At 47.1% G+C, this 57,025-nt stretch carries 56 protein-coding genes and 1 tRNA gene (1 of these 57 cut by a window edge); 30 read left to right on the top strand and 27 right to left on the bottom strand.

What is annotated here, in order from left to right; genetic code table 11:
* On the top strand, positions 1-1,480 hold the 3' portion of the coding sequence (gene acs / locus ACNKW2_RS09870) for an acetate--CoA ligase (protein ID WP_419148406.1). It extends 461 nt beyond the left edge of the window; the window shows 1,480 of its 1,941 coding nt (coding positions 462-1,941); the start codon falls outside the window, past its left edge; it ends in the stop codon at positions 1,478-1,480.
* A gap of 86 nt (positions 1,481-1,566) precedes the next feature.
* Positions 1,567-2,220: a LuxR C-terminal-related transcriptional regulator gene (locus ACNKW2_RS09865; protein ID WP_419148405.1), complete on the top strand. Its 654-nt coding sequence runs from the start codon at positions 1,567-1,569 to the stop codon at positions 2,218-2,220.
* A 47-nt stretch (positions 2,221-2,267) separates the two neighbouring features.
* Here ACNKW2_RS09865 and ACNKW2_RS09860 read toward each other — a convergent pair whose 3' ends face one another.
* The 3 genes from ACNKW2_RS09860 to ACNKW2_RS09850 are packed head-to-tail and all read right to left on the bottom strand — an operon-like array spanning position 2,268 to position 4,570.
* On the bottom strand, positions 2,268-3,452 hold the full coding sequence (locus ACNKW2_RS09860) for a vWA domain-containing protein (RefSeq protein WP_419148404.1): 1,185 nt from the start codon (positions 3,450-3,452) through the stop codon (positions 2,268-2,270).
* A gap of 1 nt (position 3,453) precedes the next feature.
* Entirely contained in the window at positions 3,454-4,287 is an 834-nt protein-coding gene (locus ACNKW2_RS09855) for an AAA family ATPase (RefSeq protein WP_419148403.1), read from the bottom strand.
* Positions 4,288-4,291: 4 nt separating this feature from the next.
* Positions 4,292-4,570, bottom strand: a complete 279-nt coding sequence (locus ACNKW2_RS09850) for a DUF1653 domain-containing protein (RefSeq protein ID WP_419148402.1) — start codon at positions 4,568-4,570, stop codon at positions 4,292-4,294.
* A gap of 91 nt (positions 4,571-4,661) precedes the next feature.
* Here ACNKW2_RS09850 and ACNKW2_RS09845 point away from each other — a divergent pair, with 91 nt between their 5' ends.
* The 10 genes from ACNKW2_RS09845 (at position 4,662) to rpoS (ending at position 11,784) form a co-directional block, all read left to right on the top strand.
* Positions 4,662-5,132, top strand: a complete 471-nt coding sequence (locus ACNKW2_RS09845) for a DUF2947 domain-containing protein (protein ID WP_419148401.1) — start codon at positions 4,662-4,664, stop codon at positions 5,130-5,132.
* A gap of 91 nt (positions 5,133-5,223) precedes the next feature.
* On the top strand, positions 5,224-5,862 hold the full coding sequence (locus tag ACNKW2_RS09840) for a hypothetical protein (RefSeq protein WP_419148400.1): 639 nt from the start codon (positions 5,224-5,226) through the stop codon (positions 5,860-5,862).
* Positions 5,863-5,886: 24 nt separating this feature from the next.
* The gene (gene ftsB / locus ACNKW2_RS09835; RefSeq protein ID WP_419148399.1) at positions 5,887-6,180 is read left to right on the top strand and encodes a cell division protein FtsB; all 294 of its coding nucleotides are present in this window, start codon (positions 5,887-5,889) and stop codon (positions 6,178-6,180) included.
* On the top strand, positions 6,164-6,862 hold the full coding sequence (gene ispD, locus ACNKW2_RS09830; RefSeq protein ID WP_419148398.1) for a 2-C-methyl-D-erythritol 4-phosphate cytidylyltransferase: 699 nt from the start codon (positions 6,164-6,166) through the stop codon (positions 6,860-6,862). The genes ftsB and ispD overlap by 17 nt, the downstream gene beginning before the upstream one ends.
* A complete protein-coding gene (gene ispF, locus ACNKW2_RS09825; RefSeq protein ID WP_419148397.1) occupies positions 6,855-7,331 on the top strand; it encodes a 2-C-methyl-D-erythritol 2,4-cyclodiphosphate synthase in 477 nt (158 codons plus the stop codon). Before ispD ends, ispF begins: the two co-directional genes overlap by 8 nt.
* Positions 7,328-8,362 carry a tRNA pseudouridine(13) synthase TruD gene (truD, locus tag ACNKW2_RS09820; RefSeq protein ID WP_419148396.1) on the top strand — a complete coding sequence of 345 codons (1,035 nt, stop codon included), beginning with the start codon at positions 7,328-7,330 and terminating at the stop codon, positions 8,360-8,362. The genes ispF and truD overlap by 4 nt, the downstream gene beginning before the upstream one ends.
* Positions 8,363-8,401: 39 nt before the next feature.
* Entirely contained in the window at positions 8,402-9,142 is a 741-nt protein-coding gene (gene surE / locus ACNKW2_RS09815) for a 5'/3'-nucleotidase SurE (protein WP_336567403.1), read from the top strand.
* Positions 9,143-9,154: 12 nt separating this feature from the next.
* Entirely contained in the window at positions 9,155-9,793 is a 639-nt protein-coding gene (locus ACNKW2_RS09810; protein WP_336567402.1) for a protein-L-isoaspartate(D-aspartate) O-methyltransferase, read from the top strand.
* 126 nt (positions 9,794-9,919) lie between these two features.
* The gene (locus ACNKW2_RS09805) at positions 9,920-10,738 is read left to right on the top strand and encodes a peptidoglycan DD-metalloendopeptidase family protein (protein WP_419148395.1); all 819 of its coding nucleotides are present in this window, start codon (positions 9,920-9,922) and stop codon (positions 10,736-10,738) included.
* Positions 10,739-10,794: 56 nt separating this feature from the next.
* Entirely contained in the window at positions 10,795-11,784 is a 990-nt protein-coding gene (gene rpoS / locus ACNKW2_RS09800) for an RNA polymerase sigma factor RpoS (protein WP_419148394.1), read from the top strand.
* 66 nt (positions 11,785-11,850) lie between these two features.
* Here rpoS and ACNKW2_RS09795 read toward each other — a convergent pair whose 3' ends face one another.
* The 3 genes from ACNKW2_RS09795 to pepA all read right to left on the bottom strand — a co-directional run bounded on the left by ACNKW2_RS09795 (position 11,851) and on the right by pepA (position 17,424).
* Complete coding sequence (locus ACNKW2_RS09795) at positions 11,851-14,700, bottom strand: valine--tRNA ligase (protein ID WP_419148393.1); 2,850 nt, start codon at positions 14,698-14,700, stop codon at positions 11,851-11,853.
* Positions 14,701-14,721: 21 nt separating this feature from the next.
* On the bottom strand, positions 14,722-15,168 hold the full coding sequence (locus tag ACNKW2_RS09790) for a DNA polymerase III subunit chi (RefSeq protein ID WP_336567396.1): 447 nt from the start codon (positions 15,166-15,168) through the stop codon (positions 14,722-14,724).
* 744 nt (positions 15,169-15,912) lie between these two features.
* Complete coding sequence (gene pepA / locus ACNKW2_RS09785) at positions 15,913-17,424, bottom strand: leucyl aminopeptidase (protein ID WP_419148392.1); 1,512 nt, start codon at positions 17,422-17,424, stop codon at positions 15,913-15,915.
* 194 nt (positions 17,425-17,618) lie between these two features.
* Between pepA and lptF the strand changes: the two genes are divergently transcribed.
* Together lptF and lptG are read left to right on the top strand one after the other, a co-directional pair.
* On the top strand, positions 17,619-18,731 hold the full coding sequence (gene lptF / locus ACNKW2_RS09780) for an LPS export ABC transporter permease LptF (RefSeq protein WP_419148391.1): 1,113 nt from the start codon (positions 17,619-17,621) through the stop codon (positions 18,729-18,731).
* Positions 18,728-19,795, top strand: coding sequence for an LPS export ABC transporter permease LptG (gene lptG, locus ACNKW2_RS09775; RefSeq protein WP_336567392.1), 1,068 nt, complete (start codon positions 18,728-18,730; stop codon positions 19,793-19,795). Before lptF ends, lptG begins: the two co-directional genes overlap by 4 nt.
* A 65-nt stretch (positions 19,796-19,860) precedes the next feature.
* Here the strand turns inward: lptG and ACNKW2_RS09770 are convergent, their stop codons facing one another.
* Positions 19,861-20,358, bottom strand: coding sequence for an RDD family protein (locus tag ACNKW2_RS09770; protein ID WP_419148390.1), 498 nt, complete (start codon positions 20,356-20,358; stop codon positions 19,861-19,863).
* A 241-nt stretch (positions 20,359-20,599) separates the two neighbouring features.
* Between ACNKW2_RS09770 and ACNKW2_RS09765 the strand changes: the two genes are divergently transcribed.
* A tRNA-Leu gene (locus ACNKW2_RS09765) sits at positions 20,600-20,684 on the top strand.
* Positions 20,685-21,392: 708 nt separating this feature from the next.
* Here ACNKW2_RS09765 and ACNKW2_RS09760 read toward each other — a convergent pair.
* Complete coding sequence (locus ACNKW2_RS09760; RefSeq protein ID WP_419148389.1) at positions 21,393-22,328, bottom strand: sensor domain-containing diguanylate cyclase; 936 nt, start codon at positions 22,326-22,328, stop codon at positions 21,393-21,395.
* A gap of 182 nt (positions 22,329-22,510) precedes the next feature.
* On the opposite strand from ACNKW2_RS09760, the gene ACNKW2_RS09755 reads away from it, so the two are divergent.
* Positions 22,511-23,896 carry a diguanylate cyclase domain-containing protein gene (locus tag ACNKW2_RS09755; protein WP_419148388.1) on the top strand — a complete coding sequence of 462 codons (1,386 nt, stop codon included), beginning with the start codon at positions 22,511-22,513 and terminating at the stop codon, positions 23,894-23,896.
* 49 nt (positions 23,897-23,945) lie between these two features.
* Entirely contained in the window at positions 23,946-25,751 is a 1,806-nt protein-coding gene (locus ACNKW2_RS09750) for an ATP-binding protein (RefSeq protein WP_419148387.1), read from the top strand.
* A gap of 81 nt (positions 25,752-25,832) precedes the next feature.
* On the opposite strand, the gene ACNKW2_RS09745 is transcribed toward ACNKW2_RS09750, so the two are convergent.
* The 7 genes from ACNKW2_RS09745 to ACNKW2_RS09715 form a co-directional block, all read right to left on the bottom strand.
* Positions 25,833-27,665 (bottom strand): DUF885 domain-containing protein, encoded by a 1,833-nt coding sequence (locus ACNKW2_RS09745; protein WP_419148386.1) that lies wholly within the window; start codon positions 27,663-27,665, stop codon positions 25,833-25,835.
* Positions 27,666-27,748: 83 nt separating this feature from the next.
* Positions 27,749-28,885, bottom strand: coding sequence for a radical SAM family heme chaperone HemW (gene hemW, locus ACNKW2_RS09740; RefSeq protein WP_419148385.1), 1,137 nt, complete (start codon positions 28,883-28,885; stop codon positions 27,749-27,751).
* Positions 28,882-29,475, bottom strand: coding sequence for an XTP/dITP diphosphatase (locus ACNKW2_RS09735; protein ID WP_419148384.1), 594 nt, complete (start codon positions 29,473-29,475; stop codon positions 28,882-28,884). Before ACNKW2_RS09735 ends, hemW begins: the two co-directional genes overlap by 4 nt.
* 1 nt (position 29,476) lies before the next feature.
* Positions 29,477-29,911, bottom strand: a complete 435-nt coding sequence (locus ACNKW2_RS09730) for a DUF4426 domain-containing protein (RefSeq protein WP_419148383.1) — start codon at positions 29,909-29,911, stop codon at positions 29,477-29,479.
* Between the two features lie 9 nt (positions 29,912-29,920).
* A complete protein-coding gene (locus ACNKW2_RS09725) occupies positions 29,921-30,454 on the bottom strand; it encodes a YggT family protein (protein ID WP_419148382.1) in 534 nt (177 codons plus the stop codon).
* Between the two features lie 9 nt (positions 30,455-30,463).
* Positions 30,464-31,285 carry a pyrroline-5-carboxylate reductase gene (gene proC / locus ACNKW2_RS09720; protein WP_419148381.1) on the bottom strand — a complete coding sequence of 274 codons (822 nt, stop codon included), beginning with the start codon at positions 31,283-31,285 and terminating at the stop codon, positions 30,464-30,466.
* A gap of 13 nt (positions 31,286-31,298) precedes the next feature.
* The gene (locus ACNKW2_RS09715; RefSeq protein ID WP_419148380.1) at positions 31,299-31,982 is read right to left on the bottom strand and encodes a YggS family pyridoxal phosphate-dependent enzyme; all 684 of its coding nucleotides are present in this window, start codon (positions 31,980-31,982) and stop codon (positions 31,299-31,301) included.
* A gap of 30 nt (positions 31,983-32,012) precedes the next feature.
* On the opposite strand from ACNKW2_RS09715, the gene ACNKW2_RS09710 reads away from it, so the two are divergent.
* Genes ACNKW2_RS09710 through ACNKW2_RS09700 form a run of 3 tightly spaced genes read left to right on the top strand, consistent with a single transcriptional unit; the run spans position 32,013 to position 35,053 of the window.
* Complete coding sequence (locus tag ACNKW2_RS09710) at positions 32,013-33,062, top strand: type IV pilus twitching motility protein PilT (protein ID WP_419148379.1); 1,050 nt, start codon at positions 32,013-32,015, stop codon at positions 33,060-33,062.
* Positions 33,063-33,075: 13 nt separating this feature from the next.
* Positions 33,076-34,197 carry a PilT/PilU family type 4a pilus ATPase gene (locus ACNKW2_RS09705; protein ID WP_419148378.1) on the top strand — a complete coding sequence of 374 codons (1,122 nt, stop codon included), beginning with the start codon at positions 33,076-33,078 and terminating at the stop codon, positions 34,195-34,197.
* Positions 34,175-35,053: a hypothetical protein gene (locus ACNKW2_RS09700; RefSeq protein WP_419148377.1), complete on the top strand. Its 879-nt coding sequence runs from the start codon at positions 34,175-34,177 to the stop codon at positions 35,051-35,053. The genes ACNKW2_RS09705 and ACNKW2_RS09700 overlap by 23 nt, the downstream gene beginning before the upstream one ends.
* Positions 35,054-35,060: 7 nt before the next feature.
* Here ACNKW2_RS09700 and ACNKW2_RS09695 read toward each other — a convergent pair whose 3' ends face one another.
* The 7 genes from ACNKW2_RS09695 to ACNKW2_RS09665 form a co-directional block, all read right to left on the bottom strand.
* A complete protein-coding gene (locus tag ACNKW2_RS09695; RefSeq protein ID WP_419148376.1) occupies positions 35,061-36,716 on the bottom strand; it encodes an acyl-CoA dehydrogenase family protein in 1,656 nt (551 codons plus the stop codon).
* A gap of 85 nt (positions 36,717-36,801) precedes the next feature.
* Complete coding sequence (gene ruvX / locus ACNKW2_RS09690) at positions 36,802-37,251, bottom strand: Holliday junction resolvase RuvX (protein WP_419148375.1); 450 nt, start codon at positions 37,249-37,251, stop codon at positions 36,802-36,804.
* Between the two features lie 25 nt (positions 37,252-37,276).
* A complete protein-coding gene (locus tag ACNKW2_RS09685) occupies positions 37,277-37,834 on the bottom strand; it encodes a YqgE/AlgH family protein (RefSeq protein ID WP_336567364.1) in 558 nt (185 codons plus the stop codon).
* An 18-nt stretch (positions 37,835-37,852) separates the two neighbouring features.
* Positions 37,853-38,812 (bottom strand): glutathione synthase, encoded by a 960-nt coding sequence (gene gshB / locus ACNKW2_RS09680; protein WP_419148374.1) that lies wholly within the window; start codon positions 38,810-38,812, stop codon positions 37,853-37,855.
* Positions 38,813-38,877: 65 nt separating this feature from the next.
* Complete coding sequence (gene rsmE / locus ACNKW2_RS09675) at positions 38,878-39,612, bottom strand: 16S rRNA (uracil(1498)-N(3))-methyltransferase (protein WP_419148373.1); 735 nt, start codon at positions 39,610-39,612, stop codon at positions 38,878-38,880.
* 57 nt (positions 39,613-39,669) lie between these two features.
* A complete protein-coding gene (locus ACNKW2_RS09670; protein WP_419148372.1) occupies positions 39,670-40,167 on the bottom strand; it encodes a hypothetical protein in 498 nt (165 codons plus the stop codon).
* Between the two features lie 10 nt (positions 40,168-40,177).
* Entirely contained in the window at positions 40,178-41,071 is an 894-nt protein-coding gene (locus tag ACNKW2_RS09665; protein ID WP_419148371.1) for a DUF350 domain-containing protein, read from the bottom strand.
* 87 nt (positions 41,072-41,158) lie between these two features.
* Here ACNKW2_RS09665 and glnE point away from each other — a divergent pair, with 87 nt between their 5' ends.
* Entirely contained in the window at positions 41,159-43,960 is a 2,802-nt protein-coding gene (glnE, locus tag ACNKW2_RS09660) for a bifunctional [glutamate--ammonia ligase]-adenylyl-L-tyrosine phosphorylase/[glutamate--ammonia-ligase] adenylyltransferase (RefSeq protein ID WP_419148370.1), read from the top strand.
* 23 nt (positions 43,961-43,983) lie between these two features.
* On the opposite strand, the gene ACNKW2_RS09655 is transcribed toward glnE, so the two are convergent.
* The 3 genes from ACNKW2_RS09655 to tolC all read right to left on the bottom strand — a co-directional run bounded on the left by ACNKW2_RS09655 (position 43,984) and on the right by tolC (position 46,986).
* The gene (locus tag ACNKW2_RS09655) at positions 43,984-44,595 is read right to left on the bottom strand and encodes a TcpQ domain-containing protein (protein WP_419148369.1); all 612 of its coding nucleotides are present in this window, start codon (positions 44,593-44,595) and stop codon (positions 43,984-43,986) included.
* Positions 44,596-44,613: 18 nt separating this feature from the next.
* On the bottom strand, positions 44,614-45,537 hold the full coding sequence (gene lpxL, locus ACNKW2_RS09650) for an LpxL/LpxP family Kdo(2)-lipid IV(A) lauroyl/palmitoleoyl acyltransferase (protein WP_419148368.1): 924 nt from the start codon (positions 45,535-45,537) through the stop codon (positions 44,614-44,616).
* A 102-nt stretch (positions 45,538-45,639) separates the two neighbouring features.
* Entirely contained in the window at positions 45,640-46,986 is a 1,347-nt protein-coding gene (gene tolC, locus ACNKW2_RS09645) for an outer membrane channel protein TolC (protein WP_419148367.1), read from the bottom strand.
* A gap of 246 nt (positions 46,987-47,232) precedes the next feature.
* Between tolC and ACNKW2_RS09640 the strand changes: the two genes are divergently transcribed.
* From ACNKW2_RS09640 to ACNKW2_RS09605, 8 genes are all read left to right on the top strand, one after another.
* A complete protein-coding gene (locus tag ACNKW2_RS09640) occupies positions 47,233-47,859 on the top strand; it encodes an NUDIX domain-containing protein (protein WP_419148366.1) in 627 nt (208 codons plus the stop codon).
* Between the two features lie 3 nt (positions 47,860-47,862).
* On the top strand, positions 47,863-48,318 hold the full coding sequence (locus ACNKW2_RS09635) for a DUF1249 domain-containing protein (protein WP_419148365.1): 456 nt from the start codon (positions 47,863-47,865) through the stop codon (positions 48,316-48,318).
* A complete protein-coding gene (locus ACNKW2_RS09630; protein ID WP_419148364.1) occupies positions 48,305-49,069 on the top strand; it encodes a metallophosphoesterase in 765 nt (254 codons plus the stop codon). The genes ACNKW2_RS09635 and ACNKW2_RS09630 overlap by 14 nt, the downstream gene beginning before the upstream one ends.
* Entirely contained in the window at positions 49,054-49,614 is a 561-nt protein-coding gene (locus ACNKW2_RS09625; RefSeq protein ID WP_336567340.1) for a YqiA/YcfP family alpha/beta fold hydrolase, read from the top strand. Before ACNKW2_RS09630 ends, ACNKW2_RS09625 begins: the two co-directional genes overlap by 16 nt.
* A gap of 112 nt (positions 49,615-49,726) precedes the next feature.
* A complete protein-coding gene (parE, locus tag ACNKW2_RS09620; protein WP_419148363.1) occupies positions 49,727-51,616 on the top strand; it encodes a DNA topoisomerase IV subunit B in 1,890 nt (629 codons plus the stop codon).
* 99 nt (positions 51,617-51,715) lie between these two features.
* On the top strand, positions 51,716-54,013 hold the full coding sequence (parC, locus tag ACNKW2_RS09615; protein ID WP_419148362.1) for a DNA topoisomerase IV subunit A: 2,298 nt from the start codon (positions 51,716-51,718) through the stop codon (positions 54,011-54,013).
* 54 nt (positions 54,014-54,067) lie between these two features.
* Positions 54,068-54,208: a hypothetical protein gene (locus ACNKW2_RS09610; RefSeq protein ID WP_419148361.1), complete on the top strand. Its 141-nt coding sequence runs from the start codon at positions 54,068-54,070 to the stop codon at positions 54,206-54,208.
* 60 nt (positions 54,209-54,268) lie between these two features.
* Positions 54,269-54,832, top strand: a complete 564-nt coding sequence (locus ACNKW2_RS09605) for a phosphoribosyltransferase (RefSeq protein ID WP_336567334.1) — start codon at positions 54,269-54,271, stop codon at positions 54,830-54,832.
* Between the two features lie 51 nt (positions 54,833-54,883).
* On the opposite strand, the gene ACNKW2_RS09600 is transcribed toward ACNKW2_RS09605, so the two are convergent.
* Positions 54,884-55,540 (bottom strand): Crp/Fnr family transcriptional regulator, encoded by a 657-nt coding sequence (locus ACNKW2_RS09600; RefSeq protein ID WP_336567333.1) that lies wholly within the window; start codon positions 55,538-55,540, stop codon positions 54,884-54,886.
* A gap of 259 nt (positions 55,541-55,799) precedes the next feature.
* Between ACNKW2_RS09600 and ACNKW2_RS09595 the strand changes: the two genes are divergently transcribed.
* Complete coding sequence (locus ACNKW2_RS09595; RefSeq protein ID WP_419148360.1) at positions 55,800-56,018, top strand: YgjV family protein; 219 nt, start codon at positions 55,800-55,802, stop codon at positions 56,016-56,018.
* Here ACNKW2_RS09595 and ACNKW2_RS09590 read toward each other — a convergent pair.
* The coding region (locus tag ACNKW2_RS09590; protein ID WP_419148359.1) for an amidohydrolase at positions 56,009-57,025 on the bottom strand (1,017 nt) is incomplete at its 5' end. The two genes, ACNKW2_RS09595 and ACNKW2_RS09590, sit on opposite strands and share 10 nt — an antisense overlap.

Raw genomic sequence — 57,025 nt, 5'->3', positions numbered from 1 at the left:
TGGTGCGGTGCATTCAGTGGTGTTTGGCGGTTTCTCGCCCTCGGCCATTGCTGACCGCATCAAAGACTCTGGTGCCAAAGTGGTGATCACCTCAGATGAAGGGCGCCGCGGTGGTAATTGTGTGCCACTAAAAGCCAACGTGGATGAAGCCGTGTCACAGCCTGGCGTGACTAGTATTGAGCACGTGGTGGTACACCAGCTTACCGGTGGTGAAGTGGAATGGAATAGTCACGATGTTTGGTGGCACGACTTAGTGGCCGATCAAGCGCCAGAGTGCGAGCCAGAAATGATGAACGCTGAAGATCCGCTGTTTATTCTTTATACATCAGGGTCAACGGGTCAGCCTAAAGGGGTGGTACACAGCACTGGCGGCTACTTGGTTTATACTTCCATGACGCATGAATACGTGTTTGATCTACAAGAGGACGACGTCTATTGGTGTAGCGCTGATGTAGGCTGGATCACCGGTCACAGCTACATTGCTTATGGTCCACTGGTTAACGGCTGTACTCAGGTGATTTTTGAAGGGGTGCCAACCTATCCAGGCGCCGGCCGCATTGGTGAAATCGTGGATAAGCATAACGTGACTATCTTATACACGGCTCCGACCGCCATTCGTGCCCTGATGGCCAAAGGCGATGAGCCAACTGCCACCTCTAAGCGTGATAGCTTACGTATTTTGGGCTCTGTGGGCGAGCCTATCAACCCAGAAGCCTGGTCTTGGTATCATGAGCAAATTGGTAACAGTAACTGCCCCATCGTGGATACTTGGTGGCAAACCGAAACCGGTGGCATCATGATCACGCCATTACCGGGGGCAACCGCCTTGAAGCCTGGCTCAGCAACTCGTCCTTTCTTTGGCATTGCACCGGCATTATTTGATGCTGAGGGCAACAACCTTGAGGGCGCGGTCGATGGTAACTTGGTTATCTTAGACAGCTGGCCATCACAAGCGCGTACGGTTTATGGTGACCATGAACGCTTTGAACAAACCTATTTCTCTGCTTATCCAGGCGTTTACTTTACTGGTGACGGTTGTCGTCGTGACGAAGACGGTTACTACTGGATCACCGGCCGAGTGGATGATGTACTCAATGTTTCTGGGCACCGTCTCGGTACCGCTGAAATCGAAAGTGCCTTGGTGGCTCATGAAGCCGTGGCAGAAGCCGCTGTGGTGGGCTTCCCGCACGATATTAAAGGCCAAGGTATTTATGTTTATATCACGCCAAACGAAGGCGTTAGTGTCAGCGATGAGCTTACCAAAGAAGTCAGAAACTGGGTGCGTAAAGAGCTTAGCCCGATTGCCACGCCCGATATGATCCAGTGGTCGCCTGGGCTGCCAAAAACTCGCTCTGGCAAGATCATGCGCCGCATTTTACGCAAAATTGCCGCCAATGAATATCAACAGTTGGGCGACACTTCAACACTAGCCGATCCGAGTGTGGTTGACGAGTTGATCGAAAATAGATTGAATCGTTAACTCAATAACTTGAATTGTGCTCTAATATAAACATACTATAACGGCTGTTATCTCTGTGATAACAGCCGATTTTTTAGGAGCATAGCATGTATCAGTTTTTAATCGCGGATGATCACCCGCTGTTTCGAGAAGCGCTAAAAGGAGCACTAAAAGCGCAATTCGAGGCGTTAGAGGTGTTCGAATCTGAAAACTTTGACACTACGCTCTCGGTCTTACAACAACAAGAAGATTTAGACTTACTGCTGCTCGATTTACATATGCCAGGTAATGGCGATTTGTATGGGCTTATTCGGATCCGTGAGGATCATCCTAGTCTCCCTGTTGTGGTGGTATCGGGTAGCGAAGACCTCGCCATTATTTCCAAAGTGATGGGCTATGGTGCCATGGGCTTTATTCCCAAAGCCGCCTCAGTAGAGCAAATCACCGAAGCCATTGAGCAAGTGCTAGAAGGGGATACCTGGTTACCGGAAGGCATGAAAGATAAAGTGGCCGAACTTGAGAGCGATGACAAAGAGCTGGCCCAGCAGGTGGCTTCATTGACGCCACAGCAATACAAGGTATTGCAGTATCTTCATGAAGGCTTGCTCAATAAACAGATAGCCTATGAGCTCAATATTTCGGAAGCCACGGTAAAAGCACATATTACCGCCATTTTCAGAAAGCTTGGGGTCTATAACCGTACTCAAGCGGTACTTATTGCTTCAAAACTACAACTAGAACCCATCGAAGCACAAGAGTAACTAAGCTAAGCGGTGCGCTTTCTTACCCAAAGTAAGAAAGCGTGAAACTAGCTTAGTGCCTTAAACGCCTGACTGAGCCCTTCCACCGTCAGCGGATACATGCGCTTGGCCATTAGCTCATCGATTAAACCTATAGAATGATAATAAGGCCAATGGCTTTGTGGCTGCGGATTTAACCAAGCGACTTTTTCAAAGTGATTGGTTAACCGTTGCAGCCAAGCGGCACCGGCTTCTTCATTCCAATGCTCAACACTGCCGCCGGGGTAGGTGATTTCGTATGGCCCCATAGTGGCATCGCCAACAAAGATTAAGCGGTAATCCGAACCATAGCGATTAATCAGCTGGTAGGTATCAAGTAGCTCACTGTCGCGGCGGTTGTTGTCTTGCCACACGTGTTCATACACACAGTTATGAAAATAAAAGAACTCTAAGTGTTTAAACTCGCTGTGGGCGGCACTAAACAGTTGCTCACACAGCTCAATATGGTCGTCCATGGAGCCGCCAATATCGAACAGCATTAACACTTTCACCGAGTTGTGACGCTCTGGTGCCATTTTGACATCGAGCATGCCCCCTTGGCGGGCGGTGGCACGAATGGTTTCGTTGAGGTCGAGCTGATCGCTGGCGCCACTGCGGGCAAACTTACGTAGCTGTTTGAGTGCCAGCTTAATATTGCGACTACTGATATCAGTATTGGCGTCTAAGTTGCGGTACTGGCGTTTATCCCACACCTTTACCGCGCGGCGATGTCGACTGCCATCTTGGCCTATGCGGATCCCCTCAGGGTTATAGCCGTAGGCACCAAAAGGCGAAGTGCCGCCAGTACCAACCCACTTATTGCCCCCCGCATGGCGTTTTTGCTGCTCAGCCAAACGTTCTTTTAGGGTTTCGATTAATTTATCTAAGCCGCCCATAGACTTGAGCTTGGCTTTTTCTTCCTCGGATAGCGACTTTTCAAACTCTTTGCGTAACCAATCTGCTGGCAGTTGCTGTTGTTGCAACTGAGAGAATAAGTCCACCGAGTCGATGCCCTCGAAGTAGTCGGCAAAGGCGCGGTCAAACTTATCAAATAAGGTTTCGTCTTTAACAAAAATGGTTTTGGCTAAAAAGTAGAAGTCATCTAAGTTAGCAAAACACACTTCTTTATCGAGCGCCTCTAAACAGTCTAGCAGCTCCCGCAAGCTCGCTTTGATGCCATAGCGTCTGAGGGTGAGTACAAAGTCTATCAGCATATTAACGACGACTCATAAAGGCGAGCTTTTCTACTAAAGAGACGTCTTGCTCGTTTTTAAGTAGCGCGCCAAACAGTGGCATTAAGCCGCCTTGATTGGACTTATCGTGTAGTGTATCGGCGTCAATGTCTTCTGCCATCAGCAGTTTTAACCAGTCTAACAGCTCGCTGGTGCTGGGCTTTTTCTTTAAATTAGGGGTTTCTCGTAGCTGGAAAAAGCTCTCTAAGGCACGCTGCACTAAATTGGCCTTAATGCCGGGGTAGTGAACGTCGATAATTTGCTGCATTTCTGCTTTGCTGGGGAAGTCGATGTAGTGGAAAAAACAGCGGCGTAAGAAAGCATCGGGTAATTCTTTTTCGTTATTAGAGGTAATGATGACGATAGGACGCACCTTGGCCTTTACCTGTTCATTGGTTTCATAGACATGAAATTCCATTTTATCGAGCTCCAACAGTAAGTCATTAGGGAACTCAATATCGGCCTTGTCTATTTCGTCAATCAGCAGTACCGGGCGCTTTTCGGCGCTAAACGCTTGCCACAATTTGCCTTTAATAATGTAATTACTAACATCATTCACTCGCGGGTCGCCAAGTTGGCTATCTCGTAAGCGTGACACCGCATCGTACTCATACAAGCCTTGTTGTGCTTTGGTGGTCGACTTGATATGCCATTGGATAAGCTCAGTGTCTAAACTGCGCGCTAATTCCTCTGCCAGTAGTGTTTTACCAGTCCCCGGCTCACCTTTAATCAACAGTGGTTTTTCTAACACGATGGCGGCGTTAACCGCTTGTTGCAGTGCCGCGGTGGCGATGTATTGATCAGTACCTTTAAACATGCTTTTACTTCTTGTGGTCAGATGAGTTTTCCCCATCTTGCCATATTCCGCTTTTTGCTGCCAACCCCGGCTCGGGTTCTAGCAATGCAAAGCGCGGTTGCGTTTGCCCTGCGACAGTGACGTTTTCTACAAACATACTCAGCGGCCTGACCCACAAGTCCCGCTCACCATACAAGGGTTGATACAACACCAAAGTTTCTTCGCTCTCGCTGTGTTTGGCCAAGCCATAAACACGGTATTCGTTGCCTTTATAATGGCGATATATGCCCAGGGTGATTTGCATTGTTGCGCTCGCTTAATAGAACAAAATAAAAAGCCGAATCTGACGCGTTGAAATGATACAATTGCGCCATGAACAAGCTCGGTGTTGAAAGATGAATTATATTGCCTTAAATGATTATAAAAAAGCGTGGGTATTTAAGCACCAAGATTTACCCGTTGCAGAACCTGACTTAGCCTTGATAAAGCCCATGAGCCCTCAGCGTTCAGCGGTGTTATGGAGCACCATGATCAGTAATGAAAAAGACCATCCTGACTTTTTTGATAGCAATGATTGGGTCGGTCAGACGAGCAGTTGGCAAGACACCTTAAGCTGGGAGCAACCTTGGGAAGCCGGTGAGGAGTTTCCAGAGGCGATTGCTGAGTTTTTGGACTGGCAAGATAACACCACGGTTTACTTCTGCTTGTCACGGCAGGAGGTGCTTGAAACCCGCTTTGATGTGTTTAAACGCAATTGGAAAAACTTTATGTTTCTCACCGATGGTAGTTTTTTAATAGGCAAAAAGCGCCATTCAGTTGTACAATTTATGCCCGAGGGGGAAGCTCGCTTGGGGAGCAGGCCTTAACCGTCCAGTGACCTGAGCTGCATTTTGCATTGCTGCCGCTGTGGTGTATAAAGGGAGGAAAGTCGCTAAAGACTTCCTTAAAGGAGGCGTTTTGCAACAGCAACAAAATACAATCTGGCATGACCAAGCGTCACGATTGCTGTTTGCTGAATTAGTCAACGTGTTCTATGCACGGGAACTGCCGCAACTTGCACAGCTCAGTGATCAACAACAGCTTCAGCGGCGATTAAAGAGCTTGCCTTATTATGTCGAGCGTGCCGCGACTCATATCGTACAAGGTGAGGTGCCGCTTGAACTCGATGGCTTTAATGGTTGCTGGTTAGCAAAACAAAAAGCGCAACCACAGCCCAACTTGCAAGCAAACCATGACTTTTTTAGTCAGCGTGCTGAGGTGGGGCTGGTTGTTCCTATATTACTGAGCCAGTATGATAACACCTCGGTGAGACTCGATACCATTGACCAACTGCGAGTAAGCGGTGAGGTGCATTGCAACCAGTATGGTTGGTTTTATGCCAATGGTGAGCCTTGTGCTGATGAGGATAAGGGGCAAGTGACCTTGCTGAAGCCAGCCAAGCCACTGATGGTTGCAGCCTGCTGTGGGCACACTTGGCATTATGCTAAAGCAGCACCACCGCGGCGCTTGGCACTGAGAGAAATGCTGTTAGCCAGTGCAATTAACTGGCGGCAAGTACAAAAAACAAAGTTAAGCCGCTCTGCTGGCATCACTTAATAGACAAGAAGTTTGGATTACAACATGCGATTTTTTCAGCTAGCGCTGCTGAGCTTGGCGCTATTTATTCAGTATCGGCTATGGTTTGGCCACAATGGCGTGGAAGACTATTCGCGGATCAAGTCGGCTGTAAAATCGCATCAAGAAACCAACGCTAACCTTAGCAAGCGCAATAAATTACTAAAAGCGGATATTGAAGATCTTAAGCTTGGCCTAGAAGGGGTGGAAGAGCGTGCCCGCCATGAGCTGGGGATGATTAAACCCGATGAAACCTTTATCCGCGTATTACCCAAAGTACCCAATGAAAGAAAACCATAATTTAGCTGTGATAGTCCCGGCCGCAGGGGTGGGTAGTCGCATGCAGGCAGAGATGCCGAAACAGTATATTCCTTTACTTGGCAAGCCGATTTTGTCACACACCCTAGACAAGCTGGCACAGCTAGACTGCATCAACCACTTTATGGTGGCGGTGTCGCAGCACGACAGTTATTTTAATGCCTCTTTTCTTCCCGACTCGCGTTTTGCTTGCTGCGATGGTGGCAAAGAGCGCGCTGATTCGGTGTTGTTAGCACTGCAAGCGTTGGCGCCACAGCAACCCGACTGGGTGCTGGTGCATGATGCCGCAAGGCCGCTGGTGGATCTCACCGATATCGAGCGCCTAATTTCAGCGTGTTTGCAGCAGCAGCAAGGTGGGATCTTGGCAGCGAAAGTGAAAGACACCATTAAGCGAGGCGCACAACTAGTGAGCGAAACCGTGCCTCGTGGCGATCTCTGGCAAGCCTTTACCCCGCAAATGTTTCCTTATCATACGCTATTACAAGCGTTGCAGTCGGGCTTGCAAGCTGGTGCCAATATTACCGATGAAGCCTCAGCGATGGAGCTGGCCGGAGAGGCTGTGCAGCTGGTGGCGGCACGTACAGATAACTTAAAAATTACTACGCCAGAGGATTTACCTTTGGCCGAGTTTATTATTCAACAACAAGGTAAACAAGATGATTAGAATCGGCCACGGCTTTGATGTTCACAAGTTTGGTGGCGCTGGCCCATTAACCATTTGTGGAGAAAAAATCCCCTATGAGCAAGGCTTTATTGCTCATTCCGACGGCGATGTTGCTATTCATGCCTTATGCGATGCGTTGCTCGGTGCCTTAGCGCTGGGTGACATTGGCAAGCACTTTCCCGATACCGCCAGTGAATTTGAAAACATCGACAGTCATATTTTGCTGCGCCGAGTCATGGCCCAAGTAGCAGAGCGTGGTTACCAAATCGGCAATATCGACGTCACTATTGTGGCGCAAGCACCAAAAATGCGCCCCCATATTGATGCCATGCGCAGTAACTTAGCAGCCGATTGTGGGGCCGAGTTAAATCAAGTCAATGTCAAAGCGACCACCACGGAAAAGCTGGGTTTTGAAGGTCGTAAAGAGGGTATTTCCAGTCATGCCGTGGTGCTGTTGGTTAAATCATGAGTGAGCTTAATTACCTTTACGGCAAGCCGCAATCTGACGCCGACTTTAAAGCCCATGCAGAAGACTTTCGGGTCGATGAAGTGCTGGATATCCCATTTACCGGGGAAGGTGAGCACGTTTGCTTGCAAGTGATAAAAAAAGGCGAAAATACCGCCTATGTGGCTAAGCAAATAGCCGCCCTTGCCGGGGTGGCGCCCAGAGAAGTCAGTTACGCCGGGATCAAAGACCGCCACGGGGTGTGCAGTCAATGGTTTAGTGTCCCAGTAGCGATTAAAAAAAGCCTCGACTTTAGTCAGCTTAATAGCGACAGTATCGTAGTCGCCCAGCAAATTAGGCACAACCGCAAGCTAAGAACCGGTTGTCATAAAGGCAACCGCTTTGCCATTACGCTGCGTCATGTTTCCGAGCCATTGGATATCTTGTCGCGCATTAATGCTGTGCGCCAAGGGGTGCCGAACTATTTTGGTGAACAGCGTTTTGGTCATGATGGTCATAACCTAGAGATGGCAGAGCGCTTGTTTGCCGGGGAGAAAATTCGCGACAAAAAACTCCGTGGTCTGGTGCTGTCGGCAGCACGTTCGCATATTTTTAATGCTATTGTGAGTCGTCGCGTTGCAAAGCACGGTTTAGCTAAAACGTGGCACCGAGAAGTTTTCTTACTCAATGGCAGCAATGCTTTTTTCGAGTCAGACATTGATTGCGAGCTCATTGAGCGTTTATTACAGCAAGATATTTTATTATCGGCTCCGTTGGTGGGCAAAGGAGACAAAGGGTTAGTACCCCAAGAGCAAGAGTGGCTGCTGGAGTTTGCCAAATGGCATCAGGGGTTGGCTGAGTTTGGCATGAAAAATGAGCGCCGAGCTTTACGCTTGATCCCAGAGGAACTCGGAGTAGAGCAGCTCGACGTCAGCACACTGACGCTGTCATTTACCTTGCCAAAAGGCACATTTGCTACCGCTTTATTGCGAGAGCTGGTGAATTACCGCGATGCCAGTAAAAAAGTGCGCGCAAGCGCCACAGAAGCAAACTAATCAGGCACAATATAAGCATAATTAACAATGAGGTGAACCATGAAAATTCTATTAAGTAATGATGATGGTGTTCATGCTAAAGGGATAGCGGTGTTACATCAGGCATTATCACAAATTGCGGATGTCACCGTGATTGCGCCAGACCGGAATTGTAGTGGTGCCAGCCACTCCTTAACTTTACTCAATCCACTGAGAGCCACCACCTTGGATAATGGTTTTATCTCAGTGAATGGCACTCCTACCGATTGTGTGCACTTAGGGGTGAGTAAGTTGGTCGATGAGGTGCCCGACTTAGTCGTGGCCGGTATCAATAATGGCGCTAACTTAGGCGATGATACTCTCTATTCTGGTACCGTTGCTGCCGCCACTGAAGGTCGTCACTTAGGTTTGCCTGCTATTGCCGTGTCGCTGTGCTCAAAACAAGAAAATCACTACGAAACCGCGGCGCAAGTGACCGTAGAAATCATTAAAAAACTGGCCAATCACCCATTACCCAAAGATCAAATTATTAATATTAATGTGCCTGACATCCCTGTACACGACCTGAAAGGGATGAAAGTGACACGGCTAGGGGCTCGTCATAAAGCTGATACCATGACCGAGCAGGTCGACCCTTGGGGGCGCAGTGTCTACTGGTATGGCACCTTAGGTCATGAAAGCGACGCTGGTGAAGGCACCGACTTTCACGCCGTAAACAATGGTTATGCGGCGATCACGCCCTTAAAAGTCGATATGACGGCCCACGACAGTATTGATGCCGTAGCGAGCTGGTTATCTTAAAAAGGTGGCAAGGTGCTAAACAATTATCAAGGCAGTGCCAAAGCGCTGGTTGAGTTACTAGAGCAACAGGGGGTGTCTGAGCCGCAGGTGCTCGATGCCATTGCTAATACACCGCGACACCTGTTTGTCGATGAGGTGTTAAAGCATAAGTCCTACGAGAACACTGCTCTGCCCATTGGTCAGGGCCAGACTATTTCACAACCCTATATTGTGGCGAAAATGACGGAAGTATTACTGCAAGTTGGGGTGCAAGGAAAAGTGCTGGAAATTGGCACTGGCTCGGGCTATCAAACGGCGGTTTTGGCACAGCTATTTGAGCAAGTATGCAGTGTCGAGCGCCTTAAATCACTGCAATGGCAAGCGCGAAGACGCTTACACTTACTTGATTTGTATAATGTCACCATGAAACATGGTGACGGCTGGCTTGGCTGGCAAAATAAAGCACCATTCGCTGGAATTATTGTCACCGCTGCTGCCGAGCGTGTCCCCGATGCCTTGTTAGCACAGTTACAAGAAGGGGGGGCGATGGTGATCCCCATTGGCGTTGAAAGCCAAGTATTAACGCTGTTTGTAAAGCGTGGTGAGCAGTTTATTCGCCATGAGTTGGCTCCAGTACGGTTTGTTCCCTTAGTGGCTGGCGAGGTCAGCTAGTGTAACTGCCAACCAGATGGCCTTTGGCAGCTTAACTAGTTGAAACGAATATATAAGTGAAAGCTGGCTAAAATTGCGTTAAATTAATAGGGAAGAAAGTTATTGGGATGCCGGAAAGAAGCAAACATGGGTGGTAGGGGAATTGTATTATTGTGTCTGGCAAGCCTGATCGGTGCGTGTTCATCGGATCACCGCCCTGCGCCGGTGACTACTTTGTACTCTGGTAATACCACTTCGAAACATAAAATTAATATTGCAGGAAATTCTTACAAAGTTAAAAAAGGCGATACTTTATTTGCTATTGCTTTTAGTGCAAATAAAGATGTTAGAACGGTTGCTAAAATCAACAATATTAAGTCGCCATATACCATTTACCCCGGTCAAACTATTTATCTCAACTATTCCAAAAAACAAAACGGAACGCGGAAAAAACAGCCAAGTGTAAATGGTCGCACCCAATATTCGAAACGTAAAGTTAACAAAACCCCGAAAAAAGAACTTGATCGGTCAAAACAACGAGGGTATGTTCAAAGACAAGCCACTAAAAAATCGACCAATAGCAAAAGCTTGTACAATAATAAGGTACGTTGGAAGTGGCCAGCTGAAGGCAAGGTAACTCGGCGGTTTTCGGTGAAAGAAAATGGCTATAAAGGGTTAGAAATATCTAACCGACCAGGTACTTCGGTTAACGCTGCCGCTGGCGGTATTGTAGTGTATGCAGGAAGTGCATTAAGAGGATACGGCAATTTAATCATTTTGAAACATACAGATGATTATCTAAGTGCGTATGCTCACAACGCTAAAATACTCGTTAAAGAGCAGCAAAAAGTTAAAGTTGGGGAAAAAATTGCCGAAATGGGTAGTACAGACGCTACTAAAACGGCACTTCGGTTTGAAATCCGTTTTAAAGGCCAAGCTGTAAACCCGGCAAAATACTTGCCTTAAAGTAAGTAGTTCACAATGTCGTGGCACTTACTTTTATTCGCATGGGGAGAATACTTATGGCTCAGACTGCAAAGTTACCTACCAAATCTACAACCGAACTCGATAACAACAAGTTCGACGAAAATACTATTGAAGAGCCTAAGGAAGAGCTACTTGAAGAGCTAGAAAACGATGAAGACGTGTTTGCCAAAGAAGAGGTCGTAAAAAACCTCGATGCGACCCAGCTTTATCTCGGTGAGATCGGATTTTCCCCATTACTCAGTGCTGAAGAAGAGGTGTATTTTGCCCGAAAAGCACTGAGAGGGTGTGAAGCGTCGAGAAAGCGGATGATCGAGAGTAACCTAAGACTCGTGGTTAAGATCGCACGCCGTTACAACAACCGTGGTCTAGCACTATTAGATTTAATCGAAGAGGGCAATCTTGGTCTTATTCGTGCGGTAGAGAAGTTTGACCCGGAGCGGGGATTCCGTTTCTCTACTTACGCGACTTGGTGGATCCGCCAAACCATAGAGCGCGCCATCATGAACCAAACTCGCACAATTCGATTACCCATTCATGTAGTGAAAGAGTTAAATGTGTACCTGCGTACCGCCCGTGAACTGACACAAAAACTCGACCATGAGCCTACTGCAGAAGAAATCGCGGAGTGTCTTGATAAGCCTGTTGAAGAAGTCAGTAAAATGCTGCGCTTAAATGAAAAGATCACCTCTGTAGACACGCCCATTGGCGGTGAAAACGACAAGGCCTTACTGGATATTATTGCCGATGAAAAAGGTGGTGGCCCTGAAACGGAAGTGCAGAGCAATGATATTAATAAGCACATCGTAGATTGGCTAGGAGAGTTGAATCCTAAGCAGCGTGAGGTACTTGCAAGACGGTTTGGTTTATTAGGTTATGAGCCATCGACGTTAGAGGATGTCGGTAGAGAAATAGGTTTAACCCGTGAACGGGTAAGACAAATTCAAGTTGAGGCGCTAAGAAGACTCAAAGATATTCTGCAACATGAAGGTTTAAATACCGAAAGCTTGTTTGAGCAGCTATCCTAATATCATCTATAGAACGTAAAAAGCCGCTAGATAGCGGCTTTTTTAGTGCTTGTAATCGAGAGCGTATTATAAGCTCTCGATCTTCGCTTTTTGCTCAAGCAGCTTGGTTTTAGCATCGCTGTACTCTGCCAGCTTCGCTTTTTCTTTTTCCAACACCGCGGCAGGAGCGTTATTAACAAACTTCTCGTTGGCTAATTTCTTCTCTACCTGAGCTAGGCCTTTTTCGGCTTTTTCTAGCTGTTTGGCAATACGAGAAAGCTCCGCTTCAACGTCAATCAGACCCGCCATTGGGATCATAATCTCTAAGTCGCCTATGTATGCGGTGGCTGATGCCGGAGCATCGTCTTTATTATCGAGCAGCTCAAAGCTTTCCAACTTAGCCAGTGCGCTCAAGAACGCTTGGTTTTCTTCTAAGCGGCGCTTATCTTCAGATCTTGCACCTGCTAGCAGCACTTTTAAAGGCTTGCTTGGGCTGATGTCCATTTCACCGCGAATGTTACGAATAGCGACGATGAATTGTTTTACCCACTCAAGATCTGCCATGGCAGTGTCATCAACCTGACTGGCATCAAACTCAGGGAAGGCTTCTAGCATAATGGTTTTGGCTTCAACACCGGCGATAGGCGCCACACGTTGCCAAATCGTTTCGGTGATATACGGCATAAGTGGGTGCATTAAGCGCAATAAGCCTTCAAGCACGGTGATCAGTGTATGGCGAGTACCACGTTGCTGCACCTCAGTGCCCTTAAACAAGATAGGTTTAGTTAGCTCAAGATACCAGTCACAGAATTGGTTCCAAGTAAATTCGTAAATGGTGTTTGCAGCCAAGTCAAAGCGATAGTTATCTAAGTGCTCAGAGAACTGCTTAACGGTGTTTTGGAACTGACCTAAAATCCAACGGTCGGCCAATGAATAGACTTTTTCATTGTCGTTGAATCCACAATCTTGCTCTTCGGTGTTCATCAACACGTAGCGGCTAGCATTCCACAACTTATTACAGAAGTTACGGTAGCCCTCAAGACGGTTCATATCCCAGTTAATATCACGACCTGTTGATGCCATCGCCGCTAGGGTAAAGCGCAGCGCGTCGGTACCGTGTGCTTCAATGCCATCGGCAAAGGTCTTACGGGTATTTTTCTCGATTTTCTTGGCCAATTGCGGCTGCATCATGTTACCAGTACGCTTGGTAACTAGGCTTTCCAAATCGATGCCGTCAATCATGTCTAATGGATCGAGTACGTTACCTTTAGACTTAGACATTTTATCGCCGTTTTCGTCACGAATAAGACCGGTAACATAAACGGTTTTAAATGGTACTTGCGGTTTGCCATCGTCATCTTTGATAAAGTGCATGGTCATCATGATCATGCGCGCTACCCAGAAGAAGATAATATCAAAGCCAGTCACTAAGGTATTCGATGGGTGGAATACTTTTAGATCATCGGTGTTTTGTGGCCAACCTAAGGTTGAGAAAGTCCACAGTGCTGAAGAGAACCAGGTATCTAAAACGTCTTCATCTTGATTTAGGGCAATGCTTTCATCAAGGTTATGTTTGCTACGCACTTCCGCTTCATCGCGACCAACATAGACGTTACCGTCGTTGTCATACCATGCTGGAATACGGTGGCCCCACCATAATTGACGCGAAATACACCAATCTTGCAGATCACGCATCCAAGAGAAGTACATGTTTTCGTATTGTTTTGGTACAAACTGAATATCACCGTCTTCCACCGCTTTAATCGCCGGTTCGGCCAGTGGGGCAACACGAACATACCATTGGTCAGTCAGTAGCGGTTCAATCACAACGCCTGAGCGGTCGCCATAAGGTACAGTAAGGCTGTGATCTTCAATTTTTTCTAGTAAACCCAGCTGTTCAAACTCGGCAATGATGGCTTTACGGGCATCAAAGCGGTCAAGGCCATGGAAGCGCTCAGGTAAAGGCGCTGACATAGACTCCAGCGGCTTACCATCAAAGGTAAAACACTCGCCTGTAGTTAGGATTGCAGCATCTTTATTAAAGACGTTAATCATTGGCAGCTCATGACGCTTACCAACTTCGTTATCGTTAAAGTCGTGTGCTGGCGTGATTTTTACGCAACCGGTGCCTTTTTCCATGTCGGCATGTTCGTCAGCAACAATAGGGATACGACGATCCACTATTGGCAACAGAATTTCTTTGCCGATTAAGTCTTGATAGCGCTCATCATCTGGGTTGACTGCAACACCTGTGTCACCCAGCATGGTTTCTGGGCGCGTGGTGGCTACCACAATGTAGTCTTTGCCATCTTGCGTCTTAACGCCATCCGCTAATGGATAACGTAGGTTCCACATATGGCCCTGCTTATCTTTGTTTTCAACTTCTAGGTCAGAAATCGCCGTATGTAGCTTAGGGTCCCAGTTTACTAGGCGTTTGCCGCGGTAAATTAAATCGTCTTGATAGAGGCGCACAAACACTTCTTTCACTGCCTCAGAAAGGCCGTCGTCCATGGTAAAACGCTCTCTATCCCAATCGACAGAAGCACCTAGGCGGCGCAGCTGTTTGGTGATGGTGCCACCGGATTGGTTTTTCCACTGCCAGATTTTATCGATAAAGGCATCACGACCGAGCTCATGGCGAGATTTACCTTCCTCTGCTGCCAGCTTACGTTCGACTACCATTTGCGTTGCGATACCAGCATGATCGGTACCAACCTGCCATAGGGTATTGTTCCCTTTCATGCGTTGATAACGGATCAAAGTATCCATAATGGTGTCTTGGAAGGCGTGGCCCATGTGTAGGCTACCTGTGACATTCGGCGGTGGGATCATAATTGAATATGCGTCGCCTTTGCCTGATGGCTTAAAGTAGCCATTTGACTCCCAGTCTTGGTATAAAGACTGCTCAATATCTTGCGGATTGTAGGTTTTATCCATTACACAGAACCCTAAAAAATGCTATTTCTCAATATCTTCAGTGGAAATTGTTGCGCCAAGTCCACGTAACTGTTTGAATCGTTCTCGTGCAGCTTGTTTGGCGCTGGCCTCGACCGGGACAAAGTCAAATACCTGGTCAAAGCGACGAATAAAGTCAGGTAAAGCCGTCGCAAGGTTAATCAATACCGGTCGCCGAGCAGCGGGGGGCATTAGCCCTATCTCTACTGGCGCACCACCTTTGGGGCCTTCACCCTGGAGGTTATGTGGTACAAATCGCTCCGGGTTAAAACACCATAAGTGCTCATCAAAGAGGTGAGCGTCTTCGGTATTATTCACATTAACAAAAATGCGGTGACCAGCCTGATACAGGGTGGCCGCTGTTTGTGCTGCTAGATCAAAATGAGCCGGAACGCTAGCTCCCGGCTCATCGCTTTGTTTTAACACGTAAAAGCGCGCTTTGATTGTCATTATAATGGTACCAATTACGACGCGTGACTTTACAGTTTTCCCAAGCTGGCGCGCAATCATGGCGACTGACTTAGGCTGATAAAGTTACCTGGCGCGACTGAGTTTAAACGTTAAACTTGCGCGACTTATATGCACATAAATAGGCCGCTATTTTGACACATAAAGGCAAGGCCATCAATCAACACCGAAAAGGTGGGCAGAAAAACCCTGTCGGGCTGAGAAAATACGCCCTGACAGAGAATATGCCACTGGCTTCAGGGGCCACAGAGGTCGCGGAATAAATCCGCGGCTACATAATTTGTCACCCTGAACTGGATTCAGGGGCCATAGAGGTCGCGGAATAAATCAGCTGCTACGGGTTCGACGTGGTTATTGGCTTCGGTGTTTGAAACAGATGCATGATGTCGTAGCAGCGATTTTATATCGCGACTGTTTTTATGGTTTATATCGCAATGTTTTACATGGACTCCGGACCAAGTCCGGAGTGACGGCCTGACGTAGGCGCAGTTTTATAACGCAACAGGGGGAGCGTTGTAGGCGCGATTTTATATCGCGCTAGGTTTTGAGGTAATGCGTATTAGATCATATGATTGAGGAATTGGTTTGTGGCGACAAACAAAAAAACGCGCTGTCGAAACAGCGCGTTTATATTTTTGATACGTAGCAGAGATTATATATCGCGATTGTTTTCACGATTTTACATCAAGGATGTTTTCGTGATGATGTATCGCGCTGGCATTGCTGCTAGTCTTGCTGTGCGTCCGTGATATCGGCGCGATTTAACAAGTACTGCATTAACATAGGCACAGGACGGCCGGTTGCGCCTTTGTTTTTGCCGCTTTTCCACGCTGTGCCGGCAATATCTAGGTGGGCCCAATTGTACTTTTTGGTGAACTTAGATAAAAAGCAAGCCGCTGTGATAGTCCCTGCTGAGCGACCGCCAAGGTTAGTAAAGTCCGCAAATGGGCTTTCTAATTGCTCTTGATAGTCATCCCATAACGGTAACTGCCATGCTCTGTCGCCACTTTGCTCCGACGCTTTTAATAGGTCGTGCGCCAGCGGGTTGTGGTTTGACAGTAAGCCGGTTGCATGACTGCCCAGTGCCACAATACAAGCCCCAGTTAGGGTCGCCACGTCAACCACTGCTTCTGGGTCAAATGCTTCAACGTACGTGAGGGCATCACACAGCACCAAGCGGCCTTCGGCGTCGGTGTTAAGCACTTCCACCGTTTGCCCCGACATGGTGGTTAAAATGTCACCTGGGCGATAGGCATCACCACCAGGCATGTTTTCGCAGCCTGCCAATACGCCAATTACATTTAACGGCAGCTGCATTTCTACCACCGCACGCATCAGGCCTAATACCCCAGCAGCGCCACCCATGTCGTATTTCATTTCATCCATGGCTTCGCCTGGTTTAATTGAAATACCACCGGAATCAAATGTTAAGCCTTTACCAACAAACACAATAGGTGCTTGGCCTTCTTCGCCACCGTTGTAGTGGATCACTGACATCACTGACTCATTGCGGCTGCCACGGCCTACCGCAAGGTAAGAGTGCATTCCCAGCTCTTCCATTTCTTGCTCGCCCACCAAGTTAACGGTGACATTATCAAAATCTTCAGCAAGCTGTTGTGCCTGTTCACCTAAGTAACGCGGATTGCAAATGTTCGGTGGCATATTGGCCACGTCTTTACATACTTTGCTACCGGCAGCAATGGCTAAGCCATGTTCAATAGCGCTTTCACCTATGGTCAGTTCACGTCTTGTGGGGACGTTGAACACGATTTTGCGCAGTGGGCGTCGTGCTTCGCTCTTCTTACTTTTAAGTTGATTAAAGGTGTATAAGCAATCTTGTGTGGTTTCAACTGCTTGGCGCACCTTCCAGTAGGTGTCACGGCCTTTGACGTGCTGCTCAGTTAAGAAGCACACCGCTTCCATAGAGCCGGTTTCGTTTAAGGTATTAATGGTTTTTGAAATAATCTGCTTGTACTGTTTATCATCTAACTCGCGCTCTTTACCACAGCCAACGAGTAGGACGCGCTCACTTAGCACGTTTGGTACGTGATGAAGTAGTAGTACCTGTCCCGGTTTACCTTCTAAATCACCACGGCGTAATAGGTTTGAAATGTAGCCTTCGCTTATTTTATCCAGCTGTTCACCAATCGGTGAAAGACGACGTGGCTCGTACACGCCAACCACAATACATGCGCTGCGTTGTTTTTCTGGACTACCACTTTTTACGCTGAATTCCATTGCGACTCCTGAGTCTTAGTAATGTCTTTGAACTTTTTATGCCAATTAGCATTCCTAAAGTTTAAGTCATGAATATACTTAACCTTAGGTAGGATATTGGGTCACATTGGCATATAATAAAGTGACTAAAATAATCAGTTTACTCAATTTTTCCCACTATTCCAGTGAAACGAGATGTTTTATAGGGACGAACATTGCTTATTTTCCGCTATTTAACGGGTGAAGTACTGAAATCTCAGGTTGCAGTTTTCCTCACTCTAATGACAATTTTCTTGTCACAAAAGTTTGTGCTCATACTGGGTTCTGCCTCTGAGGGGGGAATACCTGGTAAGTTAGTGCTTGCTTTGCTGGCACTCAAGCTACCGCAATTAGCCGGGTATATTCTGCCGCTAAGTTTATTCTTGGGGATCATCCTCGCCTACAGTCGCATTTATGCCGACAGTGAAATGACGGTGCTCAAAGCGTGTGGCGTGAGCGAATGGTACGTGGTGCGAGTGACCTTGGTTTCAAGCGCGGTATTTGCACTACTTGCTGCGGTGATAAGCTTATATGTTGCACCGTGGGCCAGTGAAAAAGAATATCAGCTGAAAGAGCAAGCGGATGCCGAATCCGGTCTATCGACGTTACGCGCTGGACGTTTTCAGCAAACGGGGAATGAGAAAGCGGTGGTGTTTGTTCATGGTATTAACGAACAAGGGCGTGAGCTTGATAAAGTCTTTGTCGCGCAATTGCCAGTATCCGATTCTAATCAAGCTGCACGTTTAGTGTATGCCCAGAAAGGTGAAGTGATTGAGCTTGAAAGCGGTGAGCAACAATTGCTGCTTCATGAGGGTAAACGTTATGAAACCGATGGCTTTAGCCAGGCCCTTAATCGCACTGAGTTTGGCTCGTACCAAGTACAAATTAAAGAACAAGAAATAGAGCATCAACGGCGCAAGCTCGAGGCCATTCCAAGCATGCAGTTACTTGCTATGGATACCCCAGAAGCCAATGCCCAATTTCAATTGCGGCTGTCAGTACCTATTTCCATTATCTTACTCACGCTATTGGCCGTGCCTTTAAGTGTGGTGAATCCAAGGCAAGGTAAATTCGCTAAATTAGTACCAGCCATCACCTTGTATTTGGGTTACTTTATTTTATTAAATGCCGGTAAATTTTTGCTTGCGGAAGAAAAAGTACCGGCATCAGTGGGGCTGTGGTGGATCCATCTGAGCGTGCTGTTTATCGGCACTTATCTCATTGCTAAAGGTCGTCCTTTTGGTGTGTGGGTGCGTTCGTTGTTGGTGAAACGGGAGCCGGTATCATGATGAAAACGCTAGACTGGTATTTAGGCCGCAGTATTTTGCAAACCACAGGGTTTGCACTATTGGTGTTTGTTGGTATCAATACCCTAATTAAATTTATTGAGCAGTTGCGCTCAGTGGGCCGTGGCAGCTACGACTTACTTGGAGCCATGTTGTACACCCTATACAGTATGCCCAGTGATGTGGTGGTGTTTTTCCCCATGGCGGCATTAATTGGTGGTCTGATAGGGCTGGGGGCGCTGGCCTCGAGCAGTGAGCTTATTGTAATGCAAGCGGCTGGTTGGTCACGACTGCAAATCATTATGTCGGTAATGAAAACCGCCGTGGTGCTGGCCATTTTGATGATGGCATTGGGCGAGTGGGGTGCGCCAAAAGCGGAGCAAACGGCAAAACGCCTGAAAAACGAAGCCATTTATGGCGGTGAAGTTTACAGCGCCCAACAGGGCGTGTGGGCGAAAGATGGCGGGAATTTCATTAATATTGCCAATGTCGAAAAAAGCGGTGAGCTTAAAGACATTGCGATTTATTACTTTGATGACACCCTAAACTTAGCCAAAATAGTCAGGGCTCAGTCGGCTAAAAGCATTGACAGCGGTTGGCAGTTGCAAGACGTTGAAGAAGTTCAGCTGCAAAGCGATAAAATCACCACCCATTATTCTAAGTCCATGCGCTATGAGTCTGAGCTTTCTGCAGATAGGCTTGGTGTGGTATCGGTAGAGCCAGACGCGTTATCCTTTACTGGGTTGTGGTCATTTTTAGGCTATTTAAAGCAAAATGACCAAGATGCCAGCAGCTATGAGCTCGCGCTATGGCGTAAAGTCATGCAACCGTTGACGGTGGCGGTGATGCTGCTAGTGGCGTTATCTTTTGTGTTTGGGCCGTTACGTAGTGTAAGCATGGGAGCCAGGATCATCATGGGGGTGATCACCGGCTTAGCTTTTCATTTGAGTAATGAAATTTTTGGTCCCATTGTGATGGTGTACCAGGTGCCACCTGTGGTCGGGGCGTTAATGCCAAGCTTATTATTTATTGGCTTGGCGGTGCATTTATTGAAAAAGCGCAGCTAACAATTAAAAAAGGGCGAGTTAAACTTGCCCTTTTTAATGCCCTGAGGCTCATACCAAATGTGGTATTAATCAAGACTGTTATACACTTTTTTGTTTTCTTCTTTGCTTAATACCACCACTTCGGTGGCGCAAATTAAGTCTTGCAGCGCTCGCTTCTTTTTAAAATCGAACAGTACGATGATGTTTCCCAAGCCCAATAATGCCGATAAGCTACGAGCAATAGCACGCGGCCAGCTAAGCAATTTACCATCAGGGGTTTGTACTTTTAAACGCCATGCTCGCATGCCAATGGTCTGGCCGCTTTTAGTCCAGAAGTAAGCGAAAAACAGCACCGCAACCGCCACCAGTAATATGGCTCTAAGGCTATATAAAATAGGGTCTGCTTGGATGAGAGCGGACACGTCTTCATGGCTGCCAAGGCTGAGGATATCCATAGAGATAAGGCCATTGACCAGCAGTAAGTAAAGCACTGTCGTCAACATAGCAAATGCCACAACAACAAGGCCATCGTAGATAAGAGAAGCCAAACGGCGAGCAAATGGAGCTGGTGGAAAATCTGACATCTTTCGTCTCAAAATTGCATGGTTTCAGACTATTTTACACATAAACACAAAAAACGTTTACTGAATTCACGCTTTTGCTCAAATACCAAGCAGTTGGCTACCGATGACAAAAAAATTACTTGCCGTTCTTGGATGCCTTTGTATAATGCAAAGCATAGAGACGAAGGCAAATAAAAAAAGCCTGAGCTCAAAGTGGTTTTTCTTTATTTTCTCATCGTTTAGAAGATGAAAGAAAAATTATGCCAGTGTGATGGAATTGGTAGACATGACGGATTCAAAATCCGTTGCCTTCGGGCGTGGCGGTTCAAGTCCGCCCACTGGTACCACTTTTTATGACCCTAGCCGTATGGTTAGGGTTTTTTTATGTCTGAAACAAAGTGAAAGGCAGACTTATGCGCCACGCAGGTGGCGCTCTTATAAGGAACGAGTCCGCCCACTGGTACCACTTTTTATGACCCTAGCCGTATGGTTAGGGTTTTTTTATGTCTGAAACAAAGTGAAAGGCAGACTTATGCGCCACGCAGGTGGCGCTCTTATAAGGAACGAGTCCGCCCACTGGTACCACTTTTTACGACCCTAACCGTATGGTTAGGGTTTTTTTATGTCTGAAATAAAGTGCACGTTCTCGTAGGAGCGATTTTATATCGCGCGAAAAGATCCCGGCGTAAAGCCGGTCCCACCTCTGTGTTTTCTCACTATCATAACTATTTATCGTGAGCTCACATAGTTCGTCACCCTGAACTGGATTCAGGATCCATTGGGTCGCGGAATAAATCCGCGGCTACAAAATTCGTCACCCTGAACTGGATTCAGGGTCCATCTCGAGCCTCTGAGCCGCTCTTACCATAGACTCCGGATCAAGCCCGGAGTGACGACCTTAAGTCGCGGAATCAATCCGCTGCTACGGGTTTGGTGTCGTTTGTAAGTTTGCAGCTTATAATAAATGAACGGTCCCGTAGCAGCGATTTTATCTCGCGATTGTTCTTATGATTTTATATCGCGATTGCTCTTATGGTTTACACCGAGATAAAACCTCAGCGAGCGATAGTGCAGCGGTTGCGGCCATTTTGTTTGGAACAATAAAGTGCCTTATCTGCACGAATTAGCATATCTTCAAGGTTGTCTTTCATACCACCAAGGGCGGTAAGACCAGAGGAAACCGTAATTGATATAGATGTTTTTTTATCGAGGGTGGTAATTTTTTGCTGTGCCAGTAGCTGACTTAAGCGGTTAGTTAGGTTTTTGGCTGCAGTCATATTTGTTTCTGGCAGCAGTAACACAAACTCTTCACCACCAAAACGTGCGAATATATCACTGTCGCGTAAGTGCTCGCGAAACAACTGAGCGAAAGTTTGCAACACTAAATCACCATTGGCATGGCCATAGTTATCATTCACCTGCTTAAAATGGTCTATGTCGAGCAATAGTAGTGAGAGAGGGTGGTGGTAACGTTGACAACGTTTAACCTCAGCCTCGGCGAGCTTATTAAAGCTGCGGCGATTGTGTATTTGAGTCAGTTCGTCTAACGCGGCAATTTTGGAGAGCTGTGCAAGGGCTTGCTGCAGTTCAAGCTGGGTTTGTTTTAACTCAGTAATATCACGTGTAGAAACCACCAAAAAGCCATTGTCTAGCAATAGTTCAGATACTTGCACCCAAGTGCCATCGCGCCAGTCAGATTCGAATACACGGTGCTTTTGGCTGCGCTTTCTTGTGTGTATATCCGCAATCCAGTCATCAATGTCTGTGGTTTCAATATTGATGGTTTGTCCGAGCTGGAAGGCACGCTTAACCAGCTCGCTGTTGCTTTTTCCTATGGCTTGCTCTTTGCTGAGCCCCCATATTGAGGCCATATTTTGATTACACAGCACCAAGCGGTCGTGGCTATCGAATACCCCAAAGGCATCGGGGGAATGCTCCAGCAATTCGTTCATTAACCAAAGCATGTCTATGTTGTCGTTTTGCGTTGCCATAGATAAGCTACTTGAGGCAATAAGGTTAAGTATAGCTAGAATCTAGCGTTAGCAAGTGTGTTCTTGACTATGATTGGTGCAAATCTTAACTATTGTTTAATTTGCCTAACTTGCCTATGCTAAGAAGGTGGAAGTAAAAACATTTTTTGCTAAAAAATAGCAGTGGTTGGGCAATTATAATAATGAAGCAAACCATCACTAAGCGTACCATATTGTTAATACTCGCTTTTACCGTGGCATTTTGGGGGTTGGCAATATATGCAGTAAATCTGCTGTCGCACTCTATGGTGTCTGATGAAATTCATGCGCAAAAAGAGGCGCAACGGCTGGATATATCGCTAGCCAGATCGCAGATGGAAGCGTCCATATTTATGGATATCTATCTTGCCGAAAGCTTAGCGATGGTAGCCACCATTGACTCCGAATTTGCCACTAAGCACTGGTCTCAAGTGGCTGCTAAAGTTATTAATAAATCCAACTTTATTCGTCATGTGGCGCTCGCGCCGAATAATATCATTCGTCATGTCTACCCTATTACCGGTAATCGGTCGGCTCTTGGCTTTGACTTTCGTACTCAGCCGGCACAGCTGAGAACAGTAGAGCTTGCGCGACAAAACCAACAAGTATTTATTGCCGGGCCGCTGCAGTTGGTACAAGGTGGAGAGGCACTGATTGCTAGATTCCCTATCTTTTCTGACTACCCCAGTAACAAGCAATACTGGGGTTCCTTGAGTGTGGTTATCGACTATCAAAAGCTACTTGCTGCCAGTGGCATTACTGAGCTTACCAACCAGCAACTTGGGATCCGAGGGCGTGATGGTTTAGGTGAGTTTGGCGATGTTTTCTATGGCTCTGAAACGGTTTTTCAGCAGCCTGACTTACTATTACCAGTTAAGCTTCCGTTTGGTAAGTGGCAAATTGCAATGACCTATCAACTGGATAATTCAGCGATCACCGCGATAAAAAACCAGACTCGAGTGATAGCCGTTGTAGTGGCTGCTGCGTTATTTATCTCCTTGATAGCTTTATACCGAGCTTACCACTTCGCTCATAAGGCCTCGTTGCAAGACGAGTTAACTCGGCTACCTAACCGCCGTTTTGCTACTAAGCGCTTACAAGAGTTATTGTCTAGGCAAGAATGCCCCTCTTTTGTTCTATTGAATCTAGATTTAAATAACTTTAAGCAGGTTAATGACGAGTTTGGCCATGAAATGGGCGATCAGCTATTGCGCCATGTTGCGCAGTTAATCCAAAATTCCATTCGTGTTTATGACTTTGCGGCGCGGTTGGGTGGAGACGAGTTTTTGATTATTTTGCATCGTGTCGAGGAGCAACAACAACTGCAAACTATTATAACTAAAATAAAAAGTCGCATCAGTACTACGCCATTGGTTATTGCAGGGCAAGCTATCAGCGCCGAAGCCAGTGTCGGTTTTGCTTTTGTTAAACGTGAGGGCGACTCAGTGTCAGATTTGATGGCAAGAGCCGATCGCAGTATGTATAGCGATAAAAAACAGCAAGCACAGCGCGTTAATAAGACTGTTTTAAGCGGCGATCAGGAATCTTAAAAAAACTCGTCTACGCTTATAATAACAATACAAAAAATGAGAGCGTCCTGTGCAGCTTAAGCAGTCTGTTTTATTCTTTAAACTTGCCGCATTAACATGCGCTGTAGTGATTATTCTAACCAGTTGGTTTTTGTATTATGAGGTGAGCTCCAGCTCCGAGCGGGCACAACAATTAACTCACATACAAACCGCATTACAGCGTACCATGGAGCAAGAGCAGCAATTACTCAGCAATATGGAGCCACAGCTGACTGCGGTACTACCACAACAACAATACTTTTACCAAGACAGTTACAACCGCTTACTGTTGCTGTTGCATCAAGAGCAAGCACTATTACCCTTAATGAAGCAGCTCGATCGCTTGGCAAAAGACTATTTTGCTCAACTGGAGCGCTTAATCGAGTTGCAAGAACAGCTGGGGTACGATGAAGAGTCGGGGTTGTATGGAGAGTTTCGCCGGCAATCCCATGCGCTTCAGCAAGCGGTGAGCAACGCCTCATCGAAAGAGCTTGAGATCCTGATTTTAGAACTAAGACGGCGCGAGAAAGACTACTTGCTGCGTGCCGATGAGCGCTACCTAGTGATGCATGAAAATTTAGTGGCGCAAACACAGCAGCGCTTATTACAACATGACAGCAAAGCTGAAATAGCGCGCTTACTGGCAGCCTATGAGCTCGGTTTTAATCAATATGTCACGCTGCTACAGCAGCTGGGCTTAACGCAAAATCAAGGGCTTCGTGGTCAGTTACATACCACGAAACAACAATTGCGCAATCAGGTAGAGTTACTGGACACCAGAAGCCAGAGCTTGGCTAAGCAACGCCAAGAAAGCATTATTCTATACGGCCTTATTCTTATTGTGCTGATGAATACGGCGGTATTACTCCTACTCAACTATCAAAACAGCAAGGTCACCAACCACATTTTAGCTATCAATAAAGTATTGATTAAAGTGGCGAAGTACGAGGACTTTAGCCAGCGCGTGGCGCTTAAAGGTGACGATGAAATCGCTCAGATTGGTCATCAGCTCGATGATTTACTGGCGTTTATAGAAACCCTATTGGCGCGTTTAAGCAGTGCTCAGCAGCGCATTATCGAAGAAGCGAAAATGGCCAGCTTAGGTAACATGGTCAGTGGTTTTGCCCACGAGCTCAATACGCCGCTGGGGGTAGCCATCACCAGCCAATCTCATTTAAAAGAGCAAGTATCGACGTTAAAGTCCGAACTTGAGTTAGGCAAACTACAACGTCAGACCTTAACTCGACTATTAAGCGAAGCAGAAGACGCACTGTATTTGCTGGAGAATAACCTCCACCGCACCGCATCACTGGTGGATGATTTTAAGCTGGTGGCAATAAATAAAGACTATGAAGAAAAGGTCGCATTTAACTTAAAGCAGCTTGTGCAAAGCGTATTTGATTGCTATCACAGTGAGCTAAATGAGCAAGACTATGACATCACTCTCGAGATCCCCGACAACCTCACGCTAATTAGTTACCCTTCGGTTTTCAATCAGGTAGTAGGCTATTGCATTAATAACTGCATCAAGCACGCCAAAATCCCCGGACAGCGGCTAAACATTGTGGTCTCGACGGTGCTGATTAATGACTATATTCACTTTTACTTCAAAGACGACGGTGCGGGAATTGATAAAGAATTATTGCCAGTGATCTTTGAGCCCTTTGTCACCTCAAAACGATTCTCTGGTGGCACTGGATTGGGGTTAAGTATTGTCTATAACTTGGTAACGCAGAAATTAAATGGCGAGGTAAAAATGCAAAGCCCAGCCCATGGCGGCGCGTGCTTGCACATCATTTTGACGGCAACAGAGTTTGATTATGAGGCCGAAGCTTAATAGCAAGTATAGATGAGCTTGAAGGTATAAATAACACCTGCGGTGACGTCACCGCAGGTGTCGATAGTGGTTTATGATGACTTAGGCTTTTTTAGCTGCAACCCATTCATCAACAAATGACTCAAGTACGTTCAGCGGTACCGGGCCATTTTTAAGTACTACATCGTGGAATTCACGAATGTCGAACTTGTCACCAAGCTCTTTCTTGGCAGCTTCACGAAGCTCAAGAATTTTCAGCATGCCAATTTTGTATGCCGTTGCTTGAGATGGCATCACAATGTGACGCTCGACCATTTTCACGGCGTCCGATTTGGCATTTGGAGTATTGTTGACGTAATAGTCGATACCTTCTTGGCGTGTCCATTTCATCGCATGGATACCCGTATCTACCACTAGGCGACATGCACGCCACAGTTCCATAGCAAGACGACCGAAGTCAGAATAAGGGTCTTCGTATAAGCCCATTTCTTTTGGTACTAGTTCAGAGTACAGACCCCAGCCTTCCACGTAAGCTGTGTAGCCACCGAACTTACGGAACTTAGGTACCCCTTCCAGCTCCTGTGCAATGGCAATTTGCATGTGGTGACCAGGAATACCTTCGTGGTAAGCCAGTGCTTCCATTTGGTATGTTGGCATGGCTTCCATGTCGTACAAGTTAGCGTAGTAAATGCCCGGACGTGAACCATCTGGCGCTGGTTGTTGATAAAACGCTTTACCAGCCGATTTTTCACGGAACGATTCTACGCGTTTGACGATCATGTCTGCTTTAGGTTTGACGATAAAGAGCTCATCCAAGCGTGATTTCATGTTATCAATCATCGCTTTGGCTTCAGATAGATACTGCGCTTTACCTTCATCGGTGTTTGGTAGGTAGAACTGCTCGTCTGACTTCATGAACTCCATAAAGGCCGATAAGTCGCCATCGAAGCCCACTTTCTCTTTGATTGCACGCATTTCATCGTGAATACGAGCGACTTCAGATAAGCCAATTTCATGAATTTCTTTGGCTGTCAGGTCTGTGGTGGTGGTGCGCGCCAGCGCTGTGTTGAAGAACTCTTCGCCGTTAGGGAATTTCCATGCTCCATCGCGGGTGTCGGCTTTTTTCTCAAGCTGGTGAAGGTAGCTGATCAGCGTATTGTATGCCGGTTTAACTGCGCTGGTTAGGGCATCAACGGCTTCGCCAATAAGCTTATTTTTCTCTTCTTCAGCGATCTCTAACTTGTTCACTTTACGTTTGAAGTCAGCCAGTAAGGTAGAGTCATCGCCTTCAGCAAACGGCGCGCCTTTAATGATGTTTTCACTGGACTCGATCGCATGAGGGAAAACAAACTTAGGAGCAATAATGCCTTTATCTGCGCGCTTTTGCAGGCCGACGATAAGCTGATCAAATACTTTTGGTACACCATTTAGTCGTGAGATATACGCTTTTGCGTCGTCAACACTGGCGATTTGGTGTTGGTTAATTAAGAACGCTGGCACCATTGAGTGCATACCAAACATCTGGTTCACAGGATAGTTATGGTAGCGCCATTTGAAATCGGCAATTTCGGTTTCAAGGTTTTGCTTAAATAGGTCGTAGCTGACTTGAGTGCTGGCATCGAGCTTACTGCGGTCGATAGCGTTTAGCGCGGCTAAGTCTTTTTTTGTCAGCTCAAGGTCTTCAAGCTGGCGAGCTTCACTGTTATCGTCCCATTTGTCATAGTCTTTTTTAATGCCCATGTAAGTTTGGTAAATTGGGCTACGCATCACACTACGGTTAAAAGACTCCTCAAACAGAGCGTTCGCCTTTTCTACTTCACTTTGTACTACTTGTTGTTGCACTTGAGCTTGTGGCGCTTCAGAAGTGGTGGTTTGTTGACAGCCTGCGAATAGTGCAACACTAACCGCCGCCGCAAGAATGCTTAATTTACGCATCATATACCCTTTTATTATGTTTTATCTTTGCCAAAATCTGAGGAATGAAACATGTCACACCTCAGCTTGATATGAACTTATTATCAAACAAATAACTCTAACAAATCGTTGAGATATCTGTGGCCTTTATTTGTAACTAACCATGTATCTTGGGATTCATGGAGTAGGCCTTTTTGCACCGCGCTGCTAATTTGCGTTGCAACTTGGTCCATTGATAAACCAGTATAATCACAAAATTGTTGTTTCGCAGCAGGTGTCTTCAGCCGCAGCACATTCATAAAATACTCAAATGGCCTGTCAGCCTCGCTCACATCCCAGTTTTGGTATAAATAGGGCTTGCTTAAGTCCATATAACCGCGAGGGTGTTTGAATTTTACCGTACGTAAGATCTGCTGCTGTTGTGGTAGAGTGATTTTGCCATGAGCACCACAGCCTATTCCCAAATAATCGCCAAATTGCCAGTAATTTAAGTTATGTCGACACTGGTAGCCACTTTTAGCGTAGCCAGAGATTTCGTACTGATGATAGCCATGCTCCGCCAGCAACGCCTGACCTTGCTCCTGAATGTCCCATAATACTTCGTCTTGCGGTAAGGTCGGGGGCTTTGAAGCAAACTGGGTGTTGGGCTCGATGGTGAGCTGATACCAAGATAAATGAGGCGGTTCCATGGCAATGGCTTGGCGCAAATCGCTTAGGGCGTCAGCAACTGTTTGTCCAGGCAGACCGTGCATTAAATCTAAATTAAAGCTTTTCAATCCTGCTTGATGGGCTTCTGTTGCTGCATTGAGCGCTTCTTGCTTGCCATGAATACGGCCTAATTGGGTTAATTTTTCTTGCTGTAGGCTTTGCACACCAATGGAAATACGGTTAATGCCAGCGTCAACATAATGCTTAAAGCGGTCGGTTTCTACCGTACCTGGGTTGGCCTCTAAGGTGATTTCAATGTCGTCTGCAAAGCCAATTAAGGCTTCAATTTCAGCCAGTAAATACTGATAAGCCTGACCTGAGAGTAAGCTTGGGGTGCCGCCGCCAATAAAAATACTGTGTAGCTTACGTCCTTGAACATACTCTAAGTCGGCTTTTAAATCATGCAGTAGGTGTTGAATATACTCGGTTTCGGGGATCTCGCCCTTTTTACCATGACTGTTAAAGTCACAATAAGGGCATTTTTGCACGCACCAAGGCACGTGCACATATAAGCTTAGGGGAGGGAGTTTCACACTGAACCTTGAAAGTGACGAACCAATTGTTGCAGCGCTTGACCGCGGTGACTGATGGCATTTTTCTCTGCCTTACTCAGTTGTGCCGAGGTGCAATCTAAGCCGTTTACTTTAAATACCGGATCATAGCCAAAGCCTTCACGGCCTTGTTGTGAGGTGGTAATTTCACCTTCCCAACTGGCTTGGCAGATCAGTGGCGTTGGGTCATCGGCATGACGCATATACACCAGTACGCACCAAAAGCGGGCGCTACGTTGCGTCTGGCCTTCAAGCGCCGCTAGCAGCTTATCAATGTTGTCTTGGTCGCTGGCACCGTTGCCGGCGTAACGGGCCGAGTACACTCCTGGCGCTCCGGCTAGAGCATCTACTTCTAAGCCCGAGTCATCGGCAATGGCTGGCAAGCCCGATTCCTTTGCGGCATGGCGCGCCTTAATAATGGCGTTCTCCACAAAGGTGGTGCCGGTTTCTGCCACCTCGGATACCGCGAACTCATTTTGCGGTATGACTTCCATGGCAAAGTCTGCCAGCATGCTGCTCAGTTCCTTCACCTTACCTTGATTGCCACTGGCAAGTACTACTTTATTGTTCATTTTACTCATCGACATAAAATTTCTGCGAAAACACTAGCTGACGGCTTTGACTGCCCTGGCTAATATTGATTTCAAAGCGAAAAACATCTTCGTGGTCGTAGTCCAGTTGGGCGAGGTAATAAATGGCTTCACCTTCAACCACCTCTTTAAACTCGAGCTCGACTTTTTTGCCCAGCAGATCACGGGCAAAGCCAGAGACATTGGCTTTTACCGCAGGCTTACTCGGTTTGTCGGCAAGCACTGAGATATTAACAATGGCTTGGCTACCGCTACGGGTTAAGTCATAGGCCTTGGCAATGTTGGGCTGGATAAACGTAGAGGGAAAAGCAATGTAGTGCACTTCCCAAGGTCCAAGATCTTTAAACTGGCCTCCTTGTTGCTCAGCCATGACATTGGGAGCAAGCAATAAAAGCAGGGCGAACAGTAATGGTTTCATCAGGCGCTCCTATCTAAACAGGTCCATCATCAAAATTTGCAAAAACTGCATAGCGATAATCAGCACTAAAATGGATAAGTCTAAACCACCTAGTGGTGGAATAACTTTACGAATAGGGCGCAACATTGGCTCAGTGAGCTGTTCAAAAACCGCCGCTACTGGGTTATAGCCTTGCGATACCCAACTTAAAATGGCACGGATGATGAGGATCCAAAATACTAGGCTAAAGGCTTCGCGCAATACCGTAATAGCGCCACCAAACAGCGCACCGAGGGCATCAAAATAGCCACCAAACAGCGCCATCAAGGTGGCCATTTTGGCGAACCCGACAAGGAATGCCAGCACTAAGGAGGCGAGATCTAAACCACCTACACCAGGGATAATCTTACGCAGTGGGTTAACTGCAAAGGAAGTCGCTTTGACTACCGCTTGGCTCAGTGGATTGTAAAAATCGGCTTTGACAAGCTGCAACCAAAAGCGCAGCAACACCACCATCAAAAACAGATCAAAAACAATCCCGACTAAAAATTGCATGGCATTCATTGGTCACCCTTATATTTCTTTTTCCATTTCTTCAGCGCGAGCGATGCATGCGTCCATCGCGTCGGCTACGGTATTAACTAAGCCTTGTGATTTTAAATGTTCCACCGCCGCGTGCGTTGTTCCGCCTTTAGAGGTGACGTTGGCACGCAGTTGTGAGATGCTGATCTCTGGCTGTGAAAGCGCCATTTCAGCAGCGCCAAGAGCCGTTTGTTGCACCAGTTTGCGCGCTTCATCATCGTTAAAGCCAAGTGCTTTTGCTTTTTCTTCAATGGCTTCCATAAATAAGAAGAAGTACGCCGGTGATGAGCCAGTTACGGCAATCACGTTATTAATTTTTTCTTCTTTATCTAGCCACAAGGCAATCCCAGTCGAAGAGAAAACTTCTTCAATGTATTGCTTTTCTTCGTCACTCAAGCCCTCGCCGTATAAGCCCGAAACACCACGGCCCAGTAGCGATGGGGTGTTTGGCATACAGCGAACCATTTTAACTGACTGCCCGAGCATTTCTTGTAAACGTGCAACGGTGATCCCCGCCGCCACGGAAACAAATAATTTATTGCTTATATCGATGTCAGCGTCTTGGAATGTTTGACACAAGTCAGCCATCATTTGTGGCTTCACTGATAGTACGATAACGTCTGCTGCGGCAACGGCTTCAAGGTTGTCTTGTGTGGTTCTAACCGACAGCTGCTCTGCAACTTTGGCAAGCTTGTCTGCATTTCGGTTGGTAGCAATAATGGATTGGGCGTCAAAGCCACTTTTGATCATGCCGCCAATAATGGCGTAGCTCATATTTCCTGTGCCGATAAATGCAATCGTCTTATTTGACATAGTGTTATTCACCTCATTGTCGTTTGCCAAAAATATCAGTACCGATGCGAACCATGGTGGAGCCAGCCGCGACGGCCGTTTCTAAATCGCCACTCATGCCCATCGATAAGGTATCTAGCTGTTGATATTGGTCCTTTAGTCTATCAAAGCAAGCACGCATTTGCTGGAAATATTGCAATTGCTTTTGTTTATCGTCGGTTTTTTCGGTGATTGTCATTAACCCACGCAACTCTAATTGGGGGCAGCTAGCAATGTAAGCCGCCAATTCATCAACCTCACTCAGAGGGCAACCTGACTTATTGGCGTCGTCACTGATGTTCACTTGCAGCAGTACTTTGAGTGGCTTTAAGTTGTAGGGGCGCTGGTCGTTGAGGCGGCGGGCAATTTTCTCTCTATCAACACTTTGCACCCATTGAAAGTGCTCTGCGATCAGGCGCGATTTATTGGATTGAATAGGGCCAATAAAGTGCCACTCTAACGTTTTGTTGTCTTTAAAATGTGTAATTTTATCAACGGCTTCTTGTACGTATGACTCACCAAAGCAGGTTTGCCCACACTCGATGGCCGCAGCGATGTCGGCGATGGGTTTGGTTTTCGACACAGCCAGTAAGCTAACTGTCTCGTTGAATTGACAATTTTGCTGGGCTTTTTCAATCCGAGCGTAGGCGTTATGTAACCGTTCTGCTATTGTAACCATATAGTTTTAGCGCTCATTGTGGAGTTATAAATGGATATTACTGAGTTATTGGCTTTTAGTGTGCAACACAAAGCATCTGACTTACATCTTTCTTCAAGTGTGTCACCGATGATCCGCGTCGATGGCGATGTCCGTCGGGTCAATATTCCGCCCTTAGAAGCCAAAGATGTTAACAGCCTCATCTACGATATTATGAATGATAATCAACGTCGTGACTATGAGCAAAATCTTGAGATTGATTTCTCGTTTGAAGTGCCCAATTTAGCACGCTTTCGTGTTAATGCCTTCAACTCCAATCGTGGCCCCGCGGCGGTATTTCGCACCATTCCTAATGAAGTTCTCAGCCTTGAAGACTTAGGAGCCCCGGAGATCTTCACTAAAATATCGGATAATCCGCGTGGCCTTGTGCTGGTGACTGGGCCAACTGGCTCAGGTAAATCAACCACTCTAGCGGCCATGGTCGATTACATTAATCGTAACAAACACCATCATATTTTGACCATCGAAGACCCTATTGAATTTGTCCATGATAATAAACTGAGCCTTATTAACCAACGTGAAGTACACCGTGATACTCTTAGTTTTAATGCGGCGCTACGCAGTGCCCTGCGCGAAGATCCAGATGTAATTTTAGTGGGCGAACTGAGGGATTTAGAAACCATTCGTTTGGCGCTAACTGCCGCGGAAACGGGTCACCTAGTGTTTGGTACCTTGCATACCACCTCGGCACCGAAAACCATTGACCGTATTGTGGATGTCTTTCCAGGAGAAGAAAAAGACATGGTGCGTTCGATGTTGTCGGAATCGCTGCAAGCGGTTATCTCACAAACCTTAGTGAAAAAGGTCGGTGGTGGGCGATTGGCGGCCCATGAGATAATGCTAGGGATACCGGCAATTAGAAACCTTATCCGTGAAGATAAAATCGCGCAAATGTACTCGGCCATTCAAACCGGCGCTATGCACGGTATGCAAACCATGGATCAATGCTTATCCAATCTGCTCAACCGCGGTCTAATCACTCAAGCCGATGCCCGCGCTAAAGCACATGATAAGAATCAGTTTAACAGCGGTGGCTTTTAAGAGGTAAGCGAACATGACGATTGAACCTTATTTAAAAACCATGGTAGAGCAGCAAGCGTCGGATTTATTTGTGTCTGCTGGCCTTGCCGTCAGTGCCAAGGTTGACGGTGAGTTGCGGGCGTTAAGCGATGCTAAGCTCGATGATAAAGAATCCGAAGCGCTCGTCACCTCGATCATGAGTGAAAAGCAAAAGCAGGAGTTTTATGATAGCAAAGAATGTAACTTTGCTATTGCTAACGACATCGGGCGCTTTCGTGTTTCAGCGTTTTGGCAGCGTGACTGCGCCGGGATGGTGGTCCGCCGGATTGTAACCACCATTCCCGATGTTAATGATTTAGGTCTACCATCAATCCTCACCGATGTCATTATGGCTAAGCGTGGTTTAGTGTTGTTTGTGGGTGGCACCGGCACCGGTAAATCCACCTCATTAGCCGCGCTAATAGGGTATCGAAACCGCAACCAGCGTGGCCATATCTTAACCATAGAGGATCCGGTTGAGTTTGTGCATCAACACGAAAAGAGCATAGTAACTCAGCGCGAGGTCGGTTTAGATACCGAAAGCTTTGAAGCGGCGTTAAAAAGCTCGTTGCGCCAGGCACCGGATGTCATTTTGATTGGTGAAATACGCTCACAAGAGACCATGGAATACGCCTTAAGTTTTGCCGAAACCGGACACTTGTGTGTGGCTACCTTGCATGCCAATAATGCCAACCAAGCCATTGATAGAATTATGCACCTAGTGCCCAAGGAAAAACACGATAAGTTAAAATACGACTTAGCTTTAAACCTGCGGGCAATTGTGGCGCAACAGCTGGTGCCTTCTTCTAAGGGAGAGGGGCGAGAGGCTGCCATCGAAGTGTTGCTAAACTCGCCATTGGTGGCGGAGCTGATCAAAAAAGGCGACATTGGCTCGATCAAAGAGGTGATGGCAAAGTCCAAAGACATGGGCATGCAGACCTTCGACCAAGCGTTGTTTGATTTGTACAAACAGCAGCGCATTAACTATGCCGATGCCTTGCACCATGCTGACTCACCAAACGACCTACGCTTGATGATTAAACTACAAAATAACGAACAAAAAGGCGCAGGATTCTTGCAAGGGGTAACCGTCGATGGCTTGGATCAAAACAGCTAAGCCTTATTTGTTGAGTCTTTGCCTATGGCTGTGTGCAATAAACACCAGCCATGGCAGTGACACCCTAGATGTGTTTATTCGCGACGATGTCCTGAGTGATTATCAGCGTTTTGTCGGCCAGCGTGACGTCACAACTATTGACGACTTTAGCCATCAGGCCGTGCGCCGTGATGTGGTGGATATGGTCATAGCACAACAAGCCTTGCAGCTAGGTGGGTTTAAAAAGCGCTTTATCTTTCGTCCCGGGTTTGTCAATTTCCGTGATTCAAATTTACTGCTGACGGGCCAACAGCTGCTGTATTTTGATAGTTTTTGGCGCCGTGATATCTCTGACATAGAAAACAAAGTGTTCGTCAGTGATGCGGTAATACTGGCGGGACAATACTACGCTGGTGTCTATCATGCACCGCACAATCGTAAAGTTGCTGAGGTAAAAAGCTTAGCTCAGTTGCAACAGCTGAGCGCAGTATCGAGCCCAAGGTGGCAAACCGATTGGCAGACTTTGCAAGCACTGGAGTTACAACAAGTACACAGCGAAACGGATTGGACGGCGCAAGCCAGAATGGTAGCGAAAGGCTGGGTGGATTTTATGTTGATGCCACTGCAACCAAAACACAATAACCGATTCACCTTAGAGAATATTGAGCTGGTGGCGAACCCCCATGTGGTTATTTTGCTGGATGACAGTCGTCACTTTTTGGTTTCTCGTGCTCACCCTGACGGCAAAAGGGCATTTACGGCGCTACAAAAAGGCTTGCAGCAGCTGCGCCAGCAAGGTGCCATAACAAAAGCCTATCAGCAAGCTGGGTTGATCCCTGACTTGACTCAGTACCAAGTGCTCCAGCCTGCCAAGTAGTCGTCAGCTAGGGAGTTGGCATCGCTCGATTAACAATCGCTTGAGCATCGACGTCGCTCGCCAGCACTCCATATTGACTGCCTCGATGGTCACTAAAGCGACTGCCGACAAAGGCGCTGGCAATCATTTTCTCACCGTAGCAAATTAGCGTGGCGGCCTGCCAACATAGGGCTAAGCGTTCCATACACCAACGCGCCTGCAGTGCCACTTGTTGTGGCTCAGCAAGGGCTTGCTGCAATTGTGCTAGAGCTTGGTCAAATAGCGCATAGTGTCCTTTAGCCTGTTCTAACTCACCAAATAATGCAGCCAGGGTGTCTGGCTCGCGTTGCAGCACCCGCAACAGATCCAAACATTGGACATTGCCAGAGCCTTCCCAAATGGCGTTGACTGGCGCTTCACGAAAGGTTCTGGCAGTAACATTCTCTTCCACATAGCCTACGCCACCAATACATTCCATGGCCTCATAGGTATGCTGCACAGCACGTTTGCAGATCCAATATTTACCAATGGCGGTGGCACTACGTATAAGGGCTGCTTCATGGGGGAGGGCTTGGTTATCGAGCGCGTGGGCGAGACGAAAGCTGATAGCCATAGCCGCTTCCGCTTCCAGCGCTAAGTCTGCTAGTACCTGAGTCATGAGCGGTTGTTGTTGCAGTGGTTTGCCAAAGGCTTGGCGGTGTGCAGTATGCCACATGGCTTCTTTGGCCGCTTGGGCCATGAGGGCGGTGGAGCCGAGCATGCAGTCATAGCGAGTGAGTGCCACCATCTGAATAATAGTAGCAATACCGCGACCCTCTTCGCCGAGTAGCCACCCATGGGCACCGCGAAATTCAATTTCGGAGCTGGCATTTGAACGATTGCCGAGCTTATTTTTTAAGCGTTGAATGTGGATCGGATTTTTACTGCGATCTTCACGCCAACGTGGCACTAAAAAGCACGATAATCGTTGTTCTACCTGAGCCAAGACTAAAAAGCCATCGCACATGGGAGCACTGCAAAACCACTTATGACCGCTTAGGCTGTAGAGCTGACCTGGGCCTGACTCGGACAGTGCTTGCGCCTTAGTGGTGTTGGCTCTAACATCGCTGCCCCCTTGCTTTTCGGTCATGGCCATTCCTATGGTGACTCCTTGCTTGTCAAACCAAGGAATATTGCGCTCATCGTAAATACCGCTGAGAATTTTTGGTAGCCATCGACTGGCGATATCGGGTTGGCTGGCAATAGCAGGCACGGCTGCGAAGGTCATCGTTAAAGGGCAACCAGAACCGGGATCGGCATGGGTATGCAGATATGCCATGGCAGCACGCAGCACATGACTGCCATCCCCATGGTCTTGCCATGGTAAGCTACAATGTCCTTGCTCAATAGCGTGACGCATCAGTTGATGATAGGCCGGATGGTAATTCACTTGATCAATTCGGTGACCAAAACGATCATGAGATTGCAATTCTGGTAGGTGCTTATTAGCCAAAAAACCTGCAGCGAGTAACTCGTGGCCACAGGCTTTGCCAAACTGCTCTAATGTTGCGGTGGGGCACTCTGGGGCAAATCGTCGCAGCCAATATTGCAGCACAGGATCACCGCTAAAGACATTATAGTTTTCCAGTGCTGGAGGTTGGTTAAACACCTCATGGGTCTCACCTTCAGGGGGAATATAGGTCATGCTGAACTCCACTTTTTATTTTCAGCATAACAGCTAAATCAGATCCGACCAGTAGTTTGCGCTAAAAATGCAGCGCATGGCGGCACTATTGCCACATGGACTCGAAATAGCTTTCTAGAATGATGCAGGCCGACATGCCATCGACGTTGCCTTTGGCTAGGTTTTTATAGCCGCCTTGCTCGAACAATCTCGCTTTGGCATCGGCAGTGGTGAGGCGTTCATCCTGAGTCTCTACTGGTAGGCGGAAGTGGTTATGTAACCGGTTGGCAAACTTTTTAGCCCGAAAAGTAAGGTCTTGGCTGGTGCCATCCATATTCAGGGGTAAGCCCACTACGATAACATCTGGCTGCCACTCGTTAATGTAAACGGCAATATCATCCCAATTGGGAATGCCATCTCGCGCCTTCACGGCACCCAGTGGTGAGGCGGAGCCAGTGATCTCTTGGCCAATAGCCAAACCAATGCTTTTGGTGCCAAAGTCAAAGCCTAATACGGTGCGATGACCTTTAGCGGGTTTTTCTTTTTTTGCTTCCATGGATGCTTCTTTTAGTAAAACTAAGCTAGGCGTGGCCTGCTTGTGAGCTGAGCTGGGCAACGTCAATGCCAAGCATTTGTACGGCTTTTTCCCAGCGTTTATTGGGTGGCGTATTAAAGATGATTTCTGGGTCGGCTTCGACCACTAACCAAGTGTTTTCTTTTAGCTCTTTTTCCAGCTGACCACTGACCCAACCGGCGTAGCCCAAGGTGATAATGAAGCCCTCGGGGCACTGGGTTGAAGTCAGCGAGGCTAGTACGTCTTTTGAGGTGGTGATCATAATGTCAGAGCTAAGCTCCTGGCTGGCTGCATAGCCATACTTTGGTGTGTGCAGCACAAAACCGCGGTCGGTGTGTACCGGTCCGCCAGCATACACTTGGACATCGGCAGCTTGACTGCTTTTGTCGTTTTCAATATCAATTTGGTCTAATAACTCGCCCACAGTGATATCGATGGGATGGTTAACCACCAGTCCCATGGCACCATCGTCATTATGTTCACACAAGTAAGTCACGGTGTGATTGAAAAACGGATCGTCCATGGTGGGCATTGCCACTAAAAAATGGTTTGCAAGTGATTTCATAACCAGCCCCCTTAATGGTTACTTTTTAGTATGGTCGAGTTTTCGCTCGATCGCATCATAAAACTTCGCCATGATAGAGATGTCATACGCCGCTTCAATCTCTTTCACACAGGTTGGTGCGGTGACATTAATCTCTGTGAGTTTATCGCCAATAATATCAAGGCCAACAAACAGTAAACCTTTTTGTTTCAACGTCGGCGCTACGGCCTCGGCAATTTTGCGGTCGCTGTCGCTGATCGGGCGTGCTTCACCTTTGCCACCAGCAGCTAAGTTACCGCGCGTTTCACCCCCTTGTGGGATCCGTGCAAGGCAGTAAGGCATCACCTCACCGTCGACGACCAGTACGCGCTTATCACCATCTTTAATGGCGGGAATGTAGTTTTGCGCCATGGCGTAACGACTGCCATGCTCGGTGAGTGTTTCGCAGATCACACCAATGTTGGCGTCATCTTGTTTCACGCGAAAAATAGATGCGCCACCCATGCCGTCTAGTGGCTTTAAAATTACGTCACCATGTTTGGCCAAAAATGCGCGTATTTGCTCTTGGCTACGTGTTACCAGGGTGTCAGGCGTATGTTCGCTAAACCAAGCGGTATACAACTTTTCATTGGCATCTCTTAGGCTTTGCGGCTTATTAACCACCAAGGCACCCGCTAATTCAGCGCGTTCGAGAATATAGGTGGCGTAAATATATTCAGTATCGAAGGGCGGGTCTTTGCGCATTAAAATGACGTCTAAATCGCCCAGGTTAAGCTCTTGTTTTGGCTCCAGCTCATACCAGTGGTTAGGATCATCAAATACCTCGAGCTTGGCCGCAGTGGCTTGGGCATTGCCTTGGTATAAAAACAAGTCATCCATTTCCATATAGTAAAGCTCATAGCCGCGTTGTTGGGCTGCCAGCATCATGGCAAATCCAGTGTCTTTTTTGATGTTAAAGCCACAGATTGGATCTGAGATGATCCCTAATTTAATCGTCATAGTTGCTCCCGCTGAGCGCTTATATAGGTGAAGTTATTGATAATATGGGGCTCGCCCAGATAAATTTAAAGAGCTAAGTCGCCAAATTGCAACTGCAATGCGCTCAGCACCGTCAGTGCCGCTGTTTCGGTTCGCAGCACTCTTGGCCCTAAGCGGACATCGATAAATCCTTGCTCTTGAGTTGCGCTCAGCTCTTCGTCGGTGAAGCCGCCTTCTGGGCCAACTAAAAAGCGGATCCCCTCACCTTGGTAGGGTAAGGTTTTAATTGAATGCTCGGCTCTTGGGTGTAGGGTCACTTTCAAGGCATTGCTTTGCTGTGCTAGCCACTGCGCCAAATCGATAGGAGGGTGGACGGTGGTAATGGTATTACGGCCCGACTGCTCAGCAGCGGCAATGGCTATTTTCTGCCACTGTTGATGTTTTTTCGCCAGGCGCTCACCGCTGAGCTTGACGCCACAACGGTTAGTAAAGAGTGGGGTGATCTCAGTGACTCCTAACTCCACCGACTTTTGAATGGTGAAGTCCATTTTATCACCTCGAGAAATGCCTTGGCCTAAATGAATGGCCAGTGGTGACTCGACGTTATGATCGCTAAACGACTCTGGAATGGCGATCACTTTCTTTTTACTGACTTCACTGAGACGACACAGGTATTCACCACCTTGGCCGTTAAACAAGCTTACTTTATCAGCGGTGGTCATTCTTAAAACGCGGCCGATGTGACCGGCAGCATCGTCGTCTAAGATTACGGCTTCGCCAATTGCCAGTGGCGAGTCTTGAAATATATGTGGTACGCGCATAATTGCATTATTTACAGAATCAATAACTGCAATGTTAAGCGCTAGCAATAGGATAGTCTAGCTTACCACCTTGCTTTTTACCCCCAGCAGCTGGCTTAGCTCAGTGAGCATAAGTGCGACACTGGGCAAGTCATTGCGCTCGGGGTGACAAGAGAGGTGATTGATAGTGGCGCTAGCGTTAAGTTGGCTTACTTCAAAGCCAGCAGGGGACTGCTCAATAATAAAGCGGAAGCGGTGCAAGGAATCGAAAATAAAGCGCTGCTCTGGCGAGGCCAAATGATAATCCAAGGCGTAAAACAACACCGCGCAAATTTTATGGTGTTGATGCAGGTAAGTGGCCAGCTCAGAAACGCTGATTTCGTTGTCAAAGTCGCAGTAGCAGTAGTCTTTGATCTGTTCATTAAACATCATTTTCAGCATTTGTTTGGTGTTATCGCCAGCAATAATAATATTGCTGGCGGCAGATGGTTGGCTGGCTTTTATATGCTCGACTAACTCTAGGCTAAAATCCCAATTGCTATCGACCAGTAAAAAACAACCATCCTGTAATGCCATTAACCATGAGTTACACAGAGAACAAGTTAATAAGTAAATAGCCCATAGAACAGAAAACCGCAAATTCTAAACAGGCAATACCGACATTATCTTGATGATCCACTTCCAAACCAATGTTTACTTTTGGCAACGAAAGATGCAGTAACACATAGCTGCCAAGGTAAAGCAGTACCCACATCACTCCACAATGTAATATCACAGAGAATAGGTTTTCCACTACCATAGCGCCATGGTAAGGGGCGCTGTGTAGGCCTGCGTAAATGGCCAATGACAAAGCAATGGATTTACCGGCATAGCGGATCCCAATGGAGGTGTTTTTGAGGTTAAAGTTTTGCTGTAGGGAAGCGCCTTGATTGAGTTCGGCAAAGCGGCTTTCCCGCACCTTGCTATCTAATGCAAATAAAAACTGCAATAACACAAAACTCAAGCCCACCACTAACAAATCACTCCAGCCTTTAGGGTGTACCCAATGATATAACCCCAACACTAAAATGGTATTACTGAGCAACATGCCAGAGTCCACCATGGCGGCACAAATGTTTTGTTTGAGAATGGCTTCTTCTTCATTGAATTGCCGCAAAATCCATTTTCGGTGCACCCACTGGCCGGCATAGATAAAGGCCAGAATTAAAGTAATGGTTAACACCGCTTTTAGGGGCTGTTGTTGCGCTTGCTCAACGCCTAAATCATTAAATAAGTACGCCATACAGATGCTGACAATGGCAATCTGGCAGGCATAACTGATCCCCAGAGCAAAGTTATCTCGTTGCGCCAACTCTTCATTTAATAGGTTGTTGGCACTGCGCTGCACTATTAAACGCAGCAGTATGGTCAGGCCACAGGCAAAAACAAAACAAATGGCAATGGCTAAAAAGTTGATGTTGGCTAGAGACAAATAACTCATACTCAGTGTAAGGTTGTGGTTTCAATAGAGTTACTATAATACATAACACCGCTTATGCTAAGCGCCAGTTGATAAAGGAGTTTTTTTATGACGGCCCTGTTTAACAATGCGACCTTAAATGAACTGGCTCACCAGCGTCATCAGGAGCTCTATCCGGAGCAGGCTATCATGCCTGATATTGCTCGTTTAATGGCATTAAGCGACTTTGCTTATCGTATTTTGTCGCGTTTTCCGCAGTGGGCCGAGTGGCTATTAGACGCCAAGGAAATGGCGTCTCGGCAGTGTCCCGCGTTGTTTGACTTTAGCCAGCCTGTAGTCGACGAAAAACAAGCTTTTCATGCGCTTAGAGTATATCGACTGCGCTACTGGTTGAAAGTGATGTGGCTCGACCTGATTGAAAAAAATGACATCAGTGACAGTATTGCTTATGTCTCTGAGCTCAGCGACACCCTCATAGATCAAGCTCAGCAGTGGGCTTATCGCAGCTGTGAGCAACAGTCAGGGAGTCCCAAAGATGACCAAGGTAACGCCCTACCTATGTTGGTATTGGGCATGGGCAAGCTGGGTGGGCGAGAGCTTAACTTTTCCTCTGATATTGATCTTATTTTTGCTTACCCGCGCAGCGTATCGACCTCCGGCGGGCGCCGTAGCATAGAAGCGCAAGTGTTTTACACTCGGGTAGCGCAAAAGCTGATCGCGGCTTTGGATCAAACCACCATTGATGGCCAAGTGTTTCGTGTTGATATGCGATTGCGGCCTTTCGGCGACAGTGGTCCTTTGGTCATGAGTTTGGCGGCGATGGAAGACTATTACCAAGACCAAGGCCGGGAATGGGAGCGCTACGCGATGTTAAAAGCGCGGCCCATTGGTCAGCCGAATCAATACTGGCAGGAGTTTTACCAGTTGATCCGTCCGTTTGTCTACCGTCGCTACATTGACTTTTCGGTGATTGACTCACTTAGAAAGATGAAGCACTTAATTGCGCAAGAGGTCCGCCGCAAAGGCCTCAGTAACAATATTAAATTGGGGGCAGGGGGAATTCGAGAAGCCGAGTTTATTGTCCAAGCGCTGCAGCTGATCCGCGGTGGTCGCGAACAGCCGCTGCAAACGCCATCGCTGTTACAGGCATTGGCGCAACTGCGGCAGCTCGAAATCATCCCAACCCAAGTCACTGACGATTTACAGCAGCAATATTTGCGTTTGCGTCAAGTGGAGCAGTATTTACAAGCGTTTGATGATAAACAAACCCAAACCTTGCCCGAGGACGAACTGAGCCAACAGCGGTTGGCGTATTTGCTGGACTGCCCTGACTATCATACTGTACAGCTAAACTTGTCGCGCCTAATGCAAGGCGTTCGTGATGAGTTTATGCAAGTAATAGGCGAGCCGCCGGAAGAGGAATTTGATGATAATGAAAGTGCCACTTACGCCTGGCAAAGTGGTGAAATAGCTCAACTTGGTGAGTGCCCTGCAAGTCGCTGTTTTGAGCAATGGCAACACGACTTGGACGAGTTCAAAAAAGTGCTAGCAAAAAAACAGGCGGGCACTCGCGGGCGCGATATTCTCGATAAGCTTATGCCTATCGTGTTAGCGGAGCTTAGCAAGCAAAATATGCCGCCTGCCTTAGCCCGAGTATTCAAAGTCATTAGCAAGGTGGTATCGCGTACCGCGTATCTTGAGTTGCTGTATGAAAACCATGGCGCACTGACGCAATTAATCAAGTTATGTTGTCACAGTGCTTGGATTGCAGAGCATATTGCTAAATACCCCATTTTATTAGATGAACTTATCGACCCGCAGTCTCTGTATAAGCCTTTGCCTCTGTCGGCCTACCACAGTGAAATTCAGCAAGCTTTTTTACGCATTGAAGCCGACGATATTGAGCTGCAAATGGAAACCTTACGGCAGTTTAAACAAACTCAGCAATTACGCATTGCTGCTGCTGATGCCACTGGGGTACTGGATGTGATGAAGGTTAGCGATCATTTAACGGCGCTGGCCGAGGCGATTATTGCCAAAGCGGTGGCGATTGCTTGGAGTCACACCGTGGCCCGCTTTGGTGCACCAGAGGGAGCTTCAGAAGAGGAAAAGGGATTTGCGGTGATAGCCTACGGCAAAGCTGGGGGATTGGAGCTAGGCTACAACTCGGATTTAGACTTAGTCTTTGTTCACAACCGTGATGGTGACAGCTACACCCAGGGTGAAAAGTCGATTTCGTCTCGGCAGTTTTACCTTAAGCTCGCACAGCGGTTAATGCATCTTTTTAATACCAAAACCTTATCTGGACCGTTATACGAATTAGACACGCGTTTGCGCCCAGAGGGCAACTCAGGGTTGTTGGCAATTAACCTAGAAAGCTTTTACCAATACCAGTTACAGCAAGCGTGGACGTGGGAGCATCAGGCTTTAGTTAGGGCTAGAATGGTATTAGGGCAGCAGGACATGCTGGAACGCTTTGCTGCCATTCGCGCGCAAATACTGACGCAATGCCGGGATGCGCAAAAGCTAAAAGGTGATATCGTCGCTATGCGGGAAAAAATGCGCAGCCATCTCGACAAGACCACGGCTACGGAATTTGACTTAAAGCAAGGGCGTGGTGGCATCACTGATATTGAGTTCTTATCACAATATTTAGTGCTGCAGCATAGTCACAACTTTGCGGCGCTGGCGCAGTACTCTGATAATATTCGTATTTTGCAGCATGCCAGCGCTGCCGGAGTGATCACTGAGGAGGTACAGCAGCAGTTAACTAAGGCGTACTGTTTTTACCGTGATACCTACCATTATCAATGCCTTAATGGTGGCACCCGCTATATTGATAAAACCCTTTGTCAGCAGCACATCGCCACGGTCACTGCGGCATGGCAGAGCTTCTTTGCCGACCACTAGACTGAATCTAGTGGTCGATTAGGCTATGATCCTGCCAGCTTACGGCAATTCTCTCTAACATAAAGGGGTGGATTTTGGGTGATCACCGCCGCCCGTGAGCGAGGACAAAAGAAGGTATACACCTGAAACTCAAAGTCGTCATTAATGGCGGTACCAACCTGGTACAGGGCACTAATAAAGTCGGTATCGAGACGAAAGTTGTATTTAACCACGTAGTCTTTATCTAAATACCAAAATAGTTCCACGCCCTCGGCCTTGGCTTGCTGTGCTAATACCGATTTCAAGGTATCACCTGTATCGAAGCGTCGTGCTTGCTTTTCTCCGGTCCAATTAGGGCTACTCGGTTTTACTGCGAGGGCGCGCTTTGCTAAGGCATCTTCAATGGGGAAGGTGGGTTTGCCTAATTTGATCACATACTTATCGCGGTCGGTGTCGCGATTCGACATGCGGTTTCTAAAGCTTTCATAAAACTGCGATAAGCCTTGTGCCGCGATATTGGTGGTTTCTTTAAAGTTCATGGTTTTGCTGGCGCCAAACAAAAAGTAGTAGGCAGCCCAAATCAGTAAAACGCCCAGTGATAGGTGTTTTACCCAAAACCACATTGCAGATACGGTATTTTTCTTTTTCTTAGCCATATGAACTACTCCAGGGCGCTAATAAACCGACTTGGCATTTTCATCGGGCCGCGTTTTAAAGCGACGGTGCACCCACATATACTGTTCTGGCGCGCATAAAATGGCCTGTTCCATGCGCTCATTTACACGCGTTACGTCTTCGGCATCATTGCCACTGGGGAAATCTGCCATTTCAGGTTGTATTGCTAAATGATACAACCCTTTATCGTCTCTAGTACAGTGTAAGCTTAAAGTCTCAGCTCTGCTACTGCCAGAGAATAATAAAGTACCAGTTGTGGTGGCGGCGTCGGGCACCTGAAAAAAGGGCACAAATTCTGCACGTTTGCGGCCATAGTCCTGATCGGGTAGATAATAACACACGCGTTTTGAACCAAGTGCTTTGAGTAAACCCTTAACGTCGCGTTTTGTGACTAAGTACTCGTTGGAGCGCAGTCGCCCTCGGGTCATAAAGAATTCCATCAACGGGTTATTATGCGGGCGGTAAAAGCCCACACCTTGAACCTTAGTGCCGAGCACGCGGCCAATCATTTCTAGGTGCAGCATATGAGGCACCAATAACAGTACCCCTTTGCCTTGCTGTTGTGCCCGTTCAATATGTTCGAGCCCTGTAATTGAACCAACCACGCGTTTAACGCGCCACTCGGGCCACCACCATGCCATGCCTGTTTCTAAGGTGGCAATGCCGGTGTTTTCCATATTTTGTCGTAGCATTTGCTGCTGCTGCGCCTCACTGAGCTTTGGAAAACACAGCTTTAAATTAACATCGGCAATGTGGCGACGTTTATGCATGTATTTGTGCACTAAACGTCCTAAGCCTTTGCCTAAAGCGAACTGTAGGCGTTGTGGTAACCAAGAAATAAGATATAAACACACCACTCCAAGCCAAGTTGGCCAAAATTTAGGGGCGAGGAATGACCACTTAAAGGGGGAATGATTTACCAAAATACAGTACCTAAGACAAAAATAGAGGGGGTAGTTTAGCGATTTGGAAGGAAAAACACAAAAAGCCAGCGAAGCTGGCTTTTTGTCGGAAAAATGAGCTGCTTAGCCTTCGATTAAACCTTGGTTGATGGCCTCAAGGTCGGCACGAGTTAAAGTTCCCGTTGCTTGCTTTAAGCGCAGTGAAGACAATACGTAACGGTAGCGAATATCTGCCAGATTACGTTTGGCGTTATAAAGGTTTTGGGTGCTGACTAAAACGTCAACAATGGTACGTGTACCAACATCAAAACCGGCTTCGGTTGCTTGCAGTGCACTTTCAGCTGAAACTACGGCTTGTTCTAATGCGCGGTAGGTTGCCACATCAGAGGCTACTTGGTTGTACGACGTGATCACCGAGCGCGTCATGTTGCGCATAGCCGCTTCCATGTCTTCGCTGCTAGCAACAAAATTAGCACGTGCTTGCTCGGTTGCTGCAACAGTGCGGCCACCAGTGTAGATTGGTACGTCAAGGGTCAAACCAATTTGCGTGCTGTCGCCACGAGGGGCATGCTGTCTACCCTGACTATCTTCCAATGTATCGCTGTAAGTCGCGTTCAAGTTAAGGGTTGGATAGTGTCCGGCTTGCGCCAAGTCAATTTGATCTTTGGCGATATCAACGGCCGATTTTGCCACCTGTAAATCAAGGTTCTTGTTTTTAGCAATCTCGATGAAATCCGTTGCTTCACGGCTAGGTTTTACCGTGGAGAATTTTTCTGTGTCTAATTTGTCTAGCTTCGAATGATATTTACCAGTAATGGTTCTGAGAGTTTCACGGGCCGTTTCAACTGCGTTTTTCGCTACAATTTCGTTGGCTACTGCGCGGTCAAACTGAGCGCGTGCTTCATGGACGTCAGTAATGGCGGTGAGACCCACTTCATAGCGCTGTTTGGTTTGTTCCAGTTGGCGTTCAATGGCACGCTTTTCTGCTTGCACAAATTCAAGGTTATCTAAAGCACTTAAGACATCGAAGTAGCCCTCAGCAATACGTACAATCAATGCTTGCTTTTGTTGTTCATACTGAGTGCTTGCCTGCAGAGCGACTTTTTCAGCAATCGACAGGTTTTGCCAAGCAGACATGTCAAAAATAGTTTGATTTAGTGAAATCGAGCGGTTGAAAGTATCGCTATCTGCTTCGCCTAAGGTGTAACCTGTTGCATCGTTTTGAGACTGTGGTGCACCTTCAATATTGGTGTCGGTATAGCCCATTCTGAAGCCAAGCTGTGGCAATAACACACCTAGCGCTTGATCCTTGGCATATTTTTGCGCGTCGGCTTGGGCTTTCGCTTTTAACACGGTCGGATCGTTTGCTGTGGCAATAGCGTATACTTGCAACAAGTCTTCTGCGTGGGATAGGCTGCTCGCTAATGAGCACGATAAACCGACGACTAGAGATAAGATGGTTTTTTTCATTTTTCGCTCAGTCCTTAGACAATTTTTATACTGTCAGCATGGTAACCTGTTTTTGCCGAGCGATTAAGGCCAAAAAGGTAAATCATCGCCAACAAGTGTAACAGAATATATTAAAATCACCCTGCCATTGTAATGTGGAAAACATTAAAGGTAAACGACTTCGTTTACTCATTTTTGTATGACACTTAATATAAGGGCAGGTGGTCGATTTTTAAACCATAAGTGGTCAATTTATAGGATTATTTTATGCAGCCCTTGAGTCAATTTGATCAACATGACGTCAATATTAGCGCAGTAAATACCGTGTTTGATGGTTTCTTTACTATCCATCAGTATGAATTTCAACATGCACTGTTTGCAGGCGGTGTCTCTGACACCGTAAAAAGAGAGATCCTTGAACGTGGTCATGCGGTGGCGGTATTGCCTTACGATCCAAACACCGATCAAGTGTTATTAATAGAGCAAATTCGCATTGGTGCCTTGGCTTCACGGCAATCTCCATGGTTACTAGAATGCATCGCCGGCATGGCGGAGGGCAGTGAAGATTATCAAGCCGTAGCGCGAAAAGAGGCGCAAGAAGAAGCCGGACTTGAGTTGGATAAACTGATTTACATGCGCTCTTATTTGTCCAGCCCAGGTGGCACCACCGAGCGTTTGTATCTTTATCTTGCTGTAACGGATCTATCTCAGGCAAAGGATCAAGGCGTGTTTGGACTGGATGATGAAAGTGAAGATATTAAAGTACATGTATTGCCTTTTAGTGACGCCATGGCACGGCTAGAGAGTGAGGAAATTGATAACGCTGCCACCGTAATTAGTCTACAATGGTTGGCATTAAATAAAGCGCAGTTACTAACGGGGAACGAGGAGTAATTTTTGTCACAGGTATTGAGTTCTAAGCAGTATATTCAATCTCTGCCACGATATATTACGCTATGCGAACGTAATTATTTACGTGCGCTTAAAGTGTTGCCCGAAGAAGTTGTCGGTGAGCAACGTGTGGTCGACTTATCCGCGGCACGTTTTGGCATCACCATTGAAAACGTCAGTAAATACACCACCGATGTTAGTATTGAGCAATTAGCAGCAGTAAGCACACATTTACCTCAATTCACCTTGCTGGTCAGGTTATATCACGATGCCAAAGTGGCAGAAGTCATCCATCGTGATTATCACCGTCGGATCAAGCCTTCTTATGGCTACCCCAACCCCGATATGCATCAAAAAGATGAAAAGTACCAGCTAAATGCTTTTTTAGCGGATTGGTTAATGGTATGTCTTGAAAAAGGTCGTGTGCATTTGAATTGGGATTTTGATAATGGCTTGGTTTAACGAGGTATTTCGCTTTGATAACACCACGCTGCGTATTGGCCATTGCAGTGACTGTCATTTATTTGCCCATCCCAATGATGAATATTTTAACGTCAATACCGCGTATAACTTCAGCCGCACGCTGGCTGCCATGGCTAAGGAATCCTTCGATGCGGTGATTTTTGGTGGGGATTTGACTCAAGATCACAGCTTGGAATCGTATCAGTTGTTTGCCCGCTTGGTGGCGGAAAGTGAGCTGGCTTGTCCAGTGTTTTGGCTGCCAGGCAATCACGATGACATCGACAGCTTACACTGTATTAGCCAAGGGCAAATTAAGTTCCATAAGCGTTTAACAGGGCCATTTGGCCAAGTATTACTGCTCAACTCGAAAGGCCCAACCCCTGCGGGGTGGTGTGAGGCCTCGCATTTGCAAGAAATAGTGGAGTGTGGTGATAAACCTGGCATTGCTTTTGTGCATCACCATCCAGTACCTATAGCTGGGTATTTAGATAAGCATATATTAGAAAACGGTCCCCAGTTAGTGAATTGCTTGGTGGATAACACGCAGATTCAAGCGCTGTTTCATGGCCATGTTCACCATGAGTATCAACTGTCGCTTCGTGGCTTTGCTATTTTTGCAACACCGGCCACGTCAATACAGTTTGCTAAAAACACGCTGCAATGGCAGCAACAGAATTTAGGCCCGGCATTTAGGGTCATTGAGTTATCACCACAGAGCTTAACAACAGAGGTGAAATGGCTCGACGCGTAGTATATATCCATGGTTTTAATAGCTCTGAGCGGTCTTTTAAAGCGACTGAGTTTGGCCGTTATATGGAGCAAAAACAAAGCACTTACAGTGTACCTAGATTGCATTATGATCCAACAATCGCATTAACACAGCTGCATGCTTTGGTAGATTCTGATACTGTGTTATTAGGCAGCTCTTTAGGTGGTTACTATGCCACCTATTTGTCGCAGACCTTGGGGTGTAAAGCCGTGGTCATTAATCCGGCGGTAAGGCCGTTTGCGTTGTTGAACGATTTTCTTGGGCCGCAGTATAATCCATACCAAGAGTGTCATTATACGTTGCAACATAAGCATGTGGAGGCGCTACGAGCGCTCTACATAAATACCCTTACAAGCCCTGAAAAGCTGTTATTATTGCAACAAACTGGTGATGAGGTACTGCCTTTTATCGATGCCGTACGCTATTACCAACACTGTCAACAGTTTGTTGAATTTGGTGGAGATCATAGCTTTGTCGGATTTTCGCGCTATTTTGATACCATCGCTGAATTTTTAGCAATCACTTAGTTAAGTAAAGAGCATCACCGTGACGCAATGACTGTCGTCACACCTTATTTGCAACTGCGAGACATCGTGGTTGAGACTTATTTGCGGATAAAAACACAACTAGAACTAGCCTATGAGTGAGCAAAATTATAATTCCGAAGCCATTGAAGTCCTTAATGGCTTAGAACCGGTAAAACGCCGTCCGGGCATGTACACCGACACCACAAGGCCGAACCACTTAGGCCAAGAAGTCATTGATAACAGTGTCGATGAAGCGTTAGCCGGGCACGCCAGCAAAATTGATGTGATCCTGCATGAAGATAACTCATTAGAGGTCATTGATGATGGTCGTGGTATGCCGGTGGACATTCACCCTGAAGAGGGGATCCCTGGGGTTGAGCTGATCTTAACCAAGCTCCATGCTGGTGGTAAGTTTTCTAACAAAAATTACCAGTTCTCTGGTGGCTTACACGGGGTAGGGATCTCGGTGGTAAATGCCCTCTCGACCCGAGTACAGATCACGGTTAAGCGTGATGGGCAAGTCTACCAAATGGCGTTCGCCCACGGTGATAAAGTGGAAGACTTAACCGTAACCGGCACGGTGGGCAAACGCAATACCGGTACCTCGGTGCAGTTTTGGCCAGATCCTAGCTATTTTGACTCGGCCAATTTCTCCCTCAGCAAGATGCATCACATCTTAAAGGCCAAGGCGGTATTATGCCCCGGGTTGAAAATCCGTTTTATTAATAAGCAAACCAAAGAGACTCAAGAATGGCATTATGAAGCCGGTCTTGAGGATTACCTAAAAGACAGCGCTGAAGGCTTTGAGGTGCTACCTAAGCCTCCTTTCACAGGCAGTTTCAGTGGTTCTACTGAGGGCGTAGATTGGGCGTTGCATTGGTTGCCTGAAGGCGGCGACTCAATAGCCGAAAGCTATGTTAACCTCATCCCCACCGCGCAAGGTGGTACCCATGTAAACGGCCTACGCCAAGGCTTACTGGAAGCCATGCGCGAGTTTTGTGAATTTCGAAACCTAGTGCCGCGAGGCGTTAAGTTGACTCCAGATGATGTCTGGGACCGCTGTAGTTACGTGTTATCAGTAAAAATGGAAGACCCGCAGTTTGCTGGGCAAACCAAAGAAAAGCTGTCTTCACGCTCCTGTGCCACCTTTGTTTCAGGTATTGTTAAAGATGCCTTTAGCTTGTGGTTAAACGAACACACCGAAACCGCTGAGTTACTGGCCGAGCTATGCATTAGCAATGCTCAAAAGCGCATGCGCGCGGCGAAAAAAGTGGTGCGTAAAAAAGTCACTTCTGGCCCAGCGCTACCAGGTAAGCTAACCGATTGCTCTGGCACTGAAACCGAGCGCTCAGAACTTTTCCTAGTGGAAGGGGACTCAGCGGGTGGCTCTGCTAAGCAAGCGCGTGACCGTGAGTTCCAAGCAATCATGCCGCTCCGGGGTAAAATACTCAACACGTGGGAAGTGGAGTCTGGGCAAATTCTCGCCTCGCAAGAGGTGCATGATATTTCTGTTGCTTTGGGCATCGATCCTGACTCAGAAGACTTGTCGGGACTGCGCTATGGTAAAATTTGCATTCTTGCCGATGCCGATTCCGATGGTCTGCACATTGCAACACTGCTGTGCGCGCTGTTTGTTAAGCATTTCCCAACCTTGGTAAAACAAGGCCATGTGTTTGTCGCCATGCCGCCTTTATTTCGAATTGATGTCGGTAAAGAAGTGTTTTACGCCTTAGACGAAGACGAGAAAAAAGGCATTTTAGACCGCATCGAAGCCGAGAAAAAACGCGGCAAGGTCAATGTTCAGCGCTTTAAAGGGCTGGGGGAAATGAACCCTATGCAGCTGCGTGAAACCACCATGGATCCCAACACCCGACGCTTGGTGCAGCTAACCCTTGATGAGCAAGAACAAACGCTGGAAATGATGGACATGTTGCTGGCGAAAAAGCGCTCCGGCGACCGCAAGTCTTGGCTTGAGCAACATGGTGATAAAGCCGAAGTTTAATAACAAACAAAATCATGCCAGTGGGTTACGCTGCTATGGTTTTGATGATTACGCCAATGCGATGGTTCGCATCAGCTACAACAACAAGTAAGGTGTAACATGACTGATCCTCAAGCCCTGTCGTTACAGGGCATTGAACAACTAGCAATGGGGCGTTTTACCGAAGACGCCTACCTTAACTACTCCATGTACGTGATCATGGACCGAGCCTTACCGCATATTGGTGATGGCTTGAAGCCAGTGCAACGTCGTATTGTTTATGCGATGAGCGAACTGGGGTTGTCGGCACAAGCTAAATACAAAAAGTCTGCCCGTACTGTAGGTGACGTACTCGGTAAGTATCACCCACACGGTGATAGTGCCTGTTATGAAGCCATGGTATTAATGGCACAGCCGTTTTCTTATCGCTACCCGCTGATTGATGGTCAGGGTAACTGGGGGGCGGCAGACGACCCGAAATCGTTTGCAGCCATGCGTTATACCGAGGCCAAACTGTCGAAGTTTTCCGAGGTGCTGCTGAAAGAGTTAGGCCAAGGCACGGTGGATTGGACCGCGAATTTCGATGGCACCATGAATGAGCCTAAGGTGTTACCATCACGGTTACCGCATATTCTGCTTAACGGCGTAACCGGGATCGCGGTGGGGATGGCGACAGACATCCCGCCACACAATGTCCGTGAACTGGCCGAGGCGTGCTGTTTACTGCTCGACAAACCAAAAACAGAGTTAGAAGAACTGCTAGACATAGTGCACGCGCCAGATTACCCCACTGATGCCGAAATCATCACTCCGCGCAGTGACATTAAAAAGCTGTATACCACTGGCCGTGGTTCTATCAAGATGCGTGCGGTGTACAGTGAAGAACAGGGCGAAGTGGTGATCACAGCCTTGCCTCATCATTGCTCCGGTGCCAAAGTATTAGAGCAAATTGCTGCACAAATGACCGCGAAAAAGCTGCCGATGGTGGCAGACTTACGCGATGAGTCCGATCACGAGAACCCCACTCGTATCGTCATTGTGCCACGCTCTAACCGGGTTAATGTCGAGTCTTTAATGGCGCACTTATTTGCCACCACCGATCTGGAGAAAAACTATCGTGTTAACTTGAACATGATTGGTCTCGATGGTCGTCCGCAAGTAAAAGACTTACGCCAAATCTTGTCTGAGTGGTTGCTGTTCCGCCGTGAAACAGTACGCCGCCGTTTGCAGCACCGTCTTGACAAGGTATTGGCGCGGTTACATATCCTCGAAGGCTTGATGATTGCGTTTTTGAATATCGACGAAGTCATTGAAATTATCCGCAATGAGGACAAGCCTAAAGAAGAGTTAATCGCACGCTTTGGCTTAACCGATAAACAAGCCGAAGCTATTTTAGATTTAAAATTGCGTCATCTTGCGAAACTCGAAGAGATGAAAATTCGCGGTGAGCAAGAAGAGCTGGAAAAAGAGCGCGAAGGGTTGGAAAAAACCTTAGGGTCTGAGCGTCGTATGTCGACCTTGATGAAAAAAGAAATCAAGGAAGCGGCTGAGCTGTATGGCGATGATAGACGCTCGCCGGTGGTTGAGCGCAGTGAAGCCAAAGCGCTCAATGAAAAAGACCTGATCCCATCTGAAGCGGTGACGGTGGTGCTATCGGAAAAAGGCTGGGCACGAGTTGCCAAAGGCCATGACATTGATGCCCAAGGGTTAAATTATCGTTCTGGCGACGCTTATAAGGCTTCGGCACGCGGCAAGAGCAATCAACCTGCTGTTTTCCTTGATACTTCCGGACGCGCTTTTGCTACCGATGCCCATAGTTTGCCATCGGCAAGAAGCCAAGGCGAACCCATGACAGGGCGCTTTAATCCAGCGCCCGGGTGCAATTTTGAGCACGTGGTGATGGCCGAAGAGCGCGCCCACTACCTTATGGCAACCGATGGCGGCTATGGTTTTATTGCTGAGTTTAACGACATGGTCAGCAAAAATAAAAACGGTAAAGCCTTCGTGAGTGTGCCAAAAGGCGCGCAATTGTTAGCACCGATCCCAGTGTTTGATGTCGCCTCTGACATGTGTATGGCCATTTCCAGTGAAGGCCGAATGCTGTTATTCCCACTGCGAGATTTACCAAAACTGGGTAAGGGTAAAGGCAATAAGATTATTTCTATTCCGAGTGCCAAAGTACAAAGTCGCGAAGAGTTTGTTAAGGTGCTGGCGGTGGTGCCTGCTGGTAGCTCCGTGACCCTTCATGCCGGTAAGCGTAAACTCACCTTAAAGCCTAGCGACCTTGAGCATTATTATGGGGAGCGTGGCCGTCGAGGTAATAAACTACCACGGGGACTACAGCGAGTAGACCGCTATGAGTTAGAGCAAACCGCCCAAGAGGTGGAAAGCGAATCGCCAGACGGCGAACCAAGTTAATTCCTAGGGCCGCAATCGCGGCCCTTTTTACTGCGCCATTGTGCAAAAACCTGCATGGCAGAGAAAAAAGTGGCAACAGTGCAGCAATTTTTTAGTCATTACGCTAAAATGCTCGGTTATACCAAACTGCTTTTTGCTTGGTCGATGCCTGCGATACGTTGGCAGATCAGCTCGGGGGCAGAGTACTATTTTTAAAAGTATGGAAAGTAGCATTGGCTGCTTATCACCATCACACGGGCTTTCCTAGGGGTAACTATGTCAGATAAGTGCTATATCACAGCGCAACAATTGCTAGAAGATTCTTTTCGCTTGGCCGCACAGGTGTATGAAGATGGCTTTCGACCTGATTTTATCATCGGTATTTGGCGCGGTGGCGCACCAATTGGTATCGCAGTGCAAGAATATTATGATTACAAAGGCATAGAAACGGATCACATCGCAGTGCGTACTTCTTCGTACTATGGTATCGGCAAGCAGTCGAAAGAAATCAAAGTACACGGTTTGCATTACATTGTTGAGAACGCCAACGCCGGTGATTCACTACTGATTGTCGATGACGTATTTGACTCGGGCCGCAGTATTTTTGCGTTACGTGAAAAGCTGGAAGAGTTGATGCGATTGAACCTACCAAAAGACATTCGTGTTGCTTGTCCTTATTACAAGCCCACCAATAAGAAAGTGCCAATGACACCGGATTATTACATTCATGAGTCGGATGAGTGGTTGGTGTTCCCCCATGAGCTATCGGGGTTAACCCCGGATGAGCTGCTTGAAGGCAAGTCGGATCTTGCTAATATCAAGCATTTATTCGATAAGTAAAGCACATAGGGTTATTGTTTTGAGGCGCGAAAGCGCCTCAAGATACCGCGCTTACGCTTGCGCGAAGCTGTCAACAAAGTCCTCTAAGGCATCCACATCTACGGGTTTTAGCCCTTCACTGCTGCGTACAATCAAGCCCTTTTCCACCAGTTCACTGACCACTCGGCGATACGCCCGTTCGGTGGTAGCAAAACGCTCGGCTTCGGCGCTTACGGTGGAGTAAGCACGCAGTAAAGTGGGGTTGGAGTTTTCTGCTCGTAATAAACAGTCTTTGGCAATGTTATAACTCAAAGGCAGCAGCAGTTTATCGAGGTTGATCTTTTGGTTTTCAGCAAATTTAGCGGCAATGGTTTGCGCCGTATAAAGGCTTAACTCGGGTTGCTCTAACAATAACTTACGCCAATGTTTTAGCTCAATAAGGTGGTAAGTGACATCGCTTAAACACGACACGGTATAAATACAGGGTTGATTGTTTAACGCTTCAATTTCGCCAATCAGTGTATTATTACAGTCCAGTTGCCCAAGCAGTAGGCGTCGGCCATTACCGACATCATAACTAAACGATACCGTGCCACTGGTCACCAGGATCAGCTTAGTAAGCGGCTCATCTTGGTGGATCAAGACTTCCTTTTTACGGTGTTGAAAGCTATTACCGGCAAAGGCAAGCAGCTGTTCGACCAAATTGGTTGAAAAATGATATTGAAACATCTAGATGGCTCTTCGGACAATTGTCCTATTTATTAAACTATAATGAAGTTAGCATGAATTTTCAGGTTTTACGCTAACTCACACCGTTTAAATAGTAATGCGCTTAGTTCATGCTAATGAGCTACTCTATATTACGATTAAACCCCCGATTCCCGTGTTAGAGCTAAAGTATTGGTGCTAATTTCTTAGGGGTTTGTGGGTTAGCTTTTTTCTTAAATGCTATACAGCGTATGCTAACGCAAGTTGGAGGAGAGAACAAATGAGTTGGGAATATTTAGGCTATTTGGCCTCCGCTTTTTTGGTTGTTTCTTTGATGATGAGCAATGTCGTCAAGTTGCGTTGGTTTAATTTAATGGGCTGTATTTGCTTTACCGCTTATGGCGCCGTCATTCAGGCGTGGCCGGTGGCGCTAACCAATGGCATCCTCGCCTTGGTTAACACCTACCACTTAGTGAAATTACATAAAAATCAGCGTTGATACTTGAGTTCACCCGCAAGCCAAGTCTGCTCGACTTGAATGTCATCAATTTTTTCTTCTGGCACAGCAAAGTAATCACTGTCGATAAGGATAAAGTCGGCCCATTTACCTTGTTCTAAACTGCCGAGTTTATACTCTTGAAAAGCCGCATAGGCTGCATCTAAGGTAAAGGCTTGTAATGCTTGCTCACGACTGAGTTTTTCAGTTGGGCGCCAACCTGACTTTGGTTGATCGTGGTGATCTTGACGGGTGATGGCAGCATGTAGGCCATGGAAAGGATTGGCCAGTTCTACTGGAAAGTCTGAGCCCGCAGCGACTTTACTGCCTTGCTGTAAAAAGGTTTGCCAAGCATACGCCCCTCTTAATTGCCCATCGTCAAGGCGCTTCTCTGCCATGTGCATGTCCGATGTCGCGTGAATCGGCTGCATTGACGGGATGATGTCTAAGGTTTTAAAACGTGGAATGTCGTCTGGGTGGACAATCTGAGCATGCTCTATACGGTTACGCAGTAATTTGCCACCGGCTTGCTGAAACACATTTTTATAGGCATCCAGAACAATGCGGTTGGCGCGGTCGCCAATGGCATGGGTGTGGGCGCTGTAACCATGACGAATACTTTGTCTGATGAGAGATTCCAAGGTGCTTTGATCTTCTAACATCAAGCCTTTATGGCCTTTGCGGTCATGGTAATCTTCAATCAGTGCTGCACCACGGCTGCCTAAGGCACCATCGGCGTAAATTTTCACACTGCGGATCAGCAACTGGTCATTGAGGTCTTTGATCACGCCAGCATCCAGCATTTCGCCGAGTTTAGGGTCGCTGGCACTGAGCATGGCATAAATGCGCAGTGGCATGGTGTTGGATTTGGCACGCTGTTGATACACCTGCCAGGTGGTATGGTCGATACCAGCATCATGAGCGGAGGTGATCCCCAAACTTAATAAGTGCTCACCGGCCTTATCGATAAAAATACCGCTAGGTTGGTTATTGCTAAGACGAATAATTTC

This window comes from Pseudoalteromonas 'SMAR' (genome assembly GCF_048515945.1).
Lineage (GTDB): Bacteria > Pseudomonadota > Gammaproteobacteria > Enterobacterales > Alteromonadaceae > Pseudoalteromonas.
Note: the sequence above shows the minus strand (reverse complement) of the source record. Positions and strands in the feature narration are given on the sequence as shown.

Bases quoted from the DNA above. Each gene is read 5' to 3' on its own strand.
- proC (WP_419148381.1), bottom strand. From the start codon at position 31,285: ATGTCAAATAAGACGATTGCATTTATCGGCACAGGAAATATGAGCTAC.
- ACNKW2_RS09625 (WP_336567340.1), top strand. From the start codon at position 49,054: ATGGCTCGACGCGTAGTATATATCCATGGTTTTAATAGCTCTGAGCGG.
- truD (WP_419148396.1), top strand. From the start codon at position 7,328: ATGAGTGAGCTTAATTACCTTTACGGCAAGCCGCAATCTGACGCCGAC.
- surE (WP_336567403.1), top strand. From the start codon at position 8,402: ATGAAAATTCTATTAAGTAATGATGATGGTGTTCATGCTAAAGGGATA.
- rpoS (WP_419148394.1), top strand. From the start codon at position 10,795: ATGGCTCAGACTGCAAAGTTACCTACCAAATCTACAACCGAACTCGAT.
- ACNKW2_RS09670 (WP_419148372.1), bottom strand. From the start codon at position 40,167: ATGGCATTACAGGATGGTTGTTTTTTACTGGTCGATAGCAATTGGGAT.
- ACNKW2_RS09735 (WP_419148384.1), bottom strand. From the start codon at position 29,475: ATGAACAATAAAGTAGTACTTGCCAGTGGCAATCAAGGTAAGGTGAAG.
- ACNKW2_RS09685 (WP_336567364.1), bottom strand. From the start codon at position 37,834: ATGAAATCACTTGCAAACCATTTTTTAGTGGCAATGCCCACCATGGAC.
- ispF (WP_419148397.1), top strand. From the start codon at position 6,855: ATGATTAGAATCGGCCACGGCTTTGATGTTCACAAGTTTGGTGGCGCT.
- ACNKW2_RS09730 (WP_419148383.1), bottom strand. From the start codon at position 29,911: ATGAAACCATTACTGTTCGCCCTGCTTTTATTGCTTGCTCCCAATGTC.
- ACNKW2_RS09705 (WP_419148378.1), top strand. From the start codon at position 33,076: ATGACGATTGAACCTTATTTAAAAACCATGGTAGAGCAGCAAGCGTCG.
- ACNKW2_RS09845 (WP_419148401.1), top strand. From the start codon at position 4,662: ATGAATTATATTGCCTTAAATGATTATAAAAAAGCGTGGGTATTTAAG.
- ACNKW2_RS09725 (WP_419148382.1), bottom strand. From the start codon at position 30,454: ATGAATGCCATGCAATTTTTAGTCGGGATTGTTTTTGATCTGTTTTTG.
- parC (WP_419148362.1), top strand. From the start codon at position 51,716: ATGACTGATCCTCAAGCCCTGTCGTTACAGGGCATTGAACAACTAGCA.
- ACNKW2_RS09610 (WP_419148361.1), top strand. From the start codon at position 54,068: ATGGCAGAGAAAAAAGTGGCAACAGTGCAGCAATTTTTTAGTCATTAC.
- ACNKW2_RS09595 (WP_419148360.1), top strand. From the start codon at position 55,800: ATGAGTTGGGAATATTTAGGCTATTTGGCCTCCGCTTTTTTGGTTGTT.
- ACNKW2_RS09600 (WP_336567333.1), bottom strand. From the start codon at position 55,540: ATGTTTCAATATCATTTTTCAACCAATTTGGTCGAACAGCTGCTTGCC.
- ACNKW2_RS09695 (WP_419148376.1), bottom strand. From the start codon at position 36,716: ATGACCTATATTCCCCCTGAAGGTGAGACCCATGAGGTGTTTAACCAA.
- ACNKW2_RS09745 (WP_419148386.1), bottom strand. From the start codon at position 27,665: ATGCGTAAATTAAGCATTCTTGCGGCGGCGGTTAGTGTTGCACTATTC.
- ruvX (WP_419148375.1), bottom strand. From the start codon at position 37,251: ATGGAAGCAAAAAAAGAAAAACCCGCTAAAGGTCATCGCACCGTATTA.
- ACNKW2_RS09795 (WP_419148393.1), bottom strand. From the start codon at position 14,700: ATGGATAAAACCTACAATCCGCAAGATATTGAGCAGTCTTTATACCAA.
- ACNKW2_RS09790 (WP_336567396.1), bottom strand. From the start codon at position 15,168: ATGACAATCAAAGCGCGCTTTTACGTGTTAAAACAAAGCGATGAGCCG.
- ACNKW2_RS09655 (WP_419148369.1), bottom strand. From the start codon at position 44,595: ATGGCTAAGAAAAAGAAAAATACCGTATCTGCAATGTGGTTTTGGGTA.
- ACNKW2_RS09605 (WP_336567334.1), top strand. From the start codon at position 54,269: ATGTCAGATAAGTGCTATATCACAGCGCAACAATTGCTAGAAGATTCT.
- tolC (WP_419148367.1), bottom strand. From the start codon at position 46,986: ATGAAAAAAACCATCTTATCTCTAGTCGTCGGTTTATCGTGCTCATTA.
- ACNKW2_RS09865 (WP_419148405.1), top strand. From the start codon at position 1,567: ATGTATCAGTTTTTAATCGCGGATGATCACCCGCTGTTTCGAGAAGCG.
- ACNKW2_RS09630 (WP_419148364.1), top strand. From the start codon at position 48,305: ATGGCTTGGTTTAACGAGGTATTTCGCTTTGATAACACCACGCTGCGT.
- ftsB (WP_419148399.1), top strand. From the start codon at position 5,887: ATGCGATTTTTTCAGCTAGCGCTGCTGAGCTTGGCGCTATTTATTCAG.
- ACNKW2_RS09755 (WP_419148388.1), top strand. From the start codon at position 22,511: ATGAAGCAAACCATCACTAAGCGTACCATATTGTTAATACTCGCTTTT.
- ACNKW2_RS09665 (WP_419148371.1), bottom strand. From the start codon at position 41,071: ATGAGTTATTTGTCTCTAGCCAACATCAACTTTTTAGCCATTGCCATT.
- ACNKW2_RS09715 (WP_419148380.1), bottom strand. From the start codon at position 31,982: ATGGTTACAATAGCAGAACGGTTACATAACGCCTACGCTCGGATTGAA.
- ACNKW2_RS09760 (WP_419148389.1), bottom strand. From the start codon at position 22,328: ATGGCAACGCAAAACGACAACATAGACATGCTTTGGTTAATGAACGAA.
- glnE (WP_419148370.1), top strand. From the start codon at position 41,159: ATGACGGCCCTGTTTAACAATGCGACCTTAAATGAACTGGCTCACCAG.
- parE (WP_419148363.1), top strand. From the start codon at position 49,727: ATGAGTGAGCAAAATTATAATTCCGAAGCCATTGAAGTCCTTAATGGC.
- ACNKW2_RS09770 (WP_419148390.1), bottom strand. From the start codon at position 20,358: ATGTCAGATTTTCCACCAGCTCCATTTGCTCGCCGTTTGGCTTCTCTT.
- ACNKW2_RS09700 (WP_419148377.1), top strand. From the start codon at position 34,175: ATGGCTTGGATCAAAACAGCTAAGCCTTATTTGTTGAGTCTTTGCCTA.
- ACNKW2_RS09850 (WP_419148402.1), bottom strand. From the start codon at position 4,570: ATGCAAATCACCCTGGGCATATATCGCCATTATAAAGGCAACGAATAC.
- pepA (WP_419148392.1), bottom strand. From the start codon at position 17,424: ATGGAATTCAGCGTAAAAAGTGGTAGTCCAGAAAAACAACGCAGCGCA.
- gshB (WP_419148374.1), bottom strand. From the start codon at position 38,812: ATGACGATTAAATTAGGGATCATCTCAGATCCAATCTGTGGCTTTAAC.
- ispD (WP_419148398.1), top strand. From the start codon at position 6,164: ATGAAAGAAAACCATAATTTAGCTGTGATAGTCCCGGCCGCAGGGGTG.
- rsmE (WP_419148373.1), bottom strand. From the start codon at position 39,612: ATGCGCGTACCACATATATTTCAAGACTCGCCACTGGCAATTGGCGAA.
- ACNKW2_RS09640 (WP_419148366.1), top strand. From the start codon at position 47,233: ATGCAGCCCTTGAGTCAATTTGATCAACATGACGTCAATATTAGCGCA.
- ACNKW2_RS09805 (WP_419148395.1), top strand. From the start codon at position 9,920: ATGGGTGGTAGGGGAATTGTATTATTGTGTCTGGCAAGCCTGATCGGT.
- ACNKW2_RS09855 (WP_419148403.1), bottom strand. From the start codon at position 4,287: ATGTTTAAAGGTACTGATCAATACATCGCCACCGCGGCACTGCAACAA.
- ACNKW2_RS09860 (WP_419148404.1), bottom strand. From the start codon at position 3,452: ATGCTGATAGACTTTGTACTCACCCTCAGACGCTATGGCATCAAAGCG.
- lptG (WP_336567392.1), top strand. From the start codon at position 18,728: ATGATGAAAACGCTAGACTGGTATTTAGGCCGCAGTATTTTGCAAACC.
- ACNKW2_RS09710 (WP_419148379.1), top strand. From the start codon at position 32,013: ATGGATATTACTGAGTTATTGGCTTTTAGTGTGCAACACAAAGCATCT.